We start from the raw sequence: 55,735 nt of genomic DNA, 5'->3' as shown, positions 1-55,735 counted from the left end.
GACATCGGATAGCGTGGCCAGCGGCTTGCTGTCCGAGACGAACAGCGAGGCGTCGCCGAACTGCAGGTTCATGTCGATCAGCGCCACCCGCTTGGCGCCGCCGGCGCTCAGGGCATAGGCCAGGTTGGTGGCCAGGAAGGTCGAGCCGCTGCCGCCCTTGCACGAAATGAAGGCCAGCACCCGGCCCTGGGCCGCGCCCTGACTGCCGAGCTTCTCGGCCACGTGGTCGACCGCCGCGACCAGGTCGGCGGGCAGCGGACGCGCCGCCAGCACTTCGCGCACGCCGGCACGCATCGCGCGCAGCAGGAAGTCCTGCGACTGGTCTTCGGACAGCACGATGAAGGCCATGCGCGGGAACAGGTGGCCCAGGCGCTCCAGCTGGTCGAGCTCCCCTTCGTCGGCGCGCGGCGCATCGACGATCAGAAGGTCGGGCACGGCCTCGTCGGCCATGGTCGACAGGCGCGCGGCGGTGCCGGCGATCATGTCGACTTCGTCGCTGCCCGGCCGCGCGCGCAACTGGCGCGACAGTTCGATCAGGTGGCGCTCGTCGCGCGAAAGGACTGCGATCTTCATGCTGGCTCTCTGCTCTCTTATTTACCGAAGGCGCTGGCGTCGCCCTGCGAGGTCGGCGTCACGTACGAGTTCTGGTAATTGGCATAGGCCGCGACGGCGGCGCGGGCGTCGCTGCCCCGCTCCACGCGCGGCTGCGGCGGCATGGCCTGGCTGGCGATCATCGCGCGCACGCTGTCGCCATTGGTGGCCGGGCCGTCGGTGGCGCAACCGGCCAGGATGCCCAGGGAAGCCAGCAGGCTGGCGCACAGGATGGTTTTCATGGTCATTCCTTCGAAGTGGCAGTCGCGCGCTTGCCTTCATGCTGGCCGCCGAGCAGGAACTCGGTGCGGCTCGGCTGCACGTAGTGGTCGGTCGGCAGCGCCGGCACGGCTTCCATCGGCTTGGCCAGGCGCGGCGTCACGATGAACACCAGCTCGGTGCGGTCGTTCTGGAAGTCGCTGCTGCGAAACAGCGTGCCCAGCACCGGGACTTCGCCCAGGAAGGGGAAGCGCTTGATATTGCTGGTCACGTTATTGCGGATCAGGCCACCGATGGCGAAGCTCTGGCCGTCCAGCAGCTGCACCGTGGTCGACGCGCGGCGGGTGGTGAACGACGGCAGGATCGCGCTCGCGTTGCCGCTGCCGCCCGCCGAGATGCCGATGCCTTCGCGGTTCAGTTCCGATACTTCCGGCGCTACGCGCAGGTTGATGCGGCCACCGGCCAGGACGGTCGGCGTGAACTTCACGGCGACACCATATTCCTTCTCTTCGAGCGTGATGGTCGGCGTGCCGCCGCCGGACGACTGGGCGACCGGGATGAAGATCTTGCCGCCGGCGAGGAAGCTCGCTTCCTGGCCGCTGACGGCCATCACGTTCGGCTCGGCCAGGATCTTGACCAGGCCGTCGCGCTTCTCGCCGTCGATCGTCAGTTCCTTGATGCCGGTGCCGACGCCGCCGATCGAACCGGCGCCGCCGCTCAGCAGGCTCGAAACCACGCCGTAGGTCCAGCTGCCATTGGTCTTGGTGTAGCCGGCCTTGGCGCCCAGCTGGTCGACCAGCGACTTCGACACCTCGGCGATCTTCACTTCGAGCATGACCTGCTGCGGGGCGGCGATCGACAGCATATTGAGCACCTTGGCGCCGGTGGACGCGGTCGATGCGCCGCCTGCCGCCGCCGGGGGAGCGCCGACGCCGGACGGCGACGGGCTGCCTGCGGCAGCACCAACGCCGGCGCCTGCGTCGGTGCCGGACGGCGCAGCGGCGGCCTGGAAGGCGGTCGCCAGCTCCACCAGCTGGCTGGCGACGGCGGCGTCGCTCACCATGCCCGACAGGATCAGGGCATTGCCGCTGCTGCCGATGCGCACATCCTTCTCTTGCGGGAACAGCGTGTCGAACTGGCTGCGCAGGGCCAAGGTATCGAGGCCGACGGCGATGTCGATCACGGTCGACCGCTTGTCGCGGCCGGACACGATCAGGTTCGTCGTGCCGACGCTGCGCGCCACGATCACCACTTCACCGGAGTTCGGGACCACCACGTTGGCGACCTTCGGGTCGCCCACCGTGACCTGGCTGGCCGGCGTGCAGAAGCGTTTGATGACCGACTTGCCGCGCACCAGTTCCAGGCGCGGAGCGGCGTCGCTGCGCAGGTCGATGCAGTCAGCGGCGGATGCCAGGCCGGCCTGCATGGCCAGCGCCAGGGTCAGGCTCGAAGCCAGCAGGGTCTTGTTGAACGATTGGTTCATGGCAGATCTCGATTAAAAGCTTTGCGAAGCGGCGTCCAGGCCGCGGATGACGAGCACACCGTCGTTGCGTGGCGCGGCGCTCTGGCGCACCGGAGCAGCAGCACGGGGCGCCGGATCATGGACAGGTTCGTGGGCTACCGCAGGCGCCTGGCTGCGCTCGGGCAGGCCCAGCACCGACTCGCGGGTGGCGCCGTTGGTGGCCGCCGGCTGCGGGTCGACCTGGTTGCGCAGCACCAGCGACAGTTCGCCGATCGACCGCGCCAGGTCGAGTTTTTCCACCTGGTCCGGGGTCAGCTCCAGGGTGACTGCGTTCACGACGCGCGGCTTGCTGTCGTCGACCGTCGATTCCTGGGCCACGGCCAGCACCAGGATCCGTTCCAGCACGATCTTCGAGATCGATGGCGAGGCGGCCAGGTCGCTGCCGGTGGCCTGCAGGTTGACCAGGATGTCGACGTAGTTGCCGGGCAGCGCGAAGCCGGCCACGCCGACCACGTCGTTGACGCGCACCGTCATCGCGCGCTTGCCGGCGCTGACCACGGCCGACAGGCCGCCCAGCGTGCCCTTCGGCGCCAGTTTCGATTCGGTGACAGGCTCGCCGACCAGGATTTCGGTGCGTGCGACGCGGCCTTCGAGAGACTTGGGATCAAGGATCGCGCCGGGCGGCACCGAGGTCGCCGGCCAGTCGGCCAGCTGCAGGCTGGTGGGCGCCAGGCGCGCACCCTGGTTGATGTTGGCGACCGCCACCACCACGCGGGTGCCCGACGGGCCTTGCTCACCCATCCACTTGGCGGCCATCACGACCGCGCCCAGCGCGAGCGCCATGGCCACGCCGATGATCAGGAAGGCTCGCGAACTTGTCACAGATTTACGCATTGTTGTACTCCACGGCGCCGCGTTCGCGGCGCTCAAGCTCCAAGGGGCGGCCGGCGGCGCCGGCGGCGAAATAGTTATCCCAGGCCCAGTCGAGGGTCTGGCGATTGAGTATGGGGACGCGTTCCTCGTAGCGCGCCAGGTCGCGCAACTGGCGCACCAGGTCGCGCGGGTAGCAGGCCAGCAGCGGCACCTTGCGCTCACCGTGGCGCGCCAGCAGGTAGTCGAAGGCAGCGCCATCGAAGGCCACGCCGGCCGAGGCGCAGGCCTGGCGGAACAGGGTCGCGTATTCGTCAAGCGACGCTGGCGGCACCTCGATCTTGTAGCCCAGGCGGCGCAGGAATGCGCCGTCCGACAGGCGCTGCGGCACGAAGTTCGACGAGAACACGACGATCACGTCGAACGGAATCTGGAAGCTGTGGCCGGTGTGCAGGGTCAGGTAATCGACGCTGCGGTCCATCGGCACGATCCAGCGGTTCATCAGGGCTTCCGGGGTGCAACGCTGGCGCCCCAGGTCGTCGATGATGAAGATGCCGTTGTTCGACTTCAGGTGCGGCGGCGCCTGGTACAGGCGGGTGTGCGGGTCGAAGCGCAGGTCCAGCATGTCCAGGGTCAGCTCGCCGCCGGCCAGCGCCGCCGGACGGCGCACGCCGCGCACCCAGCGCGCGTCGGGCGCGCTGCCGCGATCCAGCCCAAGGCCGGTCGCTACGCCTTCGTCCGCCGCCACGTGCTGCACGGCGTCGAAGAAGGGAATCACCTCGCCGTCCACCATCAGGGCGTAAGGCACCGAGACCGTGCCGACCAGCAGGTCGCGCAGGCGCTCGGCCAGATAGGTCTTGCCGCTGCCGGCCAGCCCGTGCAAGAAAATCGCGCGGCCCGAATTCATCGCTGCGCCCAGCTGGTCCAGCACCAGCGGGTTGGCCACGACGCCGTCGAAGGCCGCCGCCATCGCGCCGCGCGTCACCTGCATCGCCGCCACGCTCTGCGCTTTCACCTGGGCGGTGTAGGCCGCCAGGGTCACCGGCGCCGGTCCCGCATAGGCGTTGCGGGCGACCGCGTTGGCGGCGCGCGCGCGGCCGGCGTCGGTCAGGATGTACGACAGGTCGGCGTCGGTGCCGCTGTTTCCCACCCGCGCGATCTCGCACAGCTTCTCGGCGCGCAGGAAGGCGACCAGCGGATCGATGACGCTGACGTTCAGCTTCAGGTGGCTGGCCAGTTCGGCCAGGCGCAGCTGGCCGCGCTGGAACAGCACTTTCGAGATCAGTTCGGCCAGGAACAGGAACGGCAGGCCGGTATCTTCCACGGTGCGCGGCGCACGGGCGTCCGCCGGGGCCGGCAGGGCCTTGCTCGAGATTTGGCTCACAGCGGCAACTCCCCATGCACGCCAATCCACAGCACGCAGCCGACGGTGGCGGCGGCGATCGCCACCGCGTACGGCAGGCGGCCGCTGGCCGCCTCGGGCGGCGTCACCGGTGCGGCGATGCTGCCGGCCAGAGCCGAGTAGGCGCTGTGCAGCGCCATATGCCAGGCGTTGCCCACCAGGCGGCGCAGCTGGCCTTGCCAGGCGGCGAAGGCCAGCGCCAGCACGCCGCCGGCCGCCAGGGTGATCAGGCCGACCGTCAGGATCTGGCCGGCGCCGACGAAGGCGCCCACCATCGCCAGCAGCTTGACGTCGCCGGCGCCCATCAGGCGCAGCGCGTACATCGGCAGCAGCAGCGCCAGGCCCAGGCCCCAACCGCCCAGCGACTGCAGCAGGCCCAGGCCGCCCATCTGCGGAGCGAACAGGCCCTGCCCGGCCGGCAGCATCGCGTGCAGCGCGAAAGCCGCGAGCATGCCGGGGAACACGACGGCATTCGGGATGCGGCGCACGCGCACGTCGTGCCAGACGGCGGCGCCGAGCAGGGCTAGCAGAATCAAGAGCGGCAGCAGATGTGGCAGGCTTGTCAAGTTGGGCTCCGGTCAAAAAAAATCCGGCACGAAAATCTAGTGCCGGACAGTGGTCACCCGAGGGCGGCCGTAGCGCCAGGTATTAAGCGGTGGTCGGGGTCTTGGCCTTAATGCGGTCCGCCAGGGTATTGAACAGGGTGCTGATGTTGCCACCCAGCAGGCTGACTGCGGCAATGATGACGCCGGCGATCAGCGAGGCGATCAGTGCGTACTCGATCGCGGTGACGCCGTCTTCTTCTTTGATCAGGTTGGCGATGAAGTTCATGGTAGTTCCTTTCAGTGATATGAATGAGTTGGGCTTTTATGCGCTCGTCCACACGGCCAATGCCGCAATGAAGCAGACGACTGCGAGCAGGACGCTCAGGACCAGGTACGACATCGCCGGGTTGCCGCTTCTTTCGTAATGCTGCTCCGGGTTATCTTCCTTGTCGTACACATTCGCTCCTGTCCTCTTGCCGCCGTTCCGCATGAAACGAAACGCAGCGCATGAGTTGAATCATACGGATCGGCACTTTCGTTGCCATCCGTCAAAACTACCTTTTTGAGGGGGACTTCTTGCCGTGGCGGTCTAGGACATATGTCCTAGACGCCGTGTGGGAGGGGGATGACAAGGGGGATGCCGCGGTCCGGGAGGGAACCGGCGGAGTGACGGTCAGGACAGACCGTGCTTTGTAGCGTAGACGTACAGCTCGAGGCGATTCGCCACGTCGAGCTTCTGGTAGATCGTGGTCAGATGATTACGCAGCGTGCGCTCCGAGATGAAAGCGCGTTCGGCCAGGTCCTTGTTCAGGGCGCCCTTGCCCTGCACGATCATGCCGATCACCTCGCGTTCGCGCGCCGTCAGCGAGGCGATGCGCTGGGCCTCCGGGTCGGCCTTCGGGCTTGGGGCTACCAGCTGTCCCAGCAAGACCTGCATCAGCGTCTGGTCGAGCCATAGCTCGCCGCCATGCACCTTGCGTACGGCCGCCAGCACATCGTCGGTCGGCGCCTCCTTGCTGACTACCCCGCGGGCGCCGGCCTTGACCGCCGCCGCCAGCGTCGCCTGGTCGCGGTTGGCGCTCAGGATGACGACCTTGCTGGTGCCGTTCTGCAGCAACGCCGGAATGAAATCGATCGAGCTGCTGCCTCTGAGGTCGAGGTCGAGCAGCACGATGTCGGGGCTGAACTCGGCGCACAAGGCCCTGGCCTCGATGCCGTCGCTGGCGCTGCCGACCAGCTGGAAGGCATCGCCCTCGGCCTGGATCAGGCGCTCGAGGCCCCACAACATGGTTTTATGGTCGTCGACCAGCAGGATACGAATGGTCATGTTTTTCCTTGAAACGTCGGGTGTTCAGATCGGAATACGAATGCGCAGCAGGGTCTGGCGGCCGTCGGCCTCGACCTCCAGCTTGCCTCCCAGGCCCTGAACCCGCTCCGCGATCGAGCGTGGCAAGAACGGCGCCGCGGCCTGCCCGGCCACGGCCGCGGGGTTGAAAATATCGATGGCGAGCGTGCCGCCCTCTTCTTCGACCACCACGCCGGCCGTGCGCGCCCGCGTATGCTTGCAAATATTGCTGATGCCCTCAGTGACGATCTGGAACACCTCGGCCGCCATGCGGTCGTTGATGGCGCTGCCAGCATGCATTTCCAGCATCACGTCAAGGCCATAAAAGGTCTCGACCTGGTGCAGCTGGCGCCGCAGCGCGATGAGCAGCTCCGGTTCTTCCTGGCGCCCGCTGCGAAAACGCTGGGCGAAGTCGCGCATGTCGCCGATTACGCCCGAGCACATGGCCATCAGGCGGTCGAGCTCGGGCGCGACCGGACTGTCATCCCCGGCCTGGTTGCGGATCGCGGCTACCGCGTGGCGCAGGCCAATATACGGCTGAATCGTGCTGTCGTGCAAGTCGCGGGCGATCGTCTGGCGCTCGCGGAAGGCCGCTTCCGACGCCAGGCGGTCGAGCAGGTCGATGGTTTCGATGACCGGGAAGGCCTGCTGCACGATATGTTTCAGGAAACTGGCGTCGCTGCGCTTGAGCCGGGAGCCGGTGACGACGATGCGGCCGCTGCCCTTGCGCAGCGGCAGCGAGGTGCTGACATAGCCCCCGGCGTCGAGCAGGTCGGCGACGTGGCCGCAGGCGCCGGGGTCGGCCTTGAGCCAGTCGCGCCTGTCCTTGCCCTGGTGCAGCGCCGTGGCGCGACCCAGCACGAACAGGCCGAAGTGGCGCGGCGGCGCCTGGAACAGGGTGGCGCCATCCTGGAGCCCGAGCAGCGGCTCGATATCGGCCGCATCCGGCCGGCTGCGGCTGATCGCACGCCCGCTCTTCGGATGGTGGGCGGTGCTCATGACCCAGCGCTCATGGCTGTCCTGCATCAGCAGCACGCAGCTGTCGCCGCCATAGAAGCGCAGGATCTTTACCATCAGCGAATCCAGGGTGTGCTGGACGCCGAAGCGCGGATTGGACAGGCGGCTGACGTCGCGCAGCAGCGCCAGGCGGCGGCGCTGGTCGACCGCCAGCCCGCCCCAGAACGCGACCATATAGCCGAGCGCCAGCACGAAGGTCGCGCGCAACAACAGGATATGCAGCGACGCCAGACCCTGCGCAGCCAGCACCGATAGCGCCACCACGCCGACCGAACCGAGGGTGAGCTTGGCGCCAGCGTCGAAGCCGTGGCGGAACGAGGCGGCCAGGATGGCGAAGAAGAAGAACGAGAAGAAGGGACTCGCGCTGCCGCCGCTCGCCCAGACGATCAGGCCATACCAGGCGATGTCGATCCAGTACACCAGGGGACCGTGCGAAAAGCCGGCGCGGTAGCCGGCGATCGCCAGCAGGGTCAGGCTGTGCAGGACATAGGCCGCGAACACGGCCCAGGTCCATTCGCCCGGCACCGTCACGCCGCCCGGCCCGATGTACAGGGTGAGCAGCGCCGACACGGCCAGCAGCACGCGCATGCCGAACACCATCCACACCTCGGCGTCGGCGGAAGCCACGCGCTGCTCGGCATTTGACTGGCCCGCGCGCGCGCGGACCGGTGAACGTAGGAAGGAAGGGACGATGCTAGCTAGCCAATTCATGTTGTGCGGCGCCGACAGGGGCGTTGAATCCTTTCTAAAAGCGATGCGGGAAATGATTTTTGCCCTGTAGAATCACCCGAAGCTTACCGCATGCCAAGTCATACTTTCCGTAAAATTTCCTGGATTACGATGTATTCTCTTCCCCGACGTCAATCCGGCGCCACAATCGTCGAGATGGCGATCATCGCACCGGTGTTCCTGCTGGTCCTGGTCGCGATCATCGAACTGAGCATGATGTTCTTCGCGACCCTGACCATGCAATATGCGGTGCGCGAAGGCGGCCGCTACGCCATTACGGGCCAGACTGCCGATCCCAATGTCGTCATCGCCAGGATCCGCGACAACGCGATGGGGGTGTTCGAGCGCACCTCGCCCCAGGTCTCGGTCAATGGCACCAAATACGCGACTTACAGCAAGGGCATGTTTGGCGCACCCGGCGATATCCTCGTGATCCAGCTCGACTGCAGCTGGCCGGTGACCACACCGATCCTGTCGAGCTTTTTCACCAACGGCGTCTATCGCTTCACCGTCGCGGCCACGATGCGGAACGAGATATTTCCATGACGCAATTTAGAACGCGCAAATTCGTTATGACTGTACCGAAATTCCGCAAATCCGAGCGCGGCGTTGCGGCAGTCGAGCTCGCCCTACTGCTGCCCATGCTGGTGATCCTGGCGCTGTGCGCCATCGACGGCGCCCGGGCCCTGCAGGCGAACATCATCATGACCAATATCGCGCGCGAGGGTGCCAACCTGGTCGCGCGCGGCGGCACCGATCTCGATGACGGCGCCCAGGACGTCATCTATGCCGTGATGGCAAGCGCGCCGCCGCTGAACGTCAACCAGCAGGGCATGCTGTACATCACGCGCGTGATGGGCGTGACGGGCACGGGCGGGACGCGCAGCGTCGTGCTGGACCAGTACCGCTGGGACGACGCCGCACGCAACCTCGGCGCCCGCCGGACCGCCTATCAGCCGGTCAGCCGGATCTATGCCTGCGGCTCGTGGAGCAGCGCCGGCAAGTGCTCCAGCATCAGCAGCACGTCGCGGCCCGCCGTGGCCGTGTTGACGGGCAAGCTCGACGATGGAGAGATCGTCTACGTGGTCGAGACCTTCTATAAATTCGACATGCTGGTGAGCGCGTTTACCTTCCGCAAGGATGCCCTGCCCACCTTCGGGCCCGACCTGTATTCCATGAGTGTGTTCTGATATGCGTCCTACTCTTCACCGGCAGCGCGGCGTCGTCGCCATCATGGTGGCGATCGCCATGCTCGTCCTCCTCGGCGTGGTTGGCCTGACCATCGATGCCGGGCTGGCTTACCTCATCAAGGCACGTTTGAATGCGGCGGTCGACTCGGCCGCTTTGGCCGGCGCCCGCGCCGTTACGACCGGCAACAACCAGGCGGAGCAGACCGCCAGCGCGCGCGCCGCGGCGGCCGATTTCTTCGCGGCCAATATTCCCACCAATTATTTGCTTTCCGCGCCGAGGATCCTGAGCACGAACGTGACCTTCAAGGGTGGCCAGGCGATCATCGACGTCGAAGCGGACGCGAAGATGCCGGTGTCGATCATGCAGGTGATAGGATTCGAGTCGCTGACCCGGTGGCGGCGGCGCAGACCATCCGCAACGACCTGGACATGGCGTTGGTGATCGATACCTCGGGTTCGCTGAGCGCCTCGGCCACGACCGTGCGCAACTCGGCCAAGAGCTTCCTGAACAAGTTCAACGTTACCCAGGACCGCGTGGCGCTCGTGCATTTCGCCTCAGGCGCCGAGACCGACGTCCCATTCAACCTGTCGGCCCGCGGCTTCAACCGCACGCTGATGACTACCAAGATCAATAGCTACGCGTTCACGGGTGGCACCGCGTCGGTGGAAGGCATGTGGAATGCGCGCGAGCAGTTGAACCTGGTGCCACTGGCCAACCGCTCGACGATGCGCGTGATCGTGTTCTTTTCGGATGGCGCACCAACGGCCCTGGGCACCTTCCTGGCCTTCACGAATACCAGCGACTGCAAGGACCTGCTTGGCAAGAGCATCGCCGGCACGATCGATTCTGCCGGCGCCACGTATGGCTTGAGCAAGCTCGACGACAGCGACAACGTCATCGTCAAGGAAAACTGCAGGGTGCTGCGCAACGGCGTCTACACGGCGCGCCGCCTGCCGGACTGGTATAACGCCCATAACGACGGCGCCAAACCCGACGACATCACCAAGCGTGAATTCCCCATCGTGACAACCCTACCGCGCGCAGTGACGGCCGACATCAGTAGCGCGGCTTTGTTTTCGCGCAACGTCGACCTCGCCTCGCGGAACCTGGCCGAAGCGATCGCCTCGAATGTACGTGACCAGGGCATCGTGGTGTTTACCCTCGGCATGGGCGCGGCATTGAAGTCGACCGGCGCCCACGATACAGCCAATACCGGCGAGATGGTGCTGAAATGCATGGCCAACGCCGTCGATGCACCGAAGCGCTGCCAGAATGCCAACCAGCCGGTCGGCATGTACTGCTACGCCGCCACCGACGCCGACCTGACGCCCTGCTTCTCGCGCCTGGCCTCGGCCATCCTGCGCATCTCCAAATAAGCGCCGGGAGCGCCCCGCAAGCTGCCGGGGCGCCCTCGCCGCCCGATCACATCAGCTTGTCGAGCGTGATCGGCAACTCCCGCACCCGCTTGCCGCAGGCATTGTAGATGGCGTTGGCGATCGCGGCCATCGTGCCGGTGATGCCGATCTCGCCGACCCGCGCATGCCGGCCGGCGCATGCGGATCGGGAATGTCGAGCCACATCACCTCGACCTCCGGCACGTCCAGATGGGCCGGCACGTGGTATTCCGACAGGCTGGCATTGACCACACGCCCGTTGCGCTCGTCGACATGCGTCGCTTCCATCAGCGCCGCGCCCAGGCCCATGATCATCCCGCCCCGCAGCTGGCTGGCGGCGGTCTTGGCGTTGAGGATGCGGCCACAATCGAAGGAACCGAGCAGGCGCGTCACGCGCGGCTCGCCGGTGACGACATTGACCCGCGCCTCGCAGAAGATCGCGCCGTAGGAATGCATCGACCAGTGCTCGCTTTCCTGCGACGGCGGCGCCTTGGCCGTCACCTCCACCTCGTCGCGGCCGGCCCGCGCGAGGATGTCGGCGTAGCTCTCCCAGCGCTCGGCGTCGTCGGCCTTGCACAGGCCGCCGTCGCGCGAACGCACTTGTTCGGGCTTCAAGCCTGCCAGCGGCGAATCGCGACCGGCCAGCTTGAGCAGCTCGGCGCACAGCGCCGCGTGGGCGGCCTTGACCGCGGCCGCGACCACGGCCGTCTGCTGCGAGCCGCCGGCCAGCACCGCGCCCGGCAGCGCCGAGTCGCCATAGTCGAAGCTTACCTTTTCCATCGGCAGACCCAGGCGCACCGCGCACAGCTGGGTCTGGGCGGTGGCCGTGCCCATGCCCATCTCGTGCACGCCGACCGACACCCGCGCATGGCCGTCGCGCGCGAGGACGATGCGGGCCGCACCGCCTTCCATCCGATAGTAGGGAAACACCGCGGTGGCGCAGCCCAGGCCGACCAGCCATTCGCCCTCTTGCCGCATGCGGGGCTTCATGTGCCGCTCCTGCCAGCCGAAGGCCTGGGCGCCGGCGCGATAGGCCTCGATCAGGTGGCGCGACGAGAACGGCGTTGCTTCGGTCGGGTCCTGCACCGGCTCGTTGCGCCGGCGCAGCTCGATCGGGTCGATGCCCAGCTGCTCGGCCAGCTCGTCGACCGCGCTTTCGAGGGCGAACGACCCGACCGATTCTCCCGGCGCCCGCATCGGGACGTTCGCGACCATATTCATGGTCACCTTGTGCACCTCGAGCTTCATGGCGGGGGCCGCATACAGGACCCGCGCGTTATGGATGAAAGGCTCGGGCATGGCATTGTATTCGGTCATCACGGCCACGCCGCTGTGGATCAGGGAAACAAAGCGGCCGTCGCGGTCGGCGCCGATGGCCACCCGCTGCTCGGTCGTCGTGCGCCCGCCGACGGCGCGGCACACGCCTTCGCGCGACAGCATGATGCGCACCGGCCTGCCGGACACTTTCGACGCGGCGGCGGCCAGCAGGTGGTGCCGCCACACCAGCTTGCCGCCGAAGCCGCCACCGACGAAGGGCGACGTCACGCGCACCTGTTCCTGCGCGATGCCGAACACCTGGGCCAGCGTGAAGGCGGCGTTGACGACGCCCTGGGTGGAGTCGTGGACCCGCAGGACGTCGCCTTCCCATGCGACCGTCACGGCATGCAGCTCGATCGCGTGATGGTTCTGGCGCGGGGTGCGGTAGACCCGGTCGACCCGCTGCGCCGCCGACGCCAGCGCGGCCTCGGCGTCGCCGATGACGTTCTGCAGCGGTGCGCCCATGAATTCGGCCACCTGGCTCCCGGCCGCGCGCGCGGCTTCCATGCTGGTCACCCCGTCCTCGGCGTCGTAGCGCACCTGCACCAGGGACGCCGCGTGATCGGCCTGCTCACGGGTCTCGGCCAGCACCAGCGCCACCGGCTGACCGTTCCAGTGCACCCGGTCGTCCTGGAATACCGGCAGCGCATCGCCGCTGCCTCCCAGCGGCTCGCGCATCAGGAGCGGCGGCGGCTGCATCTTCGGCGCATTCAGGTGGCTCATCACCAGCACGACGCCGGGCGCCGCCTCGGCCTTCGCGACGTCAATGGCGGCGATGCGCCCCTTCGCCACGGTGCTGTACACGACGGCCCCATGCACCATGCCGTCCAGCGCGAACTCGGCGGCATATCTGGCCGCCCCCGTCACCTTGACGGGACCGTCCAGCCGCGATACCGGCGCGCCGATCAGCGGATCGTCGCTCGACGTCAGGGGATCGGGCTTGCCTTTCGCTCCGTAGCGGTCCGGTGCGAGCGCCACCGCCTTCTGCATGATCACCTGGCCGGCCTTCTGGATGTTCTGCACGATCTTCATGTTCCCCTCCTCAGGAATGCGCGGTGGCCAGCCCGTCGAGCACGGCCAACATCGTGCGCTGGGCCAGCGGGATCTTGAACGCGTTGTCGCGCAAGGGCCTGGCATCGGCCATCTCGGCCCGCGCCGCGGCCTCGAAATGGATGGCATCGGCCGGTTGGCCACGCAGCATCTGCTCCAGCGTCGCCGCGCGCCACGGCTTGTGCGCGACGCCGCCCAGCGCCAGCCGCACGTCGCTGACCATCCCGTCCCGCACCTCCAGCGCGGCCGCCACCGACACCAGGGCGAAGGCATAGCTGGCGCGGTCGCGCACCTTGCGGTAGGTCGAGTTGGCGCCGCAGGCCAGCGCCGGGATCTCGATCGCCGTGATCAGTTCGCCGGGCTGGAGGACGGTCTCGCGCTCGGGATGGTCTTCGGGCAGCAAGTGAAAGTCGGTGAACGGCACCTGGCGCGTCCCGCCCATGCCCTGCAGATGGACGACGGCCTCGAGCGCGGCCAGCGCCACGCACATATCCGACGGATGGGTGGCGATGCAGGCGCTCGAGGCCCCCAGTACCGCATGCATGCGGTGCACGCCCTGGAGCGCGTCGCAGCCCTCGCCCGGATTGCGCTTGTTGCAGTGGGCGCCGTCGCGGTCGTAGAAATAGGTGCAGCGGGTGCGCTGCAGGACGTTGCCGGCCATGGTGGCCATATTGCGGATCTGGCCCGAGGCGCCGGACGCGATGGCGCGCGCCAGCAGCGGAAAGCGGGCGCGCACCGCGCGGTGCTCGGCCAGCGCCGTGTTCTTGACGGCGGCGCCGACCAGCAGGCTACCGTCGGGGCGTTCTTCGATCTGCTGCGACAGGCCGCTGACGTCGACCAGCTGCGCCGGCCGTTCGATGGTCTCGCGCATCAGGTCGACCAGGTTGGTGCCGCCGCCGAGATAGCGGCTGCCCTGCGCCGCGCCCTGGCGCACGGCGTCCTGCGCATCCAGGGCGCGGGCGAACGTGAATGGATTCATGGCGCCTCCCCGGCCGCAGCCTTGCCGTGCAGTTGCACATGGTGTTCGGTGACCGCGGCCACGATGCCGTTGTAGGCGCCGCAACGGCACAGGTTGCCGCTCATGCGCTCGCGCACCTCGTCTTCGCTGCAGGCGATCGAGGCGGCGCCGATGTCTTCGGTGACATAGCTCGGCACGCCGCGCCGCAGTTCGGCCTCCATGCCCAGCGCCGAGCAGATCTGGCCTGGCGTGCAGTAGCCGCACTGGAAGCCGTCATGCTCGATGAAGGACTGTTGCAGCGGGTGCAGCTGGCCGTCGGTGGCCAGCCCCTCGACCGAGGTGATCGCGCGCCCCTGGTATTGCACGGCCAGGGCCAGGCAGGACAGGATGCGCTGCTCGCCGTCGAGCAGCACGGTGCAGGCGCCGCAGGCGCCCTGGTCGCAGCCCTTCTTGGTGCCGGAGAGGTGCAGGTGCTCGCGCAGGAAGTCGAGCAGGGACACGCGCGGGTCATCCGGGAGCGCGACGGCGTTTCCGTTGATGGTGATGGTGGTCGACACGGTAGAGACTCCTTCTCGGGTGGCGGCCGCCTGCCTGCAACGTCATGGCGAAATCGTGCGGGAAAGTGACCGTGTGTATTCCGATAACGAGTACCAAGTGTAGAGTCAGCCGTGCCGAAAAGGCGCACGCTTGCGGGTCATGACGGCGATTCGGAGGATCGTGCAATGCGTCGATTCGCGTCCGGAGCGGCCGAGCTGATCGAGACGGCCACGGGGTCGCTGGCCGGAAAGGATTCGGCAAGCGCTTCGTCGAGCGCCGCTTCCTGGTGCGGGTCCACGAGCGCCTGCAGGTCGCCGCTCTTCCGCCGGCGCGATGCTTTCACCTGCCGCTTCGCCCCGGGCTTGGAAATGCTCATCGTTTCGCTCCCATATGATGCGGCCCCCACGGCGCCGCCCTGTTTCAATGTAGTGCACCGCGCGCGCTTGCGCCAGCACAGGATGGATCCTGCCCTGGCATCCTGCCTCGGTGTCACCCGTTTCAGCCGAACACATCCAGGTACACGCCGCGCTCGAGCGACAGGCCGCGCTTGACCTCGCGCGTCAGCGCATCGGCCAGCACCTCCTCTTGTCCCGCCTCGAGGGCGGCGATGACCTGGGCCACGACGTCGTGCGGCAGCGCCTTCGGTGCGTCGATGCCGGCGGTCATGTCGGTATCCATGAACGCCACGTGCAAGCCGACGACCTGCGTGCCCTGAGGCTTGAGGGCGAGGCGCACGCCATTGGTCATCGACCAGGTCGCCGCCTTCGACATGCCGTAGGTGGCGGCGCCCGGGATGCTGATCCAGCTCAGCGCCGACAACACGTTGACGATGGCGCCGCCGCCGTTGGCGCCGAGGATGGGCGCGAAGGCGCGGCACATGGCGAGGGTGCCGAACAGGTTGGTCTCGAGCTCCTGCCGCGCGCGGTCGACGGCCTCGTCGTCGAACACGTGGCCGCCGCGGACGATGCCGGCATTGTTGACCAGCAGCGTCACGTCGCCGCATTCGGCGGCCGCGCGCCGCACCTGCTCCGGACGTGTGATGTCGAGCTCGAGGGGAATGACGCCGGGCAGGTCGATGCCGCACGGATCGCGCGCGCCGGCATACACCTTGCGCGCGCCGGCTTCGAGCAGGAGCCTGGCCCAGGCGCGGCCCAGCCCCCGGTTCGCCACGCTGATGAGTACGACGGAATCCCTGACCTTCATGGCGCTCTCCTGTGTGGATGCCGGATGCACGGCCGCCCCCGGCGATGCATCGATACTAAGGTCAGACCGCGGCCCGCCACAGTAAATTCTTGTGAAATGGTGTGCGTTCGATCCCGCGCAAGCCGTCCCATCTCGCCCATTGGTTGCGCCCACGTCCGCGCCGCACATCTCATCACACGTCTTTACAACCAGCGCGCCGCGGCCCGACTAAGCTCGGTGACGTTTGCAGCACAGGCACGCAGCCAACGCCGCCAACGCCACCACCGACAGGGAGCCTCCATGACCGCCACGCCTACCATCCTCGCCGCCGTTCTCACCCTCGCCGCCAGCGGCGCCGCTTCCACGGCCGCCGCCCACCAGGGCGGCAAGCCGCATACGGGGGGAATCCAGACCCCTGCCGCCAAGGGCGGCAAGGCCGACTACGACATCGTCCACACCAAAATCACCACCGAGGGCAACGTCGCCACCTTCCACGTGGCGGTATCCGGCAAGGCCGGCAAGACCTATCCGACCAGGACGGGCAAGCTGGGCGGCAGCGCGGTGTTCTCCTACGTCTGGCCGACCACCATCGATCCCTACGTGGTCGGATTCGAGAGCAAGGCCGGCATCCTGGCCTTCGCCGTCACCTCCCACCCCGACTTCGACGACACGCCGCTGTACGACGAGAACGGGGATGGCGACGCCGGCAACGACGGCAACCTGTGGCACTCGCACTGGGTGGTGCTCACCAGGGACGACGCCTGCGGCAAGGATGCGCTGAAGGTGGTCGACATCCCCCAGGGCGCCAAGCCGCGTCTGCCCAAGACCTGGCCCGGGTTTCCGATCCTGCTCGACAGCCCCGGCTGGCACCCGGTATTCAAGGCCGAGTCGCTCGAGGTCAAGGTGCCGTTCGACGACATCGGCGTGGTCGAGGCGGCGAGCTTCGACGGCGTCACGGCGGCGCTGCGGGTCAATGCCAGCGTCCACAGCCCGCTGCTGTGCGTCGCGGACGTGTTCAAGGTCGCGTCCGGGAAACTGACGCTGCCGGGCAAGGTCAACCAATAGAACGGCGCCTGCGTGCGCCAGAGCGAGGCGAGCATGAACGACAGAGAACTGGCGCGTGGCGCTCAAGGGCGCACGCACGGGCGGCATCCAGCTGATTGCGACCGAGCACCTGCTGGAACAATTCGCCGCCATCGCCATCCCTGACCACCACCACCATCACCACCACAACCACCAGGAGGAACCATCATGAGCAAGCAAGCACTGATCGTCCTCGACGTCCAGAACGACTATTTTCCAAACGGCCGCTGGGAGCTGGCGAACATGGAGGCCGCCAGCGCCAACGTCGGCCGCCTGCTGCGCCACTACCGGGCCGGCCGGGCGCCGATCGTCCACATCCGCCACGAATTCCCCGACGCCGCCAGCGCGCCGTTCTTCGCGCCCGGATCAAGCGGCGCCGCGATCCACCCGTCGGCCGCCCCGATCGAGGGCGAGCCGGTGCTGCTCAAGCACCACATCAACTCGTTCCGCGATACCGCGCTGCTGGACATCCTGCGCGGCCACGAGGTCGACGAAGTCGTGATCTGCGGCGCCATGAGCCATATGTGCGTCGACGCCTGCAGCCGCGCCGCCAACGACTTCGGCTTCAAGGTCACGGTGGTGCACGATGCCTGCGCCTCGCGCGACCTGGAATTCGGTAGGGTCAGGGTGCCGGCGGCGCACGCCCATGCCGCCTTCATGGCGGCGCTCGGATTCGCCTACGCCGACATGCGCGCCACGGACGAGGTCACGACGGCATGATGGCCAGCGCCTGCGCGCGCGCGACCGCCTCTCCGGCGTAATGGCGGGTAGCGTTCGTCAGGCGGTAGCGCACGCCCTGCCGCCCATGATCGGCCTCGACCAGCGAGCGGGCCACGAGCCCCGAGATGCACCACTTCACGGCGGCGCCGTCGATCTCGGGGCAGGCGCATGCCCGGGCGGCGTCGTCGAGGGTGAAGCTGTGGCGGAACACCGACAGGCGGTGCAGGACGGCGCGCTCGCGCGGCGCGAGCAGGCGCCAGCTCCAGTCCAGCACGGCCTCGGCCGAACGATGCCGGCCGTCTTCCTCCGCGTCCGGATCGCACAGCGCCTCGATCCCGCCAGCCAGCGCCGCCATGCCGCCGGTCCTGGCGCGCGCCGCGGCCAGGCCGATCAGCAAGGGGTTGCAGTCCAGCCGGCGGCACAGTTGCGCCGCCTGGGTCCGGCCGGCTGGATCGAGTTGGCTTCCACAGCGCAGTGCGAACAGTTCCAGCGCCGCCGGCAAGGCCAACGGCGCCAGCCGGTGCACCCATTCGGCGCGCAGGTCCAGCGCCTCGCGGCTGGTCGCCAGCAGGTGCAGCCGGGGCGCGGCCCCGAGCAGCGCCTCGGCCAGCAGCGCCGCCGCGTCGGCGAGGTGGCCGCAGTTGTCCAGCACCAGCAGCAGGCGCCGCTGCGCCAGGGCGCCGCACAGGCCGCGGAGCGAGCCGCCCGCCGCCAGACCCACGGCGCCCGCCACCGCATCCGTCAACCGGGCGCAGTCGGCCAGCGGCGCCAGGTCGAGCCAGGCCACGCGGCCGTCGAAGCGCGGCGCCACAAGGCGCGCCACCGCCAGCGCCAGCGCGCTCTTGCCCAGGCCGCCGGCGCCGACGACCGAGACCAGGCGCCGCTCGCCGACCAGGCGCGCCAGAGAGGCGACCGTCTCCTCGCGGCCCAGCAGCGGCGCGGTGCCATCCGGCAGGTCCGTTATTGTCGGCAAGGCGGGCGGCTGGCGCCGGCGCACGGCGGCGACGAACACATAGCCACGCCCCAGCACGTTGACGATGTAGCGGCTGCCATTTTTGCCGTCCCCGAGCGCGCGGCGCAGGGCGGCGATATGGGCGCGCAGCCGGTTCCGATCCATGTCGGCGCCGGACGCCAGGCGAGCCACGATCTCGTCCCTGCCCACCATCTCGCCGGCGCGCCCGGCCAGCAGCGCCAGCAATTCCAGCGCGCGGGCGCCGAGCGGCAATGCGCGCCCGTCAAGGCGTAGCTCGCGCCGGTCGAGTGACAGCGTAAAAGGGCCGAACAGCAGCTCGCCTTCCCGCTCCATCACCGACCTCCCCCGTCAATCTTATGATAAAGATCATATGACTTGGATCAAGAGGCCGATGTGAAGAAGTGTGAAATCGCAGTCACCTCTAAGTCTTGCAGCGATAGCAAGGCGGCGTGCAGGCGCGCCGCGTCGAGCGGGTCGGCGATGGTCCCGGCGTCGATCGCGTCCAGCGCCGCGCGCACGTGGCGCTCCAGCTCCCGCTCGCCGAACAGGCCCGCGCCCAGCACCGCCGGCGCGGCCATCAGGCGCACGCCCAGCGCGCGCTCGCCGCCGGGTCCGAAGGCCCAGTCGAGCGCGGCGCGCAGATTGCCCATCGCATGGCTGGCGCAAGCCAGCCATGCGTCATGGTCGAGGGTGTCCCGGGCCCGCTCGCAGTCGTCCAGCAGGCCCAGGGTGTACAGCGCGTGGCGCGCCGCCAGCGGGCCGCGCCCGGGATCCCCGGCCAGTTGTTCGATCGCGTAGGCGCGGGTGATTTCCAGCAACACGAAGCGGGGATCCGGCCCCCCGGTGTCGGCCGCGACCAGCGACTTGGACACCAGGTTCAGCAGGCAAGTGTCCACGCAGCCGGCGGCGCCCGGCCCCACCACCGCCAGCGCCGCCTCGAGCGAGAACGGGCCGGCGAACACCGCGCAGCGGCGCAGTACGCACTGTTCGTCCGGCGACAGCAGTTCATGGCTCCAGTCGAGCAGTGCGCGCAAGCTGCGGTGGCGCGGCAGCACGGTGCGGCGCCCGCTGCCGAGCAGGCGCAGGCGATCGCCCAGCTGCTCCTCCACGCCGGCCACGCCCAGCAGGCCCACCTGGGCGGCGGCGAACTCGATCGCCAGCGGCACGCCGTCGACCCGGCGGCACAGCCTGACGGCCGCCGGCAGCTCGGCCTCGCTCAACCGGAAGGAGTCCATGCCGGCCTCGGCCCGGCTGGCCAGCAGCTCCAGGGCTGGATAGCGCAGCGCCTGTTCGAGGTTCAAGGCGGGGTCGTCGGGCGGACAGGCGAGCGGCCCCAGTCGCAGCACCCACTCCCCGTCGGCGTCCAGCGGCTCGCGGCTGGTGGCGACGAGGTCGATCCCGGGGGCCAGCCGCAGCAGGCATTCGGCGAGCGAGGTCGCGGCCTCGATCAGGTGCTCGCAGTTGTCCAGCACGATCAACATGCGGCGCGGCGCCAGCCAGCGCTCCAGCAGCGCGCGCACGCCCTCGCCGTCCGGCGCCAGGCCAAGGCTGGCGGCCAGCGCATCGGGGATCTGGATCGCGCTGCTCAGGAGGGCCAGGTCGACGAGACAGGCGCCGTCGGCATAGCCGTCCCGCAGCTCGGCGGCCAGGCACAGCGCCAGCGTGGTCTTGCCGACGCCGCCATGGCCGACGATGGTGACCAGGCGGCGGCGCGGCAGCAGCGCCCGCAGCTGGTCGAGCACGTCGTCGCGCCCCAGCACGCTCGTCATGCTCAGCGGCAAGGCTCGCGCGCCGGCGGGCGGCGCGGCAACGGTATCGGCTTCGGCATCGAGGCGGAGCGCGACCACCGGGGCCACGAAGCTGTAGCCGCGCCCGGGCACGTTGGCGATGTAGCGCGAGGCGCCGGGGCCGTCGCCCAGCGCCTTGCGCAGCGCCCCGATGTGCGCCCGCAGGCAGCTGTCCTCGACCACGCTGCCGGGCCAGATCGTGCGCTCGAGTTCGGCGCGGCTGACCACTTCGCCAGCGCGCGCGATCAGCGCGACCAGCAGGTCGAAGGCACGCCCCCCGAGCGGGACCGGCGTCTCGCCGTGCATCAGCAGCTTGCGCGCCGGGTACAGCGCGAAGCGCCCGAAGGTGTAATCGGGCCCGCCCCGCGCCGGCCTGACGTGCTGCATGCCGGCGGACGGCGGTGGTGAAGGCGCGGTGAAGGTATCGGTATGCATGCGATCGGTGCGGCGCACGGCATGGCGCTCAGTATTGCGCTCCGTATTGCGCCCCGTATTGCGCCCAGTAATGCGCGTCGATACCGCCACCTTAAATCTTTGCCGGCCTCATGACAAGAAGTAGAGACGCAACAGCCCCGCCGCGGGTGCGCAGCAGGGAGCGGGGTATCGATCGGGTGGTCGACGGCTCTTCCTTCTGTCAGGTGTCGTCGGGCTGTGAATTCGAGTCTACTCACCCTGGAAGGCGCGCTCACCGCCAGTCGGCGCCCGCCTCTTTTCGTCAACCACATCCACTCCAGGGAGAAACCCGCATGGCCATTTACACCACCAAGGAAGGCGTCGAACTCTATTACAAGGACTGGGGCAGTGGCCAGCCCATCGTGTTCTGCCACGGCTGGCCTTTGAACGCGGACAGCTGGGAATCGCAGATGATCTTCTTGGCCGGCCAGGGCTACCGCTGCATCGCCCACGACCGCCGCGGTCACGGCCGCTCGAGCCAGCCATGGGACGGCAACGACATGGACCATTACGCCGACGACCTGGCCGAGCTGCTGGAACACCTGGACGTCAAGGACGCGGTGCTGTTCGGCTTCTCGACGGGCGGCGGCGAAGTGGCGCGCTATATCGGCCGCCACGGCACCGCGCGCATCGCCAAGGCCGGCCTGATCTCGGCTGTGCCGCCGCTGATGCTCAAGACCGAGGCGAACCCGGGCGGCCTGCCGCTCGAGGTCTTCGACGGCCTGCGCGCCGCCCAGCTGGCCGACCGCTCCCAGTTCTACCTGGACATCCCGAGCGGCCCGTTCTACGGCTTTAACCGGCCCGGCGCCAAGGTCTCGCAAGGGCTGATCCAGTCCTGGTGGATGCAGGGCATGCTGGGTGGCCACAAGAACACCTACGACTCGATCAAGGCGTTCTCGGAAACCGACTTCACCGACGACCTCAAAAAGTTCACCATACCGACCCTGATCATCCACGGCGACGATGACCAGATCGTGCCGATCGACGCCGCCGGACGCGCCTCCAAGCGCCTGGTCCCGCACGCGCAGCTGATCGTGTATCCGGGCGCGCCGCACGGCCTGACCGATACCCATAAAGACCAGGTCAATGCCGACATGCTGGCCTTCGTCCGCGGCTGACCTCCCCCCAAAAAAAACACACCAGAGGACGATGCCATGAAAGAGCTGACCACCGCCGCGGGCGCCCCCGTGGTCGACAACCAGAACACCATGACAGCCGGACCGCGCGGCCCGGCCCTGCTGCAGGACGTGTGGTTCCTGGAAAAGCTGGCCCACTTCGACCGCGAAGTGATCCCGGAACGCCGCATGCACGCCAAGGGCGGCGGCGCCTTCGGCACCTTCACCGTGACCCATGACATCACGCGCTACACCAAGGCGCGCATGTTTTCCGAAGTGGGCAAGAAGACCGAGCTGTTCCTGCGATTTTCGACGGTGGCGGGCGAGCGCGGCGCCGCCGACGCCGAACGCGACATCCGCGGCTTCGCGATCAAGTTCTATACCGAACAGGGTAACTGGGACCTGGTCGGCAACAACACGCCCGTGTTCTTCCTGCGCGACCCGCTCAAGTTCCCCGACCTGAACCACGCCATCAAGCGCGATCCGAGCACCGGCCTGCGCAGCGCCGACAACAACTGGGACTTCTGGTCCAGCCTGCCCGAGGCGCTGCACCAGGTGACGATCGTGATGAGCGACCGCGGCATCCCCAGGAGCTTTCGCCACATGCACGGCTTCGGCAGCCATACCTTCAGCTTCATCAACGCGGACAATCAGCGCTTCTGGGTCAAGTTCACCCTCAAGACCCAGCAAGGCATCCAGAACCTGAGCGACCTCGAGGCCAGCGCCCTGATCGGCCGCGACCGCGAAAGCCACCTGCGCGACCTGGTCGACAGCATCGAGGCCGGCGACTTCCCGCGCTGGACCCTGTACGTGCAGATCATGCCCGAGAAAGAAGCGGCCACCTGCCGGTACAACCCGTTCGACCTGACCAAGGTCTGGCTGCATGCCGACTATCCCCTGATCGAAGTCGGCGTGCTGGAGCTGAACCGCAACCCCGACAACAACTTCGCCGACGTCGAGCAGGCCGGCTTCAATCCGGCCCACGTCGTGCCGGGCATCGGTTTCTCGCCCGACAAGATGCTGCAGGGCCGCCTGTTCTCCTACGGCGACGCGCTGCGCTACCGGCTGGGCGTGAACCACCACCAGATCCCGGTGAACGCGCCGCGCTGCCCGGTGCACAGCTACCACCGCGACGGCGCGATGCGGGTCGACGGCAACCGCGGCGGCGCCACCCCCTACCAGCCGAACCGCCACGGCGAATGGCAGGAGCAGCCCGACTTCAGGGAGCCGCCGCTGTCGCTCGAAGGCGCCGCCGACCACTGGAACCACCGGGTCGACGACGACTACTATTCGCAGCCGGCCCTGCTGTTCAGGAAGATGTCGCCGGCCCAGCGCGAGGCGCTGTTCCAGAACACGGCGCGGGCGATCGCCGGGGCCTCGGATGAGGTCAAGGCGCGCCACATCGCCAACTGCACGATGTGCGATCCGGCCTATGGCGACGGCGTGGCGCGCGCCATCATGCAGGGCAGCGAAGGGGCCTGAGCAGCAGAAACGGCGGGGACGGTCGCGGTACTATAGAATCCGCATCCTCGGTGCGGATCGCACCATTCAGTTCAGAGGTAAGCCGTGTTCCCCGTTTCCGCCCTCGACATGGGCGCCGCCATGAAGACCCTGGTGCTGACGCTCGACCTGGTCGGCACTTTCGTGTTCGCCCTGAGCGGCGCCACCGCCGGCCTGCGGCGCCAGCTCGACCTGTTCGGCGTGCTGGTGCTGTCCTTCGTCGCCGCCACCTCGGGCGGGATCGTGCGCGACCTCCTGATCGGCGCCACGCCGCCGGCCGCCTTCACCGACTGGCGCTACCTGGGCGTGTCGCTGCTGGCCGGGGTGGCGATCTTCTTCTGGTCGCCCGCCCTGCATCGCCTGCGGCACCCGGTACTGCTGTTCGACGGCGCCGGCCTGGCCCTGTTCTGCGTCGCCGGCGCCCAGAAGGCCCTGGTGTTCGGCCTGGAGCCGGTGATGGCGGCGCTGCTCGGCATGTTGACCGGCATCGGCGGCGGCGTCGCGCGCGACGTGCTGCTGTCGAACGTGCCGGCCGTGTTCAGGTCGGACATCTACGCCGTCGCCGCCCTGGCCGGGGCCACCGTGGTGGTGGCAGGCGACGCGCTGGGGCTGCCCAGCACCCCGACCGCGCTGGCGGGCGCCGCCCTGTGCTTCGGCCTGCGCCTGGCGGCCATCCGCTATGGCTGGCACTTGCCGACGGCGCGCGCCCCGGAGGGAACCGAGGGCGAGCAGGACGCAGGCCGCGACGGCCGCGGCGGTCGTTAGAAGTACTTCGAGAGGTAGAACGCGCCGGAGTCCGGGAAGATCGTCACGACGCGGGCATCGCCCAGTTCGGGCAGCACGCGGGCGATGCCCGCCGCCACGCAGGCGCTCGAGCCGCCAGCAAGGATGCCCTCCTCGCGCGCCAGGCGGTGGATCCAGGCCAGCGCCTCTTCGTCCGGCACCTGGACCACGTCGTCCACCACCGCGGGGTCGAACACGGGAGACGGACAGCCCTTGCCGACGCCTTCGATCGCGCTGGAGAACTCGCCGCCCGCCGACAGGTCGGTCACCAGTTTCCTGTAGGCCGAATCGCGCGGCTCGACCCCGATCACGCGGATGGCCGGATTGCGCTCCTTCAGGTAGCGTCCGATGCCCGAGATCGTCCCGCCCGAGCCGACGCCGCACACGAAGACATCGATCTCGCCTTCCATTTGCGACCACAGTTCGGGCGCGGTGTCGCCATAATGCGCCTGGCTGTTCAGGTTCGAGCGGTACTGGTCGAGGTGGTGGGCGCCACCCTGGCGGGCGATGTCCAGGGCCGTCTCCTGGTAGTCGGGACCACGCTCGCCGTCGCACACGCGCACCGTGGCGCCATAGGCTTCGATGCGCCTGATCTTTTCACGGCTGGTGGCGACCGGGACGGCGACCTCGCAATCCAGGCCGAGCACGGCGCTCGCCATGGCCAGCGCCGCGCCGGTGTTGCCGGACGACGCCTCGACCACGCGCTTTGCCTGCGGCGGCAGCTTGCGCAGCATGGCCCTCACCATGCGGTCCTTGATGCTGCCGCCGGGATTCATGAACTCCAGCTTGGCCACCACGTTGGCCTGCGGGAATACGCGGCCGAGCCTGACCACCGGGGTGTTGCCGATCGCTTCCATGACAGATGACTTGATGTGGGATTGCACGCCATTTCCTTTCGAACAGGCCCGCGATGCCATATCCGTCGCGCCGGATATGCCAGCTGCATACGAGGGACAACGAACAAGCGCCCGCACAAGGGCGGGCGCTGACGGGTGCATCGTCATAACAGGATGCATGACGATTGTAGTGGTTAATTTGCATCAATGTCAGGGATTTTTTTGCGCTATCCTTTTTAAGATGTAGAGCGATATCAATGCGCCGGCGCCGCACCTGGTGCTTGCTTCAGGTGCGGGCACCCAAGCCCAGCCCCGGCTCCAGCTGGCCGGCGGCAGGCGGCTCGACCGGTTCGCGCTGCAGCACTTTGCGGTACAACACGCCGGCCAGCGCACCGCCGAGCAAGGGAGCCAGCCAGAACAGCCATAGCTGGGCCACCGCCCAGCCGCCGACGAACAGCGCAGGGCCGGTGCTGCGCGCCGGATTGACCGAGGTATTCGTCACCGGGATGCTGATCAGGTGCACCAGGGCCAGGGCCAGGCCGATCGCGATGCCGGCGAAGCCGGCCGGCGCCCGCGTGTGGGTCGCGCCCAGCACCACCAGCACGAACATGAAGCTCATCACCAGTTCGCACACGAGGGCCGACTCGAGCGAATAGCCGCCTGGCGAGTGCTCGCCATAGCCATTCGCCGCGAAGCCGGCCTGGACGTCGAAGCCGGCCTTGCCGCTCGCGATCACATAGATCAGGGCCGCGGCCAGCACGGCGCCGGCCACCTGCGCCACGACGTAGGGCGCCAGGTGACGCGCCGGGAAGCGCCCGCCGGCCCACAGGCCCACCGACACCGCGGGATTGAAATGGCCGCCCGAGATCGGGCCGAGCGCATAGGCCGCCGTCAATACGGTCAGGCCGAAGGCCAGCGAGACCCCGGTCAGGCCGATGCCGACTTCGGGAAAGGTCGCGGCCAGCACCGCGCTGCCGCAGCCGCCCAGCACCAGCCAGAATGTGCCGATGAACTCGGCCAATAGTTTGTTCAACATGACGTTCTCCCCATCGTGCCAGACGCACGTACGGCGCGCGCCTGCGGATCGCCATCCTGCGCTGGCCGGTGGTCAGTGCCTATTGGACCAAAGGACGATGCGAAAGGATGCTGCCGCCCTCGGCCTCCCCCCTGTCGACGCCGTCGCCGGCAAATACCGCACCCGCCTCGAGCTCCAGGGTCTCGCGCACCAGCTGGGCCAGCGACGTCGCGCCCATCTTTTCCATCACCCGGGCACGGTGCACCTTGATGGTCTTTTCGGCGATGCCCAGGTCGAAGGCGATCTGCTTGTTCAGGCGCCCCGACACCACGTGGCGCAATACCTGCTGCTCGCGCCGGGTCAGGGTGTCGAGGTGGGTGCGGATACGCTGCAGCTCGACCCGCACCGCGCGTTCATGGGCGTCGCGCGCCAGCGCATGCCGCACCGCTGCAATGAAGCCGGCCGCTTCGAGCGGCTTGATCAGGAAGTCGATGGCGCCGGCCTTCATGGCCCTTACTCCAAGTTCGACGTCGCCGCCGCCGGCGACGAAGACGATGGCGCGCTCGGCGCCGCCCTGCTGCAGTTCGCGCTGCAGCGCCAGGGCGTCGAGGCCCGGCATGCGCGCATCGATCACCGCGCAGCCCGGTATCCCCGGATCGTGGGCTTGCAGGAAACCATCGGCGCGAACGAAGGCGGCGAACCGCAGGTTTGCGGCCTGCAGCAGGCGCGCCATGTAGTCAAGCGCCTCGGCATCGCCATCGACGAGATAGGTCAGGGGTTCGATCGTATGCATAGGCAACTCCCGCTGCAAGAATGCACCGGATGGCGCCTCCGTACTTCGGCGTCCGCGCCTCCCGCTGCCAACCCTCACGCTGCGCATGCGAGCGCGGTGCAGAAGATTCTAGATGCGCGGCCACGCACGCACGGGAGGACAGATGGCATAGTTGATATGTCACAAACACTCGCCGCGCTTAGCCAGCCTCCTGCGAAACCAATTATGAGTAATGCGGTCATAGAGCACCGGTTTTTCTGTGCGGCGCTGTTGCGACTGCATGTCAACTACAGAAATCCCCCATCCGAAGCGAAAACCGACACCGACATACAGGCCCTGCATCGTGGCATCGACGTCAAGGCGCTCGCCGTTGTACTTGCTCTTGAGCTGGTGGTAGGTGAACTTGACCGAGCGGTCCGGCCGCCATGCATGGCTGGCGCCTATCAGCAACCGCCACGCTTAATCGCTGCCGTCGAACATTCCAGCCCGCGATGAGCGCCAACATGGCGCCGCCGGCTTGTCGCCCAGCGGTCGAGGTTACGGGTGATCATCTCGGCGGGCTGGCGTGCGCCGACCGTGCATCGATGTTGGCCGCGCCTCCTGCGCCGCGGCATTGGACCATGGTCCCAAGGAATGGCCGTGTTGGACCAAAGTCCAATAGCGCCAGCGTCAGGCGCGGCGTTAGGCTGTGACAGCCCGCAGCGGCGCCTGCATCGAGCCGCCCCATCCACTTCCCCATGAGGTCATCATGAAGGCACAACCAGGCAACACGAGGCGCTTGCTGATGCCAACCATCCTGGGCGCCGCGCTCGGACTGGCCGCCTGCGCCGGCCAGCCTACCCGCGACGAGACCCAGGCGCGCGTCGACGCCGCCAAGGTCACCCTCGACAACTTCGTGCGCGACCCCGACATGACGTGGTTCCGCCAACACGTCGGCCAGGCCAGGGCGGTCCTGATCAGTCCCCAGATCGTGCAGGCCGGCTTCATCGTGGGCGGCTCGGGCGGTTCGGCGGTCCTGATCGCGCGCAGGGACAACGCCTGGGCCGGCCCTGCCTTCTACCGCATCGCCGCCGGTTCCGTCGGGCTGCAGGCCGGCGCCCAGGCGTCCGAGATGGTGGCCCTGGTGATGACCGAGAAGGGTCTCAATTCACTGCTGTCGACCACGTTCAAGCTGGGCGCGGACGTGAGCGTCGCAGCCGGCCCCGTCGGCGCCGGCACCGGCGCGCCGCTCAACGCCGACATGCTGGTGTACACGCGTTCGAAGGGCCTGTACGGTGGGCTGAACCTGGACGGAACCGTGATCTCGGTCGACGACGGCCGCAACCACGCCTATTACGGCGTTGGGACGACACCGGTCGACATCCTGGTCACGCGCAGCGTCAGCAATCCCCACGGCCAGACGCTGGCCCGGGTCGCGTCGAATGCGGTGAGCGGCGATCCAGGCGATCAGTAGGGGCGCGCCAGCAGGCGGCGCAACTGGGCCGCCTGGTAGGCGCCGAAGGTGTCGCCAAACAGGCAGCGGATCAGGGGGTCGTCGACCAGCTCCGCGTCCTGCAGCGCGCGCTCGGTCCCGGCATCGAAGACGATGCCGTTGATGCGAACGTACATCGAAGTCAGCGATTCTCCCAGCGCCAGCGCCGCATGCAGCTTGGCGGCCGGCACCTCGGTGGTCCAGCCGAGCGGGCCGGCATCGGCATCGGGCTCCAGCAGGACCGCCCGCTCGCCGTCGAGGCGGTAGCGGTAGTCGCGCGCCTCGCCCGCGTGGTCGAACACCGACAGGCGCCAGACGCGCGGCCGCTCGAAGTAGTCCGAGCCCGCCTCGGTCGCGCCGTAGCGTTCGGCCAGCCCGCGCAGGCAGTAATCCGTCACGCGCGCCTCTTCCTCCGGCGTCAGGGGCGCGAAATGGCGGGCGATCTCGCCAGTCGACGGCGGCGCCGCATTGCCTTCGTAGACGTAGTCGACGTCCTGCGCCCCGATCGGGATCACCCAGGACAATGGCGGCGCCGGATGCAGCCCGCCGGCATCGAGCCGGCGCGAGACGGACGGGTCGAACCGCACGACCTGCGCCGCCGGCACGGCCGCGCCCACCACCTGCCCGAAGCGCTCATACGAGATCGGGAAGAAGGCGCGGTTATACCAGGACCACGGCTCCTGCAGAAACTGGCAGGAGCTCGGCACGATGTAGCGCGGCGCCAGCGCCCGCAACTGGTCTATCCATTCTTGCGGCAGGCCGGGCGGCGCGGCGGCGTGGCGCGACGGCGCCAGCACCTCGAGCTCTCGCATGGTCTGGAACGGCCACAGCACCATGTCCCACGGCCCCTGCGCGACCAGCTTGGCGAGCGTATCGTCGTCGATCCAGGAGTCGACCACGTTCAGCACGTTCATGCCGGCGGCGCGCACCTGGAACATCGAATCGACGTCGATGTCCATCGCCTCGCGCGGGGTGACCGTGAACGGCCCCACCTCGACCGCCCGGTCCAGCGCCAGCGCGTGGACGTTCGTGAACCCCAGCTGGCGCAGCATGTCGAACAGCGCCTCGAACTGGCAATACAGGTGGATCGGCGTGGCGCGATCCAGCAGGTCCAGGCTCTCGAGCGAGCAGTGGTCGTCGTGGAAGTGCGAGATGAAGACGGCGTCGAAACGCTGGCGCCGGATGGCGTCCAGGTCGAAGCGCACGTCGGGGAAGGCGTGGCAGTTGCGGCTGAAGGGAGTCTCGAAGATGGTATCGAAGGCGATACGGCTGCCCCCGCACTCGAAGACATACCCCGCATGCAGGATTCTCGAAATCGTCAGTCCCGCCGTGTCCATGCTTGCCTTTCGTGAAAGGCGGCATTCTACACGCCGGCAGCCCGCCTCGGCCCGTCTGGCTGTAGAATCGCGTCTTTGCCCGGCCGCTCCCCATGTCGACATCGCACTACCAGCAGACCCACTCGGAACTGATCCTCGGACTCGACGACCGTCCGCCCCCGCTGCTCGGCATGCTGGCCGCCCTGCAGCACCTGCTGGCCATCATCGTCCCCATCGTTACACCGGGCCTCCTGATCTGCCAGGCGCTGGGCGTGTCGAGCCGCGACACCAACCTGATCGTCTCGATGTCGCTGGTCGTCTCCGGCATCGCCACCTTCGTCCAATGCCGCCGTTTCGGTCCCTTCGGCGCGGGCCTGCTGATCGTGCAGGGCACCAGCTTCAACTTCGTCGGGCCGCTGATCGCCGGCGGCGCCCTGATGGTCAGGCAGGGCACGCCGGTGGAAGCGGTGATGGCGGCGATTTTCGGCGTCGTGGTGGCCGGTTCCTTCATCGAGATGGGCGTCTCGCGCGTGCTTCCCTTCGTCAAGCGCCTGATCACGCCACTGGTGACGGGCATCGTGGTGCTGATGATCGGCCTCACCCTGATCAAGGTCGGCCTGATCAGCATGGGCGGCGGCTACGCGGCCATGGCCAATGGCAGCTTCGCCAACGGCGAGAACCTGCTGCTCTCCGGCGTGGTGCTGGCCATCATCGTGATCCTGAACCGGGTGCCGGTGGTGTGGATGCGCAGCGCCGCCATCGTCATTGCCCTCGCCGTCGGCTACGCGCTGGCCGGCTGGATGGGCCGCCTCGACTTTACCGGCATGCACGAGGCGCCGCTGTTCCAGGTGCCCACGCCCCTGCACTTCGGCCTGGGCTTCTCGTGGTCGCTGTTCATCCCGATGATCGTGATCTACCTGGTCACCTCGCTGGAGGCGATCGGAGACGTGACGGCCACCAGCAAGGTCTCGCGCCAGCCGGTGGAGGGGCCGCTCTGGATGCAGCGCATCAAGGGCGGTGTCCTGGTCAACGGCGCCAACTCCCTGCTGGCCGGCATCTTCAACACCTTCCCCAGCTCGATCTTCGCCCAGAACAACGGCGTGATCCAGCTGACCGGCATCGCCAGCCGCCACGTCGGCATGTGGATCGCCCTGCTGCTGGTGATCCTGGGGCTGTTCCCTGGCGTCGCCGGCGTGATCCAGGCGGTGCCGGAACCGGTGCTGGGCGGCGCAGCCATGGTCATGTTCGGCGCCGTCGCCGCGGCCGGCATCAACATCCTGGCCAGCGTGACCCTCGACCGCCGCGCCCTGCTGGTGATCGCGGTATCGCTGGCGCTGGGGCTGGGCGTGTCCCAGGTGCCCGAATTCCTGGCCCATATGCCCGCCGCGGTGCGGGGCGTGCTCGAATCGGGCGTCGCCACCGGCGGCCTGTGCGCGCTGCTGCTGAACTGGTTCCTGCCCGAACAGACGGCGCCGGCGGAAGCGCAGTGAGCTGGAAACGGCTGGCCAGGAGCCTGTCGGCGCTGCCGGTGGTGGGGCTGACGACGTGGGGCGCGCTGGCGCTGTGGTTCCAGCTGGCGCCGGCGCTTGCGCTGGCCATCGGCGGCGCCTGGACCCTCCTCGGCCTGGCCGTGGCGCTGGTACTGGCGCGCGCGCCGGGCTGGCGGCACGAACGCCGGCTGCTGCTGGCCGGAGCGCTGGCAGCGCTCGCGATGCTGGGATGGTGGCAGTCGCTGGCGCCCTCGCACGCCCGACCCTGGGCCGACGACGTCGCGCGCCTGCTGGAATCAACGGTCGACGGCGACCGCCTGGAGCTGCGCAATGTGCGCGCCTTCGAGTGGCGCACCGAGGCCGACTACACGCCGCGCTGGGAAACCCGGCGCTACGACCTGTCGCGGCTCGAGTCGGCCGACCTGATCCTGTCCTACTGGATGGGGCCGCACATCGCCCATACCCTGGTGTCGTTCGGCTTCAGCGACGGCCAAAGACTGGTGTTCTCGCTAGAGATCCGCAAGGAGCGTGACGAGACCTTTTCGGCACTCGGCGGGTTCTTCCGCAAGTTCGAGCAGGTGATCGTCGCGTCCGACGAGCGCGACCTGATCCGCACCCGCAGCAATGTGCGCGGCGAGCAGGTCTATCTGTACCGGCTGCGGGCGACACCCGCGCAGCTGCGTTCGGTGCTGCTGGACTACCTGGGTCGCGCCGAGCGGCTGCGGCGCCAGCCCGAGTTCTACAACACCCTGACCAGCAACTGCACCACGATCCTGTTCGAACTGGCGCGCCGGATCGATCCCGCCCTGCCGCTCGACTACCGCCTGCTGGCGTCCGGGCACTTCGCCGAATACGCCTACGACCAGGGCGCGCTCACATCAAGCCTGCCCTACACGGTCTTGCGCGACCGGGGCCACATCAATGCGCGCGCGATCGCATCCGATGCCGACGCGCACGACTTTTCGCAGGCGATCCGGGCCGGCGTACCGGGCATCGCCGCACCGGCGGGGTCCACTGTTTCCGATCAACTGTTAAAGATCAATAGGCCGTGATTCCTCCTCGATAGAATCGACCCAGGTTCGATTTGCTCCTGCGACGGTGCCAGGAATCGATAAGGAAAAGCGATGGTATCGGGTCGACATCCCCCGTGGCAACACCTGCCTGGACCGGACGCCCAGAACGGCGCCTTCGCCATCATGTTCGTGCCGCTGCTGGTGCTGCTGGTGGCCTTCGCCGGCCTGGCGATGGACATGGGCATGGTCTACAACCGCAAGGTCGAGCTGAGCGGCATGGCCAAGGCAGCCGCGCTGGCCGCAGCCAAGGAGCTCAACGGCAAAAGCAGCGGCATCGCGGCCGCCAGGACCCGCGCGCGCGAGGCCGCCCAGCGGTTCACCTACCGCTACGGGAGCACGGTCGAATGGAACGACGCCGCCCTCAGCTTCGGCACTACACCGGCGCGCGGGGGCGCCTGGACGGGCGCCGACGGCGTCGGCGACGGCGCCGCTTACTTCTATGCAAAGGTGGACAGCGCCGCGCTGGACGCCGTGGACGCCGCCATCAGCACCATCTTCATGCGTATTTTCTCGCGCAGCCTGGCCACCATCGATGTGGCCGACGTCGCGATCGCCGGCCGCGCCGGCATCCAGGCGGTGCCGCTGGCGGTCTGCGCGATGTCGGAAACCGCGGCCAGCGAACGCGCGAATACCGGGTTGAGCAACACTGAACTGATTGAATACGGATTCCGGCGCGGCGTCAGCTACGACCTGACGAAGCTCAACCCACGCGGCACCACGGCGGCGCGCTACGCGATCAATCCGGTCGTCCCACCGGGCATGCCCAGCACATCGTTCAACCGGGCTATCCTGGGCCCTTCGTGTGCGCCGCCAATCTCTGGATGCCGCGCCTCACGGGCGGCCCGATCCGGGTCTCGTCGCTGGCGCCGACGGAGCCCCTCGCCGGGCTGGTCACCCAGCTCAATTCGCGCTTCGACGACTTCGGCAACAACCTGTGCTTCCCCGCCGGCGCGCCGCCCGACAACAATATTCGCGCCTACACCTACGAGACGACGGGCGGCGCCCCGTGGATGTCGCCCGCCACCGGGCTTCCCGCCGCCTTGACCACCACCGAACGTGGCCGGCTCGAGACCGTCGCCGACATCCCGCCGCCCGGCAGCACGCTGCCCACCGCCGACGCCCACGCCTTCGGTCCGCTGTGGTCGTACGCCAAGGCGGTCAGGTTTTCGTCCTATAACGCCGGCGTGCCCGAGCCGGCCAGCGGCTACACGCCGTTCGCGACCGCCGACTGGCCCAAGCTGTATCGCGCCGGCATCACCGCGGTGAACTATCCCGGCAGCGGCCAGAACAGCCCCTACAATCCGGTCGACATCATGAACCCGCCAACGGTGCTCGCGCCCGCGAACGCGCGCCGCGAGTATGCGACGCAGCTGCGGCGGGTGCTGTACGTGCCGCTGCTCTCGTGCGCGACCGCGGCGCCGGCCGGGCACAACGTCGCCGCCACCGTCCTCGGCGTGGGGAAATTCTTCATGACGGTGCCCGCCACCAGCGACACCCTCATTGCGGAGTTCGCCGGCACGGTGTCCGAGCAATCGATCCCCGGCGCAGTGGAGCTCTACCCATGAACCCGATCCCGTCCTGGCGCCGGGCTGCCACGACGCGCCGCCAGCGCGGCGCGGCGGCCGTGGAATTCGCCATCATGCTGCCGTGCCTGGCCATCGTCCTGGCGCCCCTGATCCTGTGCGCCCGCTTCATGTGGCACTACACGGTCGCGCACAAGGCGGCGCAGGATGCGGCGCGCTACATGGCCACGGTGCCGGTCGTCGAAATCCGCTCGCGCACCCTGGCGGCCCAGGCCAGCGCGGTGTCGGTCGAGATCGTGCGCAAGGAATTAAGCGACCTCGCCCCAGGAGAGAGCATTTCAGATCCGGAAGTTGGATGCGACACCAATGCCTGCGGGCTCCGGGCCGGCACCGTGCCCCGCAATATCAGGGTCACCGTCGTGTTCTATATGCGTGACCCCATCTTCGACACCTACCTCGGCCAGTACGGCCTGCCGATCGACGTGACCGTGATGACACCCTATGTCGGCAAATGATACGCAGAAGCTACCTGCGCAGCGTGGCCAGCGCGGCACCGCGGCCGTCGAGTTCGCGCTGCTGGCGGCCCTGTTCTTCCTGGTCATGTTCGGGATCATGGAAGTGGCGCGCATGCTGTACGTCTACGGTACGCTGCAGGAAGTGACGCGCCGCGCCGCCTCCAGCGCGGCGCACGTGTACCCGACCGACGGCGCGGGCATCGCCCGGCTCAAGTACCATGCGCTGTTTCGCACCAGTCCCGGCGAACTCGCGCTGGCGCCGCCGGTGTCGGACGCGCACCTGCGCCTGGATTACCTGGCCCTGACCCGCGATCCCGACGACGGGAACTTGAGCCTGGTCCCGGTCGCCCCGGGTTCGATCCCGAACTCCGCCGCGCGCAACCGTCAGGTGTGCATGGCCAATCCGAACGCGGCCGACTGCATCCGCTTCGTCCAGGTGCGCATCTGTGGCGGCCCCGTGGACGGCGCGGGCGAGTGCCCGCGGGTGCGCTCGCGCATGCTGCTGCCCATCGTCGACATGCGCGTGCCGCTGCACCGGGCGACCACGATCGTACCGGTGGAGTCGTTCGGCTACCAGCCCGGCGACTCCCCCTGCCCCTGCCCCTGAACGGCTCAGCGGCCCTGCAGGGCCGCGATCCGCTCTTCGATCGGTGGATGGCTCGAGAACAGCGCCAGCGCGCCGCCCTTGCCCGAGATGCCGAATGCGCTCATGTTCTTCGGCAGCTCGCCCTCGGCCAACCCGCCCAGGCGGCGCAGGGCCGCGACCATCGGCTGGGACTGGCCCATGATGTTGGCGGCGCCGCGATCGGCGCGGAACTCGCGCTGGCGCGAGAACCAGGCCACGATGATGCTGGCCAGGATGCCGAACACGATCTCGCACACGATCACGGTGACCATGTAGCCGATCCCGGGTCCGGTGTTTTCCTCGTCATTCTTGCGCAGCATGCCATCCACGAAGTAGCCGACGATGCGCGCCAGGAAGATCACGAAGGTGTTGACCACGCCCTGGATCAGGGTCAGCGTGACCATGTCGCCGTTGGCGATGTGGGCCACCTCGTGGGCCAGCACGGCCTCCACTTCCTGCTCGGTCATCGACTGCAGCAGGCCGGTCGACACCGCGACCAGCGACGAATTCCTGGTGGCGCCGGTGGCGAAGGCGTTCGGCTCGCCCTCGTAGATCGCCACTTCGGGCATGCCGATGCCGGCGCGCTGGGCCTGGGCCGCCACCGTGTCCAGCAGCCACTGTTCGGTCGAATTGGACGGCTGCGCGATGACGCGCGCCTTCGTCGACCACTTGGCGATCGGTTTCGACAGCAGCAGCGAGATGAAGGCGCCGCCGAAGCCCATCAGGCCGGCGAACATCAGCAGCCTGGTCAGATCCAGGCCGTTCGAAGTGAGGAAGCGGTTCACGCCCAGCAGGCTGGCGGTAATGCCCAGCACCAGCATGATGCCCAGGTTGGTCGCGATAAACAACAGAGTACGTTTCATGATGTCCTTCTTGGTACGGTTGCGGAAAAAAACAGGGTCAGGCGGCCTGTTCGGCATCGTCGGCCACGATGCGCTGGACCAGCACCTTGGCGATGCGGCGCTCCTCCACGCTCAGGATGCGGTAGCGCAGCCCGTCGATCTCGATCTTCTGGCCGGGATCCGGCAAGCTCTCGAAGCGCGCCAGCAGGAAGCCGGCCAGCGAGGTGTAGTCATCGTCGCTGCTCACCAGGCCCCCGGTTTCCAGCACCTGCTCCAGCTGGTGCAGGTCGGCGGTGCCGATCACTTCCCATTCACCGGGGCCTTTCGGCTGGATCGCCAGCTGCTCGTCCTCGTCGGGGAATTCGCCGGCGATCGCCTCCAGGATGTCGACCGGGGTCAGGAGGCCCTGGACGATGCCGAATTCGTCGGTCACCAGCACCAGCTGGCCGTGGGCGCGCTTGAGCGTGTCCATGGCCTTGAGCACGCCGGCGGTGTCGGGCAGCAGGATCGGCTTGCGTATCGGACCGTTGGCGCCAGTGCCGTCGCCGACGGCGTCGTCGATGCGCGCCTGCAGCACCAGCTTGCTGATCAGGTCCTTGGTGCGGGCGATGCCGACCAGGTTGTCGAGCTGGCCGCGGCCGACCGGCATCCGGCTGTGCGGCGACTCCTGCAGCTGGCGCAGGATCTCGTCCGCCTCGTCGTCGAGGTTAACCCAGGACATCTCGGAGCGCGGCGTCATGATCGAGCGGATCGAGCGGTCGGCCAGGGTCAGCACGCCGCTGACCATATTGCGCTCCTCGACACCGAAGGCCTGCGCTTCGTCAGGCTGTTCATCCTGCGCGTCCGGCTCGGCATCCTGGCGCCGCTTGCCGCCCATCAGGCGCAGCACGGTGTCGGCGGTGCGGTCGCGCAGCGGCAGGCGCGCCTCGTTCTTCAGGAAGTTACGGCGCGCGAACTGGTTCAGGGCCTCGATCAGGATCGAGAAGCCGATCGCGGCGTACAGATAGCCTTTCGGGATGTGGAAGCCCAGGCCCTCGGCCACCAGCGACAGGCCGATCATCAGCAGGAACGAGAGGCACAGCACGACCACGGTCGGGTGCGCGTTGACGAAGCGGGTCAGCGGTTTGGAAGCCAGGATCATGACGCCGATCGAGATGATGACGGCCGCCATCATGACACCCAGTTCGTCGACCATCCCGACCGCGGTGATCACGGCGTCGAGCGAGAACACGGCATCGAGCACCACGATCTGCGCCACCACGGCGCCGAAGCTGGCATACACCTTCGATTGGGTGTGGACGTGGGTCACGCCTTCCAGGCGTTCGTGCAGCTCGACGGTGGCCTTGAACAGCAGGAACACGCCGCCCAGCAGCAGGATCAGGTCGCGCCCGGAGGGCGACCACGGCCCCAGCGCGAACAGCGGCGTGGTGAGCGTCACCAGCCAGGACACGATGGTCAACAGGCCCAGGCGCATCAGCATGGCCAGGGTCAGGCCGATCAGGCGCGCCTTGTCGCGCTGGTGCGGCGGCAGCTTGTCGGCCAGGATCGCGATGAAGATCAGGTTGTCGATGCCGAGGACGATTTCCAGGACAACGAGTGTGAGCAGACCCGCCCAGATTGCCGGGTCGAATAGCCATTCCATTGGTTTACCTCGTTATTGTGCTAAATGTGTGTCGCGGCCGCGATCGCGGGCATGGCGGCGCAGTCGGGTGACGCGCGCCGCCATGCGGGGATCGTGATCGGCCAGGGGCGCCGCGCATGCGGCGAAGCGGGCCCTCAGGCCATGCGCGGGGGTTTTAGCGGTGGGAACGAGGAGTGATTGGCGCGTGGCGGCGCCGGAGGCGCGATCGCGCCTCCCGGCGAGCCGCCCACTTGCAGGCCGAGGTCTTCGTGGACGGAATCGTGGACGTCGGCGCCGGCTGGCGGCTCATCGGGATCGATGTCGCAGCCGGCCTGGCAATCGTAGGGGCCAGGCAGGTAGGCATCGGCGAACAGGGGGACGGCCGCATCGGTTTCGAGCGCTGCCGTGTGGATGAGGACTGCGGAAGGTGTGACGTGTTCCGTCGCGCCGGACGGCTGCATCGCGGATGCGGCCATGGCCAGGGCAAACATGTTCAGGGGGAGCAACAGGGTCAGGCAGATGACGAAAAATCGTCTCATATACGGTGCGAGAGTCGGAACGGCGCAAGTATAGCATGTCGTCTCAACTCCATCAGTCCACCTTTGCCAATCATGCCGCCTCCTGCAGACGCGTGTCATGCCGATGACACAGAGTGACGCTAGACTGGAATGGATCGTTCGCTGTCCACCACCCGTTTCCAGAGGAAGCCGCCATGCCTGCCGTCCAATCCACCGACCTCACCCAGCGTGTGCAGCGCGACCTCACCGACAGCTATGACGAAGAGCTCGAACTGGAACTTGACGACCGCGACCTCGACCCCGAGTCGCTGCTGCCCGTCCCCACCCGCAGCGAGCAGGAGAAAGAGGCCCGTCGCCAGTATTTCCATGAGCTGTTCCGCCTGCAGGCCGAGCTGGTCAAGCTGCAGGACTGGGTCGTGCATACCGGCCACAAGGTCGTGATCCTGTTCGAAGGCCGCGACGCAGCCGGCAAGGGAGGCGTCATCAAGCGCATCGCCCAGCGCCTCAATCCGCGCGTGTGCCGGGTGGCGGCGCTGCCGGCGCCGAACGACCGCGAGCGCACCCAGTGGTATTTCCAGCGCTACGTCTCGCACCTGCCGGCGGCCGGCGAGATCGTGCTGTTCGACCGCAGCTGGTACAACCGCGCCGGGGTCGAGCGCGTGATGGGCTTCTGCACCGACGCCCAGTACGAGGAATTCTTCCAGACCGTGCCGGAATTCGAACGCATGCTGGTGCGCTCCGGCATCCAGCTGATCAAGTACTGGTTCTCGATCTCGGACGAGGAGCAGAACGCGCGCTTCCTGAGCCGCATCCACGATCCGCTCAAGCAGTGGAAACTAAGCCCGATGGACCTGGAATCGCGCCGGCGCTGGGAAGAATACACGCGGGCCAAGGAGATCATGCTCGAGCGGACCCATATTCCCGAAGCGCGCTGGTGGGTCGTGCAAGGGGTGGACAAGAAGCGTGCGCGCCTGAATTGCATCCATCACCTGCTGCAACAGATGCCCTATGTCGAAGTCGAGCGGCCGACGATCGAATTGCCCGAGCGCGAATACCACGACGATTATGTGCGGCGGCCGGTGCCGCCGGAGATCATCGTGCCGGAGGTGTTCTAAGCCACGGCACCGCCCCTCGTCTCTTCCCGATATACATCTGCCGCGACACCGGAACCGAACGGGATGCTGTCGGCATTGGACAGCAGCGACGGAGGCAAGACCTTTACCTCCCTTTCGGCGATCCACGGGCCGATCAGCTGCGTCACTTCAGGCGCGTCGCCGGCCAGCACCCTGCCCTTGAGGACCTTGCCGGCGCCAAAGCCGGCCCCGCCAGGGATGGCGGCGTCCTGCCAGGCGACGCCCTCATCGGCGAGCCGGGCCGCCAGCAGGTCGGCGGCCTTGCGTTCGCCCGTCGAGGTCCACCAGTGCAGCACTTGCAGGCCAGGGCCGGGGGTGGCGACGGAAGGCGCGGCGGCGCAGGTGCAAGCCAGGGCCAACGCCCATCTCATGACACCAGGCCAGGCCACTTTCTTCATCGACGCCATCACCCACGATCCCGCTGAAAGCACCGATGATAACAAGGGCCTCAGCGCCGTTCGATACTGGCGACGTGACCCATCCTGCCGTTGCGGTCGAAGGCGGCGGCGCGGATCGTGCCGCGCGCCGCGATCGGCCCGTCCACGACCGGACTGCCTGCATTGGGCGTGCTGCCGTCGACCGTGTAGCGCAAGGTCATCCCGGGCAGGACGTGGTTCACCTTCACCTGCCCGCCCTCCTCGACCATCCCCGGCGGAGCGATGCGGTAGGCGACCCTCGAGCCATCCAGGTCGAGACGCGGCAGCACGCGCTGGCCGAGGGCGTTGACGAAGCCGGTCCAGGCGGCGCGGTGCAGCAGGTCCGCCTTGGCCGGATCGTTTTCGCGGGCCCAGGCCGGATCCGCCGCCCAGCCGCGCTCGGCCACCGCCACCAGGCGCGGCATCACCAGGTAGTCGATGCGGCCCGGCTCGAGCACGGTCTCGACGAACAGATTGGCCTGCAGGCCGCGCACGCGGCGCTTGCCGTAGTCGGTCAGGCGGTCCTTGCCGATGCGCGCGCTCTCTGGCGCATGCTTGTTGATGTCGAGCGGGATGAAGTCGTGGACCGTGTCCAGTTCCACGTAGGCGCCCCAGTTGACGCCATGCTCCTCCGGATTGGCGTTGTGCGCCATGTCCATGTACATGCGCGTCACCGGCGTCAGGACGATGTCGTAGCCGGCGTTGGCCAGGCGGTAGGCCAGGTCTTCATTGCCCGTCGTGTTATTCCACACATAGGCCGAGAAGCCGCGTTCCGTGAAGCGCGGATTCGGGATCAGCTTGGGACGGCCATCGAGCATCGTCTGGCGCGCGGCCAGCTCTTCCCAGCCCGACATGAACACGCCATGCTTGCGCAGGATGCCGTCGACCCGGTCATAGAAATAATCCCACAGGTCGACCACGGTTTCCAGGTTGTGCTTCTTCATCATCGCCGCGCTGACGGGCGATTTTTCCCAGGCGCCGTGCGCCAGCTCGTCGCCGCCCATATGGATGGTCGACAGCGGCGCGCCCGCCTCCCGGTGCAGCTTGACCACCTCGTCCACCACGTGTTCGATGAAGGTATAGCTCGACTCATGGCCCGGGTTGATCACATTGTCTCCGAACAGCTGCGGCGAGTTGTACACCGAGCGGTCTTCGAGGTCGTTGAGGAGGTACTTCGCGTAATCCGGGTCGCCGGCCGCCTTCAGGCGGTGGTAGCGCGATTCCATCGCCTGCACGGCGGCGCGCGCGTGGCCCGGCATCTCGATCTCCGGAATCACCTCGATGTGGCGCGCCTGCGCATAGCGCAGGATTTCCTTGTAGTCGTCGCGGGTGAAGTAACCGCTGCCGCTGGCGTTTTTCGGGTCGGGCCCGGAGCCGTAGGCCGGCTGCAGGCGCACGCCGGGCTTGGCGGCATGGCCGCGCACGGCCCCGATGTCGGTCAGCTCGGGCAGGCCGGCGATCTCCAGGCGCCAGCCTTCGTCGTCGGTCAGATGGAAGTGGAACTTGTTCAGCTTGAAGCGCGCCATCAGGTCGAGCCACTTGAACACGGTTTCCTTGCCATGGAAGTTGCGCGATACGTCCAGCATGAAGCCGCGGTAGTCGAAGCGCGGGGCATCGACGATGGTCAGCTCGGGCAATGCCGGCGACTTCGTCCCCGGCAGCGGCATCAGGTCGCGCAGCGACTGCAGGCCGTGGGCCACGCCGGCAGCGCTGTTGCCGACGATGGCGATGCCGCCATCGGCTGCGATCGTCAGGCTGTAGGCTTCGGGCGAGGCCTGGCCGGGCACGCTGCCCACGGACAGGCGCAGCGCGGGGCCGCCATTGGCCGGCAGGTCGGCCGGGAACAAGGAGCGCGCCAGCGCCGCCTCGTTGGCGAGGTTCGATGCCGCTTCCACTATTGGCTTGCCCTTGAGCGCCAGCGCGCCCTTTCCGGCGTCCAGCTGCAATGGAGTCGGCAAGACCTTGGGCACGGCCGATGCGGGCAGCAGCGAGGCGCGCGCGTTGCGCTCGTAGGTGTCCTGCGGCGTGACCAGCGAGTGCGGGCTGTCCTTGACGCCGGCCTGCGGCGGCTGCGCCAGCGGCACGACGCTGTAGGCGAGCGCGACGCCGGTATCCGGTGCGGTGTCGACCACCAGGTAAGGACCTGACGGCGCCTTGGAGGATGTGTAGACGGAATCCGCGTGCTGGTAATCGAAGGCGACAGCCTGGCCCGGCGCCAGGCCCTTGAAGTCGGGGGTGGGATACAGGCGGAACAAGCCGCCGGCGATCTGCTCGAGCGACAGGCCGTTCGACTGCACGCCCCTGGGCATGCGGTCGATCGCATTGAAGTAGAGCGACCAGCCCCGGGCCGGCAAGGCCTGGGTGTCCCGGTTGGTCAAGGTGAAGCGCGCAGGCGACGCCCCCTTCGGCAGCTGTGCGCCCGCCACCGGGCGCCGCAGCTCCCATTGCAGGTGCAGTTTCGCGCCATTGGCCATGGCCCCGGCGGATGTCGCCTTGGCCGGCGCTTCCTGCGCCGTCGCCGGCAGCGCGAAGGCCATCATGGCCGCCATCAGGGTCGACACCACGGCGCCCCCAACCATCGTTGTCTTACCCAAGAGTGTCTCCTTATTGCGCCGATGCGCGCTCGTCCATGTCATTTTTTCCCTGCCCGGCCTTGCTCGACCCTGTTCTGCAGCCTGACGGCGCCATCACCCGGCGCCAGGCTGCCGTTCAATACCTGCGAGGTCACGGCCCACCGTTCGGCTTCCATGCTCGGCTGGCCGCGATTGAGCACCTGCGCATTGACCCGGATCGTCGAGGCGCAGCGCTTGCGCCATTCGGCCATCTGCGTGGCCACCAGGTCGCGCACCGCGATCAGGTGGTGCGACAGGGTGAAGAAGCCGGTCAGCCGGTTGGTGTACAGGTCGGCGAATTCCTGCGCCCCGACCCAGGCCATGAATTTGTAGGCGTCTTGATCGTTCCTGGAATTGCGGTTCACGCGCAGCTCCACAGGCGCCCGGCCAGCGCCGCGTCGACGCCAGTGGGCCCGGTCGGCGCGAACCTAACCGTCACGTCGGGATGGTGGCGCGCGAAGGCCGGCAGCAGGAGGTTCTCCCATAAGCCCTGGTCGTCCACGCGCCAGCTTTCGATCACCAGCGTGCCGGCGCCGGCAGGCAGGAGCAGCGCTGCCAACAGCGCGCCTGCCATGCCCTTCAGGATCCCTCTCACCCGTGCTGTCCCGCCGCGCCGCGCCCGGCCTTTGGCGCCGCGAACAGCCGCTCGATCTCTTCCAGCGACTTGCCGCGGGTCTCGGGCAGGAAGAAGGTGGCGGTGATGAAGTAGATGGCGGTGCAGGCGGCCCAGAACAGGAACATCATGTGATAGCCGAAGTTGCCGACGATCGGCAGGAAGGCGCCGGCGATCAGCGTACCGGTGCCCTGGTTGATCAGCAGCGCCACGCCCATGCCCACCGACCGGATCCGGGTCGGCATCAGCTCGGACAGGGCCAGCCACACGCACACGCCGGGGCCGATCGAGAACGAGGCGATGAAGAAGGCGATGAACAGGGCCGCCAGCTGGCCGCTGCGCTCGTCCGGCGTGGGGCCGACGGTGGCGCGCACGATCTCCAGAGGCACACCGGCGGGAAGGCCCTTCGGCGGCTGCACCGACACCCGCTGGGCCATGTACACGCGGCGCGCGGCGTCAAGCGTGGCGCGCGCCTCGGCCGGCAAGGCCGCGATCATCTGCTGGGCGGCGTCCAGTGTCGACGCAGCGCCGCGGCCGGCCCAGGCCGCGCGTGCCGCTTCCAGCAGCGCGCGCTGATCGGGCGGCAGGGTCGCCGCCAGCGCCGCCTCGCGTGCCAGCACCGCCTGGGCTTCGACGGTCGGCGTATAGGCTTCGGCCACCTGCTGCGCATCGCCGTACTGGTACAGGATCGTCAGCTGCGCCGGGCCTGCGGCATTGCCCAGCTTGGCGTCGACCAGGTTGAGGTCAAGCGCATTGTTACGCACCAGCGCCGCGACCTCGGCGTGCACGTCGACCCGCTCCGACTCGAAGCGGTGGAACAGCAGCGCCAGCAGGCACAAGGACACCATGATGCCCGCGGTGCCGATCTTGAGCAGGAAGACGCGTCCCTTGCGCTCGACCAGCACGATGGCGCCCACCGTCATCACCATGTTCAGGATCTTGATCGCCGTGCCGTGGCTGGCGGCGCTCACCGGATCGAGGCCGGCATGCTGCAGGATGGTGGACATGAACTGCAGCAGCGAATTGATGCCGGTCGCCTGGTTGCACCCCAGGATCACGCAGGCCAGCACGAACGGCAGCACATAGCGCCGCTCGGTCAGCATCTCGGCCAGGGCGGCGCCGCGCGACAGTGTCGGACGCGCGCGTTCTTCGGCGAGCGAAGCCTGGATCTCGTCGACTTCCGCCGCGCAGGCGCTGCCCGGGCGCAGGCGCCCCAGCACTGCGCTCGCCTGTTCGGTACGTCCCTTGCGCATCAGCCAGCGCGGCGACTCGGACACGAACAGGCAGCCGAGCAGGAACAGCGCGCCTGGATACACCACCGCCATGAACATGCTGCGCCAGGCGTGGTTGGCGGCCGCGGTCGCGGCGACGGCGTCGCTGCCGGCGGCCTGGATCGCCCGTTCGGCATTGCCCAGGTAGTGGTTGCCGATGAAGGCGGCCAGCACGATGCCGGCCGTGAGGGCAAACTGGAATAATGCCAGTCCGCGGCCGCGCCGGTCGGCCGGCAGGCACTCGGCCAGGTACAGCGGCACCACGACCGCGATCACGCCGCCGGATAGCCCCTGCAGCAGACGCCCGAGGAGCAGCGGCACGAAGGATTGCGACAGGTAGATCACGGTGACGCTGCCGACGAACAGCAGCGCGCTCACGACCAGCATGGGCTTGCGACCGAGCCAGTCAGCAAGCATCCCGGCCACCACCGAGCCGAGGATCGAGCCGGCCATCACGGCCGCCACCACCAGCGACAACTGGCCCTCGGTCAGGCTGGTGGCCCTGTGCAGATAGGGCAAGGCCGGGTCGATGATCCCGATGTCGACCCCGTACAGCAGCCCCCCTAGGGCACAGATCGCGGTCAGGAAGAACAGGTGCATGCGTTGTTTGTTGTCGATGGTCATTCTTTGCTTCGCCTTGATCAAATGCTGCGTGTCCCAGGATCGCGGCCGCGCGGTCTCCGGCGCACGGCTGCTTGATAACTATACATCCTCTTCACATGAGGACTTCCCATTACCAGGACGTACCGACCCGCGTTCCAGACATGCCCGGGGTTTTCGGCAGGGAGCTGCTGTAGCGGCTAGCGGTGATCATCGTTTTCTGGATGGTGTCCGGGGCTGGCGTAGGCGCTTCCGCCGCCGCCTCCTGCGCCGTGGCGGAAGTGGAAGTGGAAGTGGAAGTGGAAGTGGAAGCGTAACCCGCAAGCAGCGCCAGCGCGCCTGCCAAGGCCGAACAGAGCACTGTGCCGTGATTGCGGCAAGGTGCTCAGGATGCGTCCCGGGTCGAAGGGAATGCCGTCGCCGGTGTACATGTGAAAGGCGATCAGCGCGCCGCGCACGACTCGGTAGCGCACGACAAGGGCCGCGATCAGGCAGCACAGGCCGATGCGCCGCCTGATCGCCCATGATGCGTGCCTCGCCGAAGGGGATGTAGGCGCCGTCGGGCGCGGAGAACGGGAACCAGTACAGCAGGAAGCCGCACAGGAAGATACGGTCCCCGCGCCGGAACACCGTGCGCAGGAAACGCGCATCGTCCATGGCCGCGCTGCTTCTTCATGCTCAGGCGCAGCGCGCGGCATACCACGAACTGGAAGGAAGGGAACCCGAGGTCGGTCTGCGTGCAGCCGCGCCAGGGCGCATGCTGCGCGCGCCAGCTGCCGGGCGTGTTCACGACGAACATCACCTTACATGGTGGCCTTTTCGGCCAGTTACGAAAAACCGCGCGAAAAACGGCGCCGCCATTACCCGTCGATATGACGAATGCTGACGGCGCCGCTGTCACTTGCAGGATCAGTGCTTGGTATCGCCCTTGTCCGCCGTATGCAGCTCATGCTCCTTGACCAGCTTGCGGATCCTGGCCACATCGGCTGCGCCGACCGGCGAAGCCTGGTTGCCCCAGCTGCTGCGGACAAAAGTAGCCAGCTGCGCCGTCTCTTCGTCCGACAACCGCCATGCGAAGCCCGGCATGCCCAGGTCGGACGGCGCGGTGTGGGTCGATGGCAGGCGTGCGCCGGCCAGGATCACGCGGATCAGCGAGGTCGGGTCGGCCGAGAGCACCGTTGGATTGCCCGGCAGCGCAGGGAACACGTCGCCGGCCGCCTTGCCGTCCACGCGGTGGCAGGCCGCGCAGTTGTCCAGGTAGAGCTGGACGCCGCGTTCGCTGTCGTTGCCCTGCATGATCTTCTGCACGGTGGCGTCGCTGGCGGCGAAGCTGGCCTTCTTGTTGCCGCTCTCCGGCAGGCTCTTGATGTAGAGCGCCATCGCCATCAGATCGTCGTCCGTCATGTTCTGGGTGCTGTGCTTGACGACGTCCTGCATCGGCTCGCCCAGCACGCCCGAGTGCTTGTTACGGGCGGTCTTGAGCGTGTCGACGATGTCTTGCGCAGTCCAGTTGCCCATGCCGTCGACCTTGTCGCCGCGCAGGTTGACCGCCAGCCAGCCATCGATCAGCGGACCGCCGGCCAGGTATTCCGGACCGGATTCGTCCAGCGCCAGCTCATTGAGCGTCGCCGCACGCGGGGTGTGGCAGCTGCCGCAGTGGCCCAGGCTCTGCACCAGGTAGGCGCCGCGGGCGATCTTCTGGTCGGAATACTTCGACAGGTCCATCGGGCCCTGCGCCGGCACGAAGGTCTTGCGCCAGATGCCCAGCGGCCAGCGCATCGACAGCGGCCAGCTGATCTCGTTGTCGCGGTTGGCCTGCCTGACCGGCTCGACGCCGTGCATGAAGTAGGCGTACAGCGCGCGCATGTCGTCGTCGCTCATGCGGGCATACGACGGGAACGGCATCGCCGGATACAGCGTGCCGCCGCTTGGCACGATGCCGTGGCGGACCGCCCGATCGAAATCGTCCAGCGAGTAGTTGCCGATGCCGGTTTCCTTGTCCGGCGTGACGTTGGTCGCATACATATTACCGATCGGCGACTGGATCACGCGGCCGCCGGCGAATTCCTTGCCGCCCGGCGCCGTGTGGCAGGCGATACAGTCGGACGCGGTGGCGACGTAGCGGCCCTTCTCGATCAGGCCGGCATCCGGCTTGACGCCGGGGGCCAGGTTTGCCAGTTGTGGCCCGGGTTCGATCTTGCGGGTCTCGGTCGGCGCCACGGCATAGCCGTAGGCGCCGGCGAACGCCACCGCACCAAGGATGGCGAGACCGAGGACGATTTTCTTGACAGGTTTTTGTTTGGTCATGTGTTCGTCCTCTTATGCCTGCACCAGCGGGCCCGGGTTCTTGATGTACTGTTCCCGGATCGCTTTCGCGCACCAGTAGGCCAGCGCGCCGACCATGCCGGTCGGGTTGTAGCCGTTGTTCTGCGGGAAGGCGTTGGCGCCCGGCGCGAACACGTTCGGCACGTCCCACGACTGCAGGTATTTGTTCAGCGCCGAGGTCCTGGGGTTGTCGCCCATGATCGCGCCGCCGACCGTGTGGGTACTCTGGTACTGATTGATGTTGTAGTGGGTGCCCGGCTTCTTGGCGTCACCTTTCATCGCCAGCGGGTTCAGGACCTTGCACATCTCCTGCGCCTTGTCGACCAGGTAGGCCGACGCCGCGATCTCGTTGTCATGCCAGTCGAAGGTCATGCGCAAGAGCGGTCGGCCGAAGGCATCCTTGTAGTTCGGGTCCAGGTCCAGGTAGGCGTCGTCATAGGCCATGCAGGAACCCTGCACTTCGTAGTAGAACGAGTGACGCATCGCGTCCTTGGCGCCCTTCTTCCAGTCGCTGCCCCAGTTCGGCACGCCCGGCGCGGTCGCGATGCCGCGCACCGGACCGCCGCCCGGCTGGCGCGCCCAGATCACGCCGCCGCCGACGAAGCCCGACTTGGTCGGATCGTTGCGGTCGCCGTTCAGGTCGTCGAAGGTGGTGCCGCCGCCGCCGACGCCCATGAACTGGTTGGCATGCACGTTATTGTCGAAGAACAGCGAGACGCGGTTCAGGTTCTGGTACGAGTAGTTCTTGCCGACGGTGCCGGTCTTGGTGACGGGATCGTAGGCCGGGCCGATCTTCGAGATCAGCATCAGGTGCACGTTATACAGCGAGAACGCGCCCAGGATGACGATGTCCGCCGGCTGTTCGCATTCCTGGCCGCCGGCGTCGAGGTAGTTCACGCCGGTAGCCATCTTGCCGTCCGCCGTCAGGTTCACCTTCAGCACCTGGGCCAGCGTGCGCATCTCGAAATTCTTGCGGCCGCGCAGCACCGGGAAGATGCTGATGTTCGGGCTGGCCTTCGAGTAGTTCAGGCAGCCGTAGTCCGAGCAGAAGCCGCAGAAGTTGCACGGGCCCATCTGGCAGCCGTACGGGTTGGTGTAGGTCGCCGAGGCGTTCGAGGCCGGGATCGGGAACGGGTGGTAGCCCATTTCGCGGGCCGCCTTGTAGAACAGCTCGCCGCCCAGGTAGTCCGGGTTCGGTCCCAGCGGGTACTCGCGCGAACGCGAGCCTTCGAACGGATTGCCGCCTTCGACCTGCTTGCCGTTGATGACGCCGGCCTTGCCCGAGGTGCCGCACACGTACTCGAAGTGCGAGAAGTGCGGCTCCAGGTCTTCATAGGTGATCGGGAAGTCCTGGATCGACATGCCAGCCGGCATGATCTTCTTGCCGTAGCGCTGCTCCATCGTGCTGCGCAGGTTGAAGTCTTCCGGCAGCGCGCGGAAGTGCACGCCCGACCAGTGCGAACCCGCGCCGCCCACGCCGGTGCCCGGCTTGAACGAGCCCATGCGGCGCTTCGGCACCGCCACGGTGTTCAGGTTGTGGCGGATGGTCACGGTCTCTTGCGCCAGCGATTGCAGGTATTTGCGGTGCACCGAGCCCTCGAGCTCGTCGATCACGCGTGGATAGGCGAAGTCGGTCTGCGTGTCGCGGTCGGGGCCGCGTTCCAGGATGACCACGTTCAGGCCAGCGTCCGTCAATTCCTTGGCCATGATGGCGCCGACCCAGCCGGCGCCGACGATGACCACGTCTTTTTTCTCTTTTACGATTGCCATATTCTCTTATCCCCTCCGCCCAGCCAGGTCCACCGGTCCCAGCGGATACGGTTTGTCGCGAATCTTCACCCACTCCAGGTAGTCGCCCCGCATGCCGGGGTAACCGATCATCTTCCAGGCGCCCATGTCCTTGTTGCCGCCGTGGCTAGGATCGGAGAAGTAGCCGGCGCGCGTTTCGGCCAGGAAGTCGGCGAAGAAGGTCTTCGACGAGATGTCGGCGAGCTTGATCTTGCCGCCTTCGAGGTCCTTGAGGACGGCTTCCTGCATGCGCACGTCGAGGTCGGCGAACGCCTTGCCCGAATAAGTCTTGGCGCAATGCGCATCGACGTTGGCGATGCCGACGCGGATGATGTCCTTCAGCGCCAGCTTGCCCTGGTAGCCGAACTCGGAGGTCGCTTCCAGGAACGGGCCCTGCATGTACCAGATGCTGCCGGACGCGTACGGCGACTGCATGTGGCGATCGATGAACTCGGGCACGCCGAGCTCGACGGCGCCGGGGCCGTGCTCGTCATGCGGAATCAGGCGATCGACCGCGGCGATCACGAATTTCCATTCCTTCGCATTGAAGAACTTGGGCGTGTAGGGATTCGGCTTGCCTTCCGCGGGTGCGCTGGAAGTGGCATTGGCGTTGGGCAGACCCTGATGGATGGCTGCCGCCGCGCCCGCGCCCATGGGCACGAACACCAGGCTCTTGATGAGGCGCCGCCGCGATGGGGATTGCTGATCGTCGGACATGAAGTCTCTCTCTCAATGTGAAGAATGTATTTTGTATGCAAAATGCAAGATACATAGTACCAATAACAGCCGGGCATGCCAATCCCTGCTACCCGGGATGGGTAATTTCTACAGAGAAATTTTTTGAACATCCGACGGTCTTGGCGGCATCACCGGCCCAAGCCGCCACTCACGGCAACTATTCCATACTTACCAATAGTTACAGCGTGGGAGGCCCTGCCTACTGCTAGAATTGCAGTTTCGAAAATTCAGAACCTTTGGAAGCTTTTGGCTTATCTGACCGGCGAGGGGGAATACCTTGATTTGGCTGGGCCGATCGCATCCACTCCCCGTCGTCAGGCGCTGGAAAATGCATCCCCTCCCTGCGCGCAGGTGAGAAAAAAATGCGATAGCGTTCCAGAGTCCCAACGCAACGGGCGCGCGGCGCGAGCGTCTTGTTTGACACTTGGTCAAATCGAATGGCAGCAAATGCCAGGCCTCGCTGCGCGTTCAGCTTTGTTGCAGAAACGAAACATACCGCAGTCGCCGTTCATGCCGGACAGATCATTATTTTCGAGAAGTCAGGGCCGCTTTCAGCGATGCAAATACGACCGAATGATAAAATCCCTCCAAAACTATCAAAGTGGAGACACTGAATGCATGACTCGAAAGTAGATCCAGCTTCGGATCGCGGCGTAGCAGCGCCCGCTCTTCCAAAGCTGGCCCGGCAGCACCTGCACGACACGGTGGTTTCCCACCTGCGCCGGATGATCGTCGAGTCCGTGTTCCCTCCCGGAATGAAACTCAACGAGCGCGAACTGTGCGAAACCATGGGCATTTCGCGCACGCCATTGCGCGAAGCGTTGAAAGCGCTCGCTGCCGAGGGCCTGATCGAGATCTCCCCGAATCGCGGCGCCTCGGTTTACAAGATGTCGCAGCAAGAAGTCTGGGAAACCTTCGAATTCGTCAGCGGCCTCGAAGCCCTCGCGGGCGAACACGCGTGCGCGCGGATCACGCCGGAGGAAGTCGCCGAGATCCGGGCGCTGCACGATGCGATGCTGACCTGCCGCGAGCAGGGCGACCTGCCCGGCTACTACAGCCGCAACCAGGCGATCCACAACAAGATCTTCGAGGCCGCGCGCAACTCGGTCCTCCACCATACTTACCTGAACATGAACCGGCGGCTGCAGTCCTTGCGGCTCAAGTCCAATATCGTGCCCGAAAAGTGGGACCAGGCCATCGAAGAACACCGCCAGATGATGGAGGCGCTCGAGGCCCGCGACGGCAAGCGCCTGGCGGCGATCCTGTCGCAGCACTTGCTGGACAAGCGTAGTTCGGTGATGGAGATGGTGACCGACGCCGCGCCCCCGCGCAAGGTGTCCTGACCCGCTCTGCGTGACGACCGGCGGCGCACCGCTGCAGGCCGCCTCCGCGTGAGCGATCCCCCCGCGTGACGCGATCCGTCGCATCCACATGGACACTGTGGGCTTTCCCACCACGGGGAACCCGCCATATTCCGCCAGATCATCCAGGATGCGCGACATCGGGGCGGTGCGGCGCGCTTAGACAAGGAGCAGATCCGCTGGCCCGTCACGGCGCGGCCATCGCCGCAGCTGCGGCCGCAGCCGCAGCCGGCCGGCAGGCCAGCCGCTGGGCTCACGGTATTGACTGAAACGCAGCAACAACGCATGACCGCGGATGCGCCGGTGTTGGCAGCGCGCGCGGCGCCATGTATGCTGCCGGGCATGCCATTCCGGCAACCACTACCAGAGAAAGAAGCCCATGAAACACTTGCTGTCCTCCTGCGTCCTCGGCCTGGGCCTGACCCTGGCGCTGGCCGGCTGCGACCGCGCCCCGGCGCCGCAGTCGGCCGCGTCCGCGGTCGCCTTCCAGAAAATCGACACCATCCCTGGAACCGGCAAGGAAGCCGTGGCCGGCGCCACTGCCGTCGTCAACTACACCGGCTGGCTGTACGAGCCGGGCAAGGAAACGCTGCGCGGCACGCAGTTCGACTCCTCGGCCGGCCGCGCGCCGTTCAGCTTCCAGCTGGGCGCCGGCCAGGTCATCCGCGGCTGGGACGAAGGCGTGCAAGGCATGAAGGTCGGCGGCAAGCGCACCCTGATCCTGCCGCCCGAGATGGGCTATGGCGCCGGCGGCGCCGGTCCGATCCCACCGAATGCGAGCCTGATCTTCGACGTCGAACTGCTGGACGTGCGCTAGACGAGACGATGCCGGACTATGCCGGCGGCGCTGGCGCAATGGCGCGCGATGTGCCGCGCCCCTGCCTGAAGTCGCGCAGTATCTCGCGCGCGGCATTGTGCCCCGGCGCGCCGGTCACGCCGCCACCGGGATGAGCGCCCGCGCCACAGGTGTAAAGGCCCGCCACCGGTCCTCGGTAGTCGGCGTGGCCCAGCATCGGGCGCGCCGAGAACAGCTGGTCGAGGCCCAGCGCGCCGTGGAAGATGTCGCCGCCGACCAGGCCGAACGTGCGTTCCAGGTCGAGTGGGCTCATGATCTGGCGACCCAGCACCGCACGCCTGAAATTCGGCGCATGACGGTCGACGGTGTCGATCATGAGGTCGGCCACCCGCTCGCGGTGCTCGTCCCAGCTCGCGCCATCGGGGAGTTTCGGCGCGACGTGCTGGCAGAAGAGGCTCGCCACATGCTGCCCCGCCGGGGCCAGGGTCGGGTCGAGCGTCGAGGGGATCAGGAGTTCGACGATCGGCGCTCGCGACCAGCCCGACGCGCGCGCGTCGTGGTAGGCGCGCTCCATGTAATGCAGGCTGGGTGCGATGATGATGCCGCTGCCATGGTGTTCGGCCATCGCCTTGCCCGGCAGGCAGCTGAAGTCCGGCAGTTCTGACAGCGCGACGTTCATGCGGAAGGTGCCGGATCCGCAGCGCCATGCCTCCATGCGGCGAAGGAAGTCTGCCGGCAGCGCCACGGGGTCGACCAGCCGGGTGTACAACAGGCGCGGATTGAGGTTCGATACGACGGCGCGCGCATCGAACCGCGCGCCGTCGCCCGTGACGACGCCGGTGGCGCGACCCTTGTGCAGCACGACCTCGGCCACCGCGCATCCGGTGCGGATCTCGACGCCCAGGGCCTGCACCGCCTTCGCCATCGCCTGGGTGATGGCCCCCATGCCGCCGATCGCGTGGCCCCACGCGCCCTTCTTCCCATTGACCTCGCCGAACGCGTGGTGCAGCAGCACGTAGGCCGATCCCGGCGTATAGGGACTGGCGTAGTTGCCCACCACGCTGTCGAAACCATGGGCCGCCTTGATCGGATCGCTCTCGAACCAGCCGTCCAGATAGTCGCCCGCCGATTTGGTCAACAGGTCCAGCAGTTCCCGCTGGCTGGCCAGCGACAGCTTGCGCATCCGGTTGACGAGGCGGCCGGCCTTGAGCAGCTCGGGCAGCGCGGCCAGCCAGCCGCCCTGGACGCGGTTCGGCGGCGTCTGCAGCACCAGCGCGCGCAGCAGGTCGGCCGCGTCGTCCAACTGGCGGTGGTAGTCGCCCAGGCGCGCGGCGTCGCGCGGCGAGAACTTCGCCACTTCAAGCGCGGTTCTTCCCGCGCCGACCTTCAGGTAGCGACCATCGTCAAGCGGGAGGAAGTTGGAGAGCGGGCGTTCGACGATGCGCAAGCCATGCCGGGCCAGCGCCATGTCGTGGATCACCTTGGGATTGAGCAGCGAGACGGTGTAGGCGGCCACCGAGTTGCGAAAGCCCGGATGGAATTGCTCGGTGACCGCGGCGCCGCCGACGACGTCGCGCCGTTCGAGCAGCGTCACCTTCAGGCCGGCGCGGGCCAGGTACCAGGCGCAGACCAGGCCGTTATGGCCGGCGCCGATGATGATTGCGTCGCGCATCTGGCGCCTCCCCGGAGCGTGCAAGCGAACACGGCGATTCTACCGAGGCAAGGGGCCGGTGGCAAAAAAAAGCCCCTGCGGACAGGGGCTGGATCATGCTTGCCTTACTTCGCGGCCGCCTTGGCGCGCGCCGCGTGCAGCTTGCGGTAGCTGTCGATCAGGCGGTGGTGACGGTCCAGGCCTTCCAGCTGCATGCTGGTCGGCGTCAGGCCGTAGAAGCGCACGCTGCCGTCGACCGAGCCCAGCACTGCGTCCATCCGCGCGTCGCCGAACATGCGGCGGAAGTTGACGACATAGTCGTCCAGTTCCATCTCGTCGTCCAGCACCACCTCGAGCACCACGTTCATGGCCTGGTAGAACAGGCCGCGCTCGACGGTGTTGTCGTTGTACTGCAGGAAGGCGCCGACCAGTTCGTGCGCATCCTCGTAGCGCTTGAGCGCGAGGTTGATCAGCAGGCGCAGCTCGAGCACCGTCAGCTGGCCCCAGTCGGTGTTCTCGTCGAACTCGATGCCGATCAGGCTGGCGATGTCGGAATACTCGTCCAGCTCATTGTTTTCCAGGCGTTCCAGCAGCGCTTCCAGGCTGTCCTCGTCCAGGCGGTGCAGATTGAGGATGTCCGAACGGAACAGCAGCGATTTATTCGTGTTATCCCAGATCAGGTCTTCGACCGGATACACCTCGGAATAATCGGGCACCAGGATGCGGCAGGCCACCGCGCCCAGCTGGTCGTACACGGCGGTGTAGACTTCCTTGCCCATGTCTTCGAGGATGGACAGCAGGGTCGCGGCTTCTTCGGCATTGGCATTGGCGCCCTGCGCCGTGAAGTCCCATTCGACGAAATCGACGTCCGATTTGGCGCTGAAGAAGCGCCACGATACGACGCCGCTCGAATCGATGAAGTGCTCGACGAAGTTGTACGGCTCGGTCACCGCTTCGCTGGCGAAGGTCGGCCGCGGCAGGTCGTTGAGGCCTTCGAAGCTGCGGCCCTGCAGCAGTTCGGTCAGGCTGCGCTCCAGCGCCACCTCGAAGCTCGGGTGGGCGCCGAAGGACGCGAACACGCCGCCGGTGCGTGGGTTCATCAGGGTCACGCACATCACCGGGTATTGGCCGCCCAGCGAGGCATCCTTGACCAGCACCGGGAAGCCCTGCTCTTCCAGGCCCTTGATCCCGGCCACGATACCCGGGTATTTCGCCAGCACTTCTTGCGGCACGTCGGGCAAGGCCATCTCGCCTTCCAGGATCTCGCGCTTGACGGCGCGCTCGAAGATCTCGGACAGGCACTGCACCTGCGCTTCGGCCAGCGTGTTACCGGCGCTCATGCCGTTACTGGCATACAGGTTTTCGACCAGGTTGGACGGGAAGTACACGACCTCGCCGTCCGACTGACGCACGAAGGGCAGCGCCACGATGCCGCGTTCCACATTGCCCGAATTGGTGTCGATCAGGTGCGAGCCGCGCAATTCGCCATCGGGATCGTAGAACGACAGGCTGTACTCGTCGAGGATGCCGTCCGGCAGCGCATCGTCCGGGCCGGGCTTGAACCAGCGCTCGTTCGGATAATGCACGAAGTCGGCGTTGGCGATGTCCTCGCCCCAGAACACCCCGGCGTAGAAGTGATTGTTGTTCAGGCGTTCGATGTATTCGCCCAGCGCCGAGGCCAAAGCGCTTTCCTTGGTCGAGCCTTTGCCGTTGGTGAAGCACATCGGCGAATGCGCATCGCGGATATGCAGCGACCAGACATTGGGGACGATATTGCGCCACGACGCGATCTCGATCTTGATGCCCCAGCTGGCCAGCATCCCCGACATATTGGCGATGGTCTGCTCCAGCGGCAGGTCCTTGCCCGGGATATAGGTGCGCGATGCCGAATCGGGCTGCAGGGTCAGCAAGGCCTGGGCATCGGCGTCCAGGTTGGCCACTTCCTCGATCACGAATTCGGGGCCGGCCTGGACGACCTTCTTGACCGTGCAGCGCTCGATCGAGCGCAGGATGCCCTGGCGGTCTTTTTCGGAAATGTCCGCCGGCAGCTCGACCTGAATCTTGAAAATTTGCTGGTAGCGGTTTTCCGGGTCGACGATATTGTTTTGCGACAGGCGGATATTCTCGGTCGGGATATTCCGGGTATTGCAGTACAACTTCACGAAATACGCCGCGCACAGGGCGGACGAGGCCAGGAAGTAATCGAACGGGCCTGGCGCCGAGCCATCGCCTTTATAGCGGATGGGCTGGTCGGCGATGACGGTGAAATCGTCGAACTTGGCTTCCAGGCGAAGCTTGTCGAGGAAGTTGACTTTAATTTCCATGAAAAATCCAGATACGGTGGGAAAAAATACAAAGCCCTGTCGGGACAGGGCTCATGGGGTCACTGTACAGTACGGAATTTCTCGTGGAGAGTCGCGCTTCGCTCGATCCGCTACTGCCAAGATAGCGCGCGTATTTTAACACGCGGGTGCGCCATCGCCTCCCTGCCGGATGGCTCGTTGCCGTGCTTGCTCAGCCGTCGCTGGGTTACCATAAGGATAATAATAACGAAGGAACACCATGCACACGACACGGAGACGCATCTTGAA

General features: G+C 67.3%; 57 protein-coding genes (2 of these 57 cut by a window edge). 21 read left to right on the top strand and 36 right to left on the bottom strand.

The genetic code is table 11. The features are described from left to right. The 10 genes from DIR46_RS25020 to DIR46_RS24980 all read right to left on the bottom strand — a co-directional run. Nucleotides 1-573: the 5' end (the start) of a CpaE/TadZ family protein gene (locus DIR46_RS25020; protein ID WP_109347655.1), read on the bottom strand. It extends 606 nt beyond the left edge of the window; the window shows 573 of its 1,179 coding nt (coding positions 1-573); its start codon is at nucleotides 571-573; the stop codon falls past the left edge of the window. Between the two features lie 17 nt (nucleotides 574-590). Next, nucleotides 591-833, bottom strand: a complete 243-nt coding sequence (locus DIR46_RS25015) for a hypothetical protein (protein ID WP_109347654.1) — start codon at nucleotides 831-833, stop codon at nucleotides 591-593. A 2-nt stretch (nucleotides 834-835) separates the two neighbouring features. Then, on the bottom strand, nucleotides 836-2,293 hold the full coding sequence (locus DIR46_RS25010) for a type II and III secretion system protein family protein (protein ID WP_109347653.1): 1,458 nt from the start codon (nucleotides 2,291-2,293) through the stop codon (nucleotides 836-838). 12 nt (nucleotides 2,294-2,305) lie between these two features. After that, nucleotides 2,306-3,154, bottom strand: a complete 849-nt coding sequence (gene cpaB / locus DIR46_RS25005) for a Flp pilus assembly protein CpaB (RefSeq protein WP_370659951.1) — start codon at nucleotides 3,152-3,154, stop codon at nucleotides 2,306-2,308. A gap of 4 nt (nucleotides 3,155-3,158) precedes the next feature. After that, complete coding sequence (locus DIR46_RS25000) at nucleotides 3,159-4,526, bottom strand: DUF8689 domain-containing protein (protein ID WP_109347651.1); 1,368 nt, start codon at nucleotides 4,524-4,526, stop codon at nucleotides 3,159-3,161. After that, nucleotides 4,523-5,110, bottom strand: coding sequence for an A24 family peptidase (locus DIR46_RS24995; protein WP_229446405.1), 588 nt, complete (start codon nucleotides 5,108-5,110; stop codon nucleotides 4,523-4,525). The genes DIR46_RS25000 and DIR46_RS24995 overlap by 4 nt, the downstream gene beginning before the upstream one ends. Nucleotides 5,111-5,192: 82 nt before the next feature. After that, the gene (locus DIR46_RS24990; protein WP_109347650.1) at nucleotides 5,193-5,375 is read right to left on the bottom strand and encodes a Flp family type IVb pilin; all 183 of its coding nucleotides are present in this window, start codon (nucleotides 5,373-5,375) and stop codon (nucleotides 5,193-5,195) included. 36 nt (nucleotides 5,376-5,411) lie between these two features. Next, nucleotides 5,412-5,546, bottom strand: coding sequence for a hypothetical protein (locus tag DIR46_RS27665; protein ID WP_282433166.1), 135 nt, complete (start codon nucleotides 5,544-5,546; stop codon nucleotides 5,412-5,414). Between the two features lie 216 nt (nucleotides 5,547-5,762). After that, nucleotides 5,763-6,416 carry a response regulator gene (locus tag DIR46_RS24985; protein WP_109347649.1) on the bottom strand — a complete coding sequence of 218 codons (654 nt, stop codon included), beginning with the start codon at nucleotides 6,414-6,416 and terminating at the stop codon, nucleotides 5,763-5,765. A 24-nt stretch (nucleotides 6,417-6,440) separates the two neighbouring features. Further along, nucleotides 6,441-8,078, bottom strand: a complete 1,638-nt coding sequence (locus tag DIR46_RS24980) for a sensor histidine kinase (protein ID WP_162819638.1) — start codon at nucleotides 8,076-8,078, stop codon at nucleotides 6,441-6,443. Nucleotides 8,079-8,291: 213 nt separating this feature from the next. On the opposite strand from DIR46_RS24980, the gene DIR46_RS24975 reads away from it, so the two are divergent. From DIR46_RS24975 to DIR46_RS24960, 4 genes are read left to right on the top strand one after another with little or no spacing between them, the layout of a single operon-like run. After that, nucleotides 8,292-8,726, top strand: coding sequence for a TadE/TadG family type IV pilus assembly protein (locus tag DIR46_RS24975; protein ID WP_109347647.1), 435 nt, complete (start codon nucleotides 8,292-8,294; stop codon nucleotides 8,724-8,726). A 26-nt stretch (nucleotides 8,727-8,752) separates the two neighbouring features. Continuing rightward, nucleotides 8,753-9,370 carry a TadE/TadG family type IV pilus assembly protein gene (locus DIR46_RS24970; protein ID WP_162819637.1) on the top strand — a complete coding sequence of 206 codons (618 nt, stop codon included), beginning with the start codon at nucleotides 8,753-8,755 and terminating at the stop codon, nucleotides 9,368-9,370. 1 nt (nucleotide 9,371) lies between these two features. Continuing rightward, on the top strand, nucleotides 9,372-9,812 hold the full coding sequence (locus DIR46_RS24965) for a TadE/TadG family type IV pilus assembly protein (protein WP_109347645.1): 441 nt from the start codon (nucleotides 9,372-9,374) through the stop codon (nucleotides 9,810-9,812). After that, entirely contained in the window at nucleotides 9,764-10,747 is a 984-nt protein-coding gene (locus tag DIR46_RS24960; protein ID WP_109347644.1) for a VWA domain-containing protein, read from the top strand. The genes DIR46_RS24965 and DIR46_RS24960 overlap by 49 nt, the downstream gene beginning before the upstream one ends. A gap of 51 nt (nucleotides 10,748-10,798) precedes the next feature. Here DIR46_RS24960 and DIR46_RS24955 read toward each other — a convergent pair whose 3' ends face one another. From DIR46_RS24955 to DIR46_RS24935, 5 genes are all read right to left on the bottom strand, one after another. Further along, nucleotides 10,799-13,114 (bottom strand): xanthine dehydrogenase family protein molybdopterin-binding subunit, encoded by a 2,316-nt coding sequence (locus DIR46_RS24955; protein WP_205289042.1) that lies wholly within the window; start codon nucleotides 13,112-13,114, stop codon nucleotides 10,799-10,801. A gap of 10 nt (nucleotides 13,115-13,124) precedes the next feature. Continuing rightward, the gene (locus DIR46_RS24950) at nucleotides 13,125-14,111 is read right to left on the bottom strand and encodes an FAD binding domain-containing protein (protein ID WP_109347643.1); all 987 of its coding nucleotides are present in this window, start codon (nucleotides 14,109-14,111) and stop codon (nucleotides 13,125-13,127) included. Next, on the bottom strand, nucleotides 14,108-14,647 hold the full coding sequence (locus tag DIR46_RS24945; protein WP_109347642.1) for a 2Fe-2S iron-sulfur cluster-binding protein: 540 nt from the start codon (nucleotides 14,645-14,647) through the stop codon (nucleotides 14,108-14,110). Before DIR46_RS24945 ends, DIR46_RS24950 begins: the two co-directional genes overlap by 4 nt. 137 nt (nucleotides 14,648-14,784) lie before the next feature. After that, entirely contained in the window at nucleotides 14,785-15,003 is a 219-nt protein-coding gene (locus DIR46_RS24940) for a hypothetical protein (protein ID WP_109347641.1), read from the bottom strand. Between the two features lie 122 nt (nucleotides 15,004-15,125). After that, nucleotides 15,126-15,830: an SDR family oxidoreductase gene (locus DIR46_RS24935; protein ID WP_109347640.1), complete on the bottom strand. Its 705-nt coding sequence runs from the start codon at nucleotides 15,828-15,830 to the stop codon at nucleotides 15,126-15,128. A 279-nt stretch (nucleotides 15,831-16,109) separates the two neighbouring features. Between DIR46_RS24935 and DIR46_RS24930 the strand changes: the two genes are divergently transcribed. From DIR46_RS24930 to DIR46_RS24925, 3 genes are read left to right on the top strand one after another with little or no spacing between them, the layout of a single operon-like run. Continuing rightward, nucleotides 16,110-16,874, top strand: a complete 765-nt coding sequence (locus DIR46_RS24930; RefSeq protein ID WP_109347639.1) for a hypothetical protein — start codon at nucleotides 16,110-16,112, stop codon at nucleotides 16,872-16,874. Nucleotides 16,875-16,929: 55 nt separating this feature from the next. After that, entirely contained in the window at nucleotides 16,930-17,064 is a 135-nt protein-coding gene (locus DIR46_RS27660; RefSeq protein WP_282433165.1) for a hypothetical protein, read from the top strand. Then, nucleotides 17,061-17,612 carry a cysteine hydrolase family protein gene (locus DIR46_RS24925; protein ID WP_109347638.1) on the top strand — a complete coding sequence of 184 codons (552 nt, stop codon included), beginning with the start codon at nucleotides 17,061-17,063 and terminating at the stop codon, nucleotides 17,610-17,612. Before DIR46_RS27660 ends, DIR46_RS24925 begins: the two co-directional genes overlap by 4 nt. Here DIR46_RS24925 and DIR46_RS24920 read toward each other — a convergent pair. Next, on the bottom strand, nucleotides 17,599-18,918 hold the full coding sequence (locus tag DIR46_RS24920) for an ATP-binding protein (RefSeq protein ID WP_109347637.1): 1,320 nt from the start codon (nucleotides 18,916-18,918) through the stop codon (nucleotides 17,599-17,601). The two genes, DIR46_RS24925 and DIR46_RS24920, sit on opposite strands and share 14 nt — an antisense overlap. A 47-nt stretch (nucleotides 18,919-18,965) precedes the next feature. After that, the gene (locus DIR46_RS24915; RefSeq protein ID WP_162819636.1) at nucleotides 18,966-20,807 is read right to left on the bottom strand and encodes an ATP-binding protein; all 1,842 of its coding nucleotides are present in this window, start codon (nucleotides 20,805-20,807) and stop codon (nucleotides 18,966-18,968) included. A 311-nt stretch (nucleotides 20,808-21,118) separates the two neighbouring features. On the opposite strand from DIR46_RS24915, the gene DIR46_RS24910 reads away from it, so the two are divergent. The 3 genes from DIR46_RS24910 to DIR46_RS24900 all read left to right on the top strand — a co-directional run bounded on the left by DIR46_RS24910 (nucleotide 21,119) and on the right by DIR46_RS24900 (nucleotide 24,205). Then, nucleotides 21,119-21,943, top strand: a complete 825-nt coding sequence (locus DIR46_RS24910) for an alpha/beta fold hydrolase (protein ID WP_109347635.1) — start codon at nucleotides 21,119-21,121, stop codon at nucleotides 21,941-21,943. 36 nt (nucleotides 21,944-21,979) lie between these two features. Then, the gene (locus DIR46_RS24905) at nucleotides 21,980-23,422 is read left to right on the top strand and encodes a catalase (RefSeq protein WP_109347634.1); all 1,443 of its coding nucleotides are present in this window, start codon (nucleotides 21,980-21,982) and stop codon (nucleotides 23,420-23,422) included. Between the two features lie 84 nt (nucleotides 23,423-23,506). Next, nucleotides 23,507-24,205 carry a trimeric intracellular cation channel family protein gene (locus DIR46_RS24900; RefSeq protein ID WP_109347633.1) on the top strand — a complete coding sequence of 233 codons (699 nt, stop codon included), beginning with the start codon at nucleotides 23,507-23,509 and terminating at the stop codon, nucleotides 24,203-24,205. Here the strand turns inward: DIR46_RS24900 and DIR46_RS24895 are convergent. The 4 genes from DIR46_RS24895 to DIR46_RS24880 all read right to left on the bottom strand — a co-directional run bounded on the left by DIR46_RS24895 (nucleotide 24,202) and on the right by DIR46_RS24880 (nucleotide 27,296). Continuing rightward, entirely contained in the window at nucleotides 24,202-25,107 is a 906-nt protein-coding gene (locus DIR46_RS24895) for a PLP-dependent cysteine synthase family protein (RefSeq protein ID WP_229446404.1), read from the bottom strand. The genes DIR46_RS24900 and DIR46_RS24895 overlap by 4 nt on opposite strands. A gap of 238 nt (nucleotides 25,108-25,345) precedes the next feature. Then, complete coding sequence (aqpZ, locus tag DIR46_RS24890) at nucleotides 25,346-26,095, bottom strand: aquaporin Z (RefSeq protein WP_109347631.1); 750 nt, start codon at nucleotides 26,093-26,095, stop codon at nucleotides 25,346-25,348. A 79-nt stretch (nucleotides 26,096-26,174) separates the two neighbouring features. Then, nucleotides 26,175-26,867: a response regulator transcription factor gene (locus DIR46_RS24885; RefSeq protein ID WP_109347630.1), complete on the bottom strand. Its 693-nt coding sequence runs from the start codon at nucleotides 26,865-26,867 to the stop codon at nucleotides 26,175-26,177. Nucleotides 26,868-27,026: 159 nt separating this feature from the next. Continuing rightward, a complete protein-coding gene (locus tag DIR46_RS24880) occupies nucleotides 27,027-27,296 on the bottom strand; it encodes a hypothetical protein (protein WP_109347629.1) in 270 nt (89 codons plus the stop codon). A 298-nt stretch (nucleotides 27,297-27,594) separates the two neighbouring features. Between DIR46_RS24880 and DIR46_RS24875 the strand changes: the two genes are divergently transcribed. Continuing rightward, nucleotides 27,595-28,299 (top strand): lipid-binding SYLF domain-containing protein, encoded by a 705-nt coding sequence (locus tag DIR46_RS24875; RefSeq protein ID WP_109347628.1) that lies wholly within the window; start codon nucleotides 27,595-27,597, stop codon nucleotides 28,297-28,299. On the opposite strand, the gene DIR46_RS24870 is transcribed toward DIR46_RS24875, so the two are convergent. Then, nucleotides 28,293-29,654: an MBL fold metallo-hydrolase gene (locus tag DIR46_RS24870; protein WP_109347627.1), complete on the bottom strand. Its 1,362-nt coding sequence runs from the start codon at nucleotides 29,652-29,654 to the stop codon at nucleotides 28,293-28,295. The genes DIR46_RS24875 and DIR46_RS24870 overlap by 7 nt on opposite strands. Nucleotides 29,655-29,746: 92 nt before the next feature. On the opposite strand from DIR46_RS24870, the gene DIR46_RS24865 reads away from it, so the two are divergent. The 6 genes from DIR46_RS24865 to DIR46_RS24840 all read left to right on the top strand — a co-directional run bounded on the left by DIR46_RS24865 (nucleotide 29,747) and on the right by DIR46_RS24840 (nucleotide 34,841). Further along, the gene (locus DIR46_RS24865) at nucleotides 29,747-31,123 is read left to right on the top strand and encodes a nucleobase:cation symporter-2 family protein (protein ID WP_109347626.1); all 1,377 of its coding nucleotides are present in this window, start codon (nucleotides 29,747-29,749) and stop codon (nucleotides 31,121-31,123) included. After that, complete coding sequence (locus tag DIR46_RS24860) at nucleotides 31,120-32,175, top strand: Lnb N-terminal periplasmic domain-containing protein (RefSeq protein WP_109347625.1); 1,056 nt, start codon at nucleotides 31,120-31,122, stop codon at nucleotides 32,173-32,175. Before DIR46_RS24865 ends, DIR46_RS24860 begins: the two co-directional genes overlap by 4 nt. 72 nt (nucleotides 32,176-32,247) lie before the next feature. Further along, nucleotides 32,248-33,240, top strand: coding sequence for a pilus assembly protein TadG-related protein (locus tag DIR46_RS24855; RefSeq protein WP_109347624.1), 993 nt, complete (start codon nucleotides 32,248-32,250; stop codon nucleotides 33,238-33,240). Next, nucleotides 33,237-33,761, top strand: a complete 525-nt coding sequence (locus tag DIR46_RS24850; protein WP_162819634.1) for a hypothetical protein — start codon at nucleotides 33,237-33,239, stop codon at nucleotides 33,759-33,761. Before DIR46_RS24855 ends, DIR46_RS24850 begins: the two co-directional genes overlap by 4 nt. Further along, nucleotides 33,758-34,234, top strand: a complete 477-nt coding sequence (locus tag DIR46_RS24845) for a TadE family protein (protein WP_109347622.1) — start codon at nucleotides 33,758-33,760, stop codon at nucleotides 34,232-34,234. The genes DIR46_RS24850 and DIR46_RS24845 overlap by 4 nt, the downstream gene beginning before the upstream one ends. Further along, on the top strand, nucleotides 34,221-34,841 hold the full coding sequence (locus DIR46_RS24840; protein ID WP_109347621.1) for a TadE/TadG family type IV pilus assembly protein: 621 nt from the start codon (nucleotides 34,221-34,223) through the stop codon (nucleotides 34,839-34,841). The genes DIR46_RS24845 and DIR46_RS24840 overlap by 14 nt, the downstream gene beginning before the upstream one ends. 5 nt (nucleotides 34,842-34,846) lie before the next feature. Here DIR46_RS24840 and htpX read toward each other — a convergent pair whose 3' ends face one another. From htpX to DIR46_RS24825, 3 genes are all read right to left on the bottom strand, one after another. Continuing rightward, nucleotides 34,847-35,722 carry a protease HtpX gene (htpX, locus tag DIR46_RS24835; protein ID WP_109347620.1) on the bottom strand — a complete coding sequence of 292 codons (876 nt, stop codon included), beginning with the start codon at nucleotides 35,720-35,722 and terminating at the stop codon, nucleotides 34,847-34,849. Between the two features lie 37 nt (nucleotides 35,723-35,759). Further along, nucleotides 35,760-37,343, bottom strand: coding sequence for a TerC family protein (locus tag DIR46_RS24830; protein ID WP_109347619.1), 1,584 nt, complete (start codon nucleotides 37,341-37,343; stop codon nucleotides 35,760-35,762). A gap of 134 nt (nucleotides 37,344-37,477) precedes the next feature. After that, nucleotides 37,478-37,861 (bottom strand): hypothetical protein, encoded by a 384-nt coding sequence (locus DIR46_RS24825; protein WP_109347618.1) that lies wholly within the window; start codon nucleotides 37,859-37,861, stop codon nucleotides 37,478-37,480. A gap of 173 nt (nucleotides 37,862-38,034) precedes the next feature. On the opposite strand from DIR46_RS24825, the gene ppk2 reads away from it, so the two are divergent. Continuing rightward, nucleotides 38,035-38,955: a polyphosphate kinase 2 gene (ppk2, locus tag DIR46_RS24820; RefSeq protein ID WP_109347617.1), complete on the top strand. Its 921-nt coding sequence runs from the start codon at nucleotides 38,035-38,037 to the stop codon at nucleotides 38,953-38,955. Here the strand turns inward: ppk2 and DIR46_RS26995 are convergent. The 9 genes from DIR46_RS26995 to DIR46_RS24780 form a co-directional block, all read right to left on the bottom strand. Further along, nucleotides 38,952-39,344 (bottom strand): hypothetical protein, encoded by a 393-nt coding sequence (locus DIR46_RS26995; protein ID WP_205289041.1) that lies wholly within the window; start codon nucleotides 39,342-39,344, stop codon nucleotides 38,952-38,954. The two genes, ppk2 and DIR46_RS26995, sit on opposite strands and share 4 nt — an antisense overlap. Nucleotides 39,345-39,421: 77 nt before the next feature. Then, nucleotides 39,422-41,983: a family 20 glycosylhydrolase gene (locus DIR46_RS24810; protein ID WP_229446403.1), complete on the bottom strand. Its 2,562-nt coding sequence runs from the start codon at nucleotides 41,981-41,983 to the stop codon at nucleotides 39,422-39,424. Between the two features lie 38 nt (nucleotides 41,984-42,021). Beyond that, on the bottom strand, nucleotides 42,022-42,366 hold the full coding sequence (locus DIR46_RS24805; RefSeq protein WP_162819633.1) for a hypothetical protein: 345 nt from the start codon (nucleotides 42,364-42,366) through the stop codon (nucleotides 42,022-42,024). Beyond that, a complete protein-coding gene (locus tag DIR46_RS24800) occupies nucleotides 42,363-42,596 on the bottom strand; it encodes a hypothetical protein (RefSeq protein WP_162819632.1) in 234 nt (77 codons plus the stop codon). The genes DIR46_RS24805 and DIR46_RS24800 overlap by 4 nt, the downstream gene beginning before the upstream one ends. Further along, the gene (locus DIR46_RS27475) at nucleotides 42,593-44,509 is read right to left on the bottom strand and encodes an MFS transporter (protein ID WP_109347613.1); all 1,917 of its coding nucleotides are present in this window, start codon (nucleotides 44,507-44,509) and stop codon (nucleotides 42,593-42,595) included. The genes DIR46_RS24800 and DIR46_RS27475 overlap by 4 nt, the downstream gene beginning before the upstream one ends. A 176-nt stretch (nucleotides 44,510-44,685) precedes the next feature. Beyond that, nucleotides 44,686-44,958, bottom strand: a complete 273-nt coding sequence (locus DIR46_RS26845) for a hypothetical protein (RefSeq protein ID WP_162819631.1) — start codon at nucleotides 44,956-44,958, stop codon at nucleotides 44,686-44,688. A gap of 436 nt (nucleotides 44,959-45,394) precedes the next feature. Then, nucleotides 45,395-46,792, bottom strand: a complete 1,398-nt coding sequence (locus DIR46_RS24790) for a cytochrome c (protein ID WP_109347612.1) — start codon at nucleotides 46,790-46,792, stop codon at nucleotides 45,395-45,397. Nucleotides 46,793-46,804: 12 nt separating this feature from the next. Then, entirely contained in the window at nucleotides 46,805-48,580 is a 1,776-nt protein-coding gene (locus tag DIR46_RS24785) for a GMC family oxidoreductase (RefSeq protein WP_109347611.1), read from the bottom strand. 6 nt (nucleotides 48,581-48,586) lie between these two features. Next, entirely contained in the window at nucleotides 48,587-49,315 is a 729-nt protein-coding gene (locus DIR46_RS24780) for a gluconate 2-dehydrogenase subunit 3 family protein (RefSeq protein ID WP_109347610.1), read from the bottom strand. A 635-nt stretch (nucleotides 49,316-49,950) separates the two neighbouring features. Here DIR46_RS24780 and DIR46_RS24775 point away from each other — a divergent pair. Continuing rightward, on the top strand, nucleotides 49,951-50,679 hold the full coding sequence (locus DIR46_RS24775; RefSeq protein WP_109347609.1) for a GntR family transcriptional regulator: 729 nt from the start codon (nucleotides 49,951-49,953) through the stop codon (nucleotides 50,677-50,679). Nucleotides 50,680-51,076: 397 nt separating this feature from the next. After that, on the top strand, nucleotides 51,077-51,514 hold the full coding sequence (locus DIR46_RS24770; RefSeq protein ID WP_109347608.1) for an FKBP-type peptidyl-prolyl cis-trans isomerase: 438 nt from the start codon (nucleotides 51,077-51,079) through the stop codon (nucleotides 51,512-51,514). Nucleotides 51,515-51,530: 16 nt separating this feature from the next. On the opposite strand, the gene DIR46_RS24765 is transcribed toward DIR46_RS24770, so the two are convergent. Continuing rightward, on the bottom strand, nucleotides 51,531-53,165 hold the full coding sequence (locus tag DIR46_RS24765; protein ID WP_109347607.1) for a phytoene desaturase family protein: 1,635 nt from the start codon (nucleotides 53,163-53,165) through the stop codon (nucleotides 51,531-51,533). Nucleotides 53,166-53,269: 104 nt separating this feature from the next. Then, nucleotides 53,270-55,468: an OsmC domain/YcaO domain-containing protein gene (locus tag DIR46_RS24760; RefSeq protein ID WP_109347606.1), complete on the bottom strand. Its 2,199-nt coding sequence runs from the start codon at nucleotides 55,466-55,468 to the stop codon at nucleotides 53,270-53,272. A gap of 262 nt (nucleotides 55,469-55,730) precedes the next feature. Between DIR46_RS24760 and DIR46_RS24755 the strand changes: the two genes are divergently transcribed. After that, a protein-coding gene (locus tag DIR46_RS24755; protein ID WP_229446402.1) for an alpha/beta hydrolase crosses the window boundary here: on the top strand, nucleotides 55,731-55,735 show its 5' portion. 937 nt of this gene lie beyond the right edge of the window; 5 of the gene's 942 nt are visible here — the first part of the coding sequence; its start codon is at nucleotides 55,731-55,733; its stop codon lies beyond the right edge, outside the window.

Origin of the sequence: Massilia oculi, assembly GCF_003143515.1 — a bacterium.
Taxonomy (GTDB): domain Bacteria; phylum Pseudomonadota; class Gammaproteobacteria; order Burkholderiales; family Burkholderiaceae_D; genus Telluria; species Telluria oculi.
This window is presented reverse-complemented; position numbering and strand designations above follow the sequence as displayed.

What these genes read in the sequence shown, in the direction of transcription:
- DIR46_RS25015 (WP_109347654.1), bottom strand. Translation starts at nt 833, where the DNA reads ATGAAAACCATCCTGTGCGCCAGCCTGCTGGCTTCCCTGGGCATCCTG.
- DIR46_RS25010 (WP_109347653.1), bottom strand. Translation starts at nt 2,293, where the DNA reads ATGAACCAATCGTTCAACAAGACCCTGCTGGCTTCGAGCCTGACCCTG.
- DIR46_RS24990 (WP_109347650.1), bottom strand. Translation starts at nt 5,375, where the DNA reads ATGAACTTCATCGCCAACCTGATCAAAGAAGAAGACGGCGTCACCGCG.
- DIR46_RS24985 (WP_109347649.1), bottom strand. Translation starts at nt 6,416, where the DNA reads ATGACCATTCGTATCCTGCTGGTCGACGACCATAAAACCATGTTGTGG.
- DIR46_RS24975 (WP_109347647.1), top strand. Translation starts at nt 8,292, where the DNA reads ATGTATTCTCTTCCCCGACGTCAATCCGGCGCCACAATCGTCGAGATG.
- DIR46_RS24970 (WP_162819637.1), top strand. Translation starts at nt 8,753, where the DNA reads ATGACTGTACCGAAATTCCGCAAATCCGAGCGCGGCGTTGCGGCAGTC.
- DIR46_RS24965 (WP_109347645.1), top strand. Translation starts at nt 9,372, where the DNA reads ATGCGTCCTACTCTTCACCGGCAGCGCGGCGTCGTCGCCATCATGGTG.
- DIR46_RS24955 (WP_205289042.1), bottom strand. Translation starts at nt 13,114, where the DNA reads ATGAAGATCGTGCAGAACATCCAGAAGGCCGGCCAGGTGATCATGCAG.
- DIR46_RS24950 (WP_109347643.1), bottom strand. Translation starts at nt 14,111, where the DNA reads ATGAATCCATTCACGTTCGCCCGCGCCCTGGATGCGCAGGACGCCGTG.
- DIR46_RS24940 (WP_109347641.1), bottom strand. Translation starts at nt 15,003, where the DNA reads ATGAGCATTTCCAAGCCCGGGGCGAAGCGGCAGGTGAAAGCATCGCGC.
- DIR46_RS24935 (WP_109347640.1), bottom strand. Translation starts at nt 15,830, where the DNA reads ATGAAGGTCAGGGATTCCGTCGTACTCATCAGCGTGGCGAACCGGGGG.
- DIR46_RS24930 (WP_109347639.1), top strand. Translation starts at nt 16,110, where the DNA reads ATGACCGCCACGCCTACCATCCTCGCCGCCGTTCTCACCCTCGCCGCC.
- DIR46_RS24925 (WP_109347638.1), top strand. Translation starts at nt 17,061, where the DNA reads ATGAGCAAGCAAGCACTGATCGTCCTCGACGTCCAGAACGACTATTTT.
- DIR46_RS24920 (WP_109347637.1), bottom strand. Translation starts at nt 18,918, where the DNA reads ATGGAGCGGGAAGGCGAGCTGCTGTTCGGCCCTTTTACGCTGTCACTC.
- DIR46_RS24915 (WP_162819636.1), bottom strand. Translation starts at nt 20,807, where the DNA reads ATGCATACCGATACCTTCACCGCGCCTTCACCACCGCCGTCCGCCGGC.
- DIR46_RS24910 (WP_109347635.1), top strand. Translation starts at nt 21,119, where the DNA reads ATGGCCATTTACACCACCAAGGAAGGCGTCGAACTCTATTACAAGGAC.
- DIR46_RS24905 (WP_109347634.1), top strand. Translation starts at nt 21,980, where the DNA reads ATGAAAGAGCTGACCACCGCCGCGGGCGCCCCCGTGGTCGACAACCAG.
- aqpZ (WP_109347631.1), bottom strand. Translation starts at nt 26,095, where the DNA reads ATGTTGAACAAACTATTGGCCGAGTTCATCGGCACATTCTGGCTGGTG.
- DIR46_RS24885 (WP_109347630.1), bottom strand. Translation starts at nt 26,867, where the DNA reads ATGCATACGATCGAACCCCTGACCTATCTCGTCGATGGCGATGCCGAG.
- DIR46_RS24875 (WP_109347628.1), top strand. Translation starts at nt 27,595, where the DNA reads ATGAAGGCACAACCAGGCAACACGAGGCGCTTGCTGATGCCAACCATC.
- DIR46_RS24870 (WP_109347627.1), bottom strand. Translation starts at nt 29,654, where the DNA reads ATGGACACGGCGGGACTGACGATTTCGAGAATCCTGCATGCGGGGTAT.
- DIR46_RS24865 (WP_109347626.1), top strand. Translation starts at nt 29,747, where the DNA reads ATGTCGACATCGCACTACCAGCAGACCCACTCGGAACTGATCCTCGGA.
- DIR46_RS24855 (WP_109347624.1), top strand. Translation starts at nt 32,248, where the DNA reads ATGGTATCGGGTCGACATCCCCCGTGGCAACACCTGCCTGGACCGGAC.
- DIR46_RS24845 (WP_109347622.1), top strand. Translation starts at nt 33,758, where the DNA reads ATGAACCCGATCCCGTCCTGGCGCCGGGCTGCCACGACGCGCCGCCAG.
- DIR46_RS24840 (WP_109347621.1), top strand. Translation starts at nt 34,221, where the DNA reads ATGTCGGCAAATGATACGCAGAAGCTACCTGCGCAGCGTGGCCAGCGC.
- htpX (WP_109347620.1), bottom strand. Translation starts at nt 35,722, where the DNA reads ATGAAACGTACTCTGTTGTTTATCGCGACCAACCTGGGCATCATGCTG.
- DIR46_RS24830 (WP_109347619.1), bottom strand. Translation starts at nt 37,343, where the DNA reads ATGGAATGGCTATTCGACCCGGCAATCTGGGCGGGTCTGCTCACACTC.
- DIR46_RS24825 (WP_109347618.1), bottom strand. Translation starts at nt 37,861, where the DNA reads ATGAGACGATTTTTCGTCATCTGCCTGACCCTGTTGCTCCCCCTGAAC.
- ppk2 (WP_109347617.1), top strand. Translation starts at nt 38,035, where the DNA reads ATGCCTGCCGTCCAATCCACCGACCTCACCCAGCGTGTGCAGCGCGAC.
- DIR46_RS26995 (WP_205289041.1), bottom strand. Translation starts at nt 39,344, where the DNA reads ATGAGATGGGCGTTGGCCCTGGCTTGCACCTGCGCCGCCGCGCCTTCC.
- DIR46_RS27475 (WP_109347613.1), bottom strand. Translation starts at nt 44,509, where the DNA reads ATGACCATCGACAACAAACAACGCATGCACCTGTTCTTCCTGACCGCG.
- DIR46_RS24790 (WP_109347612.1), bottom strand. Translation starts at nt 46,792, where the DNA reads ATGACCAAACAAAAACCTGTCAAGAAAATCGTCCTCGGTCTCGCCATC.
- DIR46_RS24785 (WP_109347611.1), bottom strand. Translation starts at nt 48,580, where the DNA reads ATGGCAATCGTAAAAGAGAAAAAAGACGTGGTCATCGTCGGCGCCGGC.
- DIR46_RS24780 (WP_109347610.1), bottom strand. Translation starts at nt 49,315, where the DNA reads ATGTCCGACGATCAGCAATCCCCATCGCGGCGGCGCCTCATCAAGAGC.
- DIR46_RS24775 (WP_109347609.1), top strand. Translation starts at nt 49,951, where the DNA reads ATGCATGACTCGAAAGTAGATCCAGCTTCGGATCGCGGCGTAGCAGCG.
- DIR46_RS24770 (WP_109347608.1), top strand. Translation starts at nt 51,077, where the DNA reads ATGAAACACTTGCTGTCCTCCTGCGTCCTCGGCCTGGGCCTGACCCTG.
- DIR46_RS24765 (WP_109347607.1), bottom strand. Translation starts at nt 53,165, where the DNA reads ATGCGCGACGCAATCATCATCGGCGCCGGCCATAACGGCCTGGTCTGC.
- DIR46_RS24760 (WP_109347606.1), bottom strand. Translation starts at nt 55,468, where the DNA reads ATGGAAATTAAAGTCAACTTCCTCGACAAGCTTCGCCTGGAAGCCAAG.